This is a genomic window from Caulobacter sp. GW821-FHT12A07 (assembly GCF_058807655.1).
The window spans coordinates 197,839-250,491 of record NZ_JBXAQX010000001.1 but is presented as its reverse complement, the minus strand read 5'-3'; the positions used below and the strand labels follow the sequence as shown (position 1 = coordinate 250,491).

At 68.8% G+C, this 52,653-nt stretch carries 60 protein-coding genes and 2 tRNA genes; 22 read left to right on the top strand and 40 right to left on the bottom strand.

Annotated features, from left to right (window positions below):
- Positions 1–60: 60 nt before the first annotated feature.
- The 7 genes from AC1RRS_RS01210 to AC1RRS_RS01180 all read right to left on the bottom strand — a co-directional run bounded on the left by AC1RRS_RS01210 (position 61) and on the right by AC1RRS_RS01180 (position 6,760).
- Positions 61–588 (bottom strand): TIGR00645 family protein, encoded by a 528-nt coding sequence (locus AC1RRS_RS01210; protein ID WP_487288487.1) that lies wholly within the window; start codon positions 586–588, stop codon positions 61–63.
- Between the two features lie 76 nt (positions 589–664).
- On the bottom strand, positions 665–2,251 hold the full coding sequence (locus tag AC1RRS_RS01205) for a DUF4139 domain-containing protein (protein WP_492853609.1): 1,587 nt from the start codon (positions 2,249–2,251) through the stop codon (positions 665–667).
- A gap of 143 nt (positions 2,252–2,394) precedes the next feature.
- Complete coding sequence (locus AC1RRS_RS01200; protein WP_492853608.1) at positions 2,395–3,777, bottom strand: DUF4139 domain-containing protein; 1,383 nt, start codon at positions 3,775–3,777, stop codon at positions 2,395–2,397.
- Between the two features lie 205 nt (positions 3,778–3,982).
- Entirely contained in the window at positions 3,983–4,564 is a 582-nt protein-coding gene (gene msrA / locus AC1RRS_RS01195) for a peptide-methionine (S)-S-oxide reductase MsrA (RefSeq protein WP_492853606.1), read from the bottom strand.
- 64 nt (positions 4,565–4,628) lie between these two features.
- Complete coding sequence (locus tag AC1RRS_RS01190) at positions 4,629–4,898, bottom strand: hypothetical protein (RefSeq protein ID WP_492853604.1); 270 nt, start codon at positions 4,896–4,898, stop codon at positions 4,629–4,631.
- Positions 4,895–5,191, bottom strand: coding sequence for a hypothetical protein (locus AC1RRS_RS01185; RefSeq protein WP_110117883.1), 297 nt, complete (start codon positions 5,189–5,191; stop codon positions 4,895–4,897). The genes AC1RRS_RS01190 and AC1RRS_RS01185 overlap by 4 nt, the downstream gene beginning before the upstream one ends.
- 378 nt (positions 5,192–5,569) lie before the next feature.
- Positions 5,570–6,760, bottom strand: a complete 1,191-nt coding sequence (locus AC1RRS_RS01180) for an acetyl-CoA C-acyltransferase (RefSeq protein ID WP_492853603.1) — start codon at positions 6,758–6,760, stop codon at positions 5,570–5,572.
- 245 nt (positions 6,761–7,005) lie between these two features.
- On the opposite strand from AC1RRS_RS01180, the gene AC1RRS_RS01175 reads away from it, so the two are divergent.
- Entirely contained in the window at positions 7,006–7,512 is a 507-nt protein-coding gene (locus AC1RRS_RS01175) for a winged helix-turn-helix transcriptional regulator (RefSeq protein WP_492853601.1), read from the top strand.
- A 20-nt stretch (positions 7,513–7,532) separates the two neighbouring features.
- Here the strand turns inward: AC1RRS_RS01175 and AC1RRS_RS01170 are convergent, their stop codons facing one another.
- On the bottom strand, positions 7,533–7,745 hold the full coding sequence (locus AC1RRS_RS01170) for an MbtH family protein (protein WP_492853600.1): 213 nt from the start codon (positions 7,743–7,745) through the stop codon (positions 7,533–7,535).
- Between the two features lie 469 nt (positions 7,746–8,214).
- The gene (locus AC1RRS_RS01165) at positions 8,215–8,667 is read right to left on the bottom strand and encodes a DUF3617 domain-containing protein (RefSeq protein ID WP_492853598.1); all 453 of its coding nucleotides are present in this window, start codon (positions 8,665–8,667) and stop codon (positions 8,215–8,217) included.
- Between the two features lie 214 nt (positions 8,668–8,881).
- Here AC1RRS_RS01165 and rpmB point away from each other — a divergent pair, with 214 nt between their 5' ends.
- Positions 8,882–9,184, top strand: coding sequence for a 50S ribosomal protein L28 (gene rpmB, locus AC1RRS_RS01160; protein ID WP_109100091.1), 303 nt, complete (start codon positions 8,882–8,884; stop codon positions 9,182–9,184).
- A 118-nt stretch (positions 9,185–9,302) separates the two neighbouring features.
- On the opposite strand, the gene AC1RRS_RS01155 is transcribed toward rpmB, so the two are convergent.
- The 4 genes from AC1RRS_RS01155 to AC1RRS_RS01140 all read right to left on the bottom strand — a co-directional run bounded on the left by AC1RRS_RS01155 (position 9,303) and on the right by AC1RRS_RS01140 (position 11,527).
- Entirely contained in the window at positions 9,303–10,187 is an 885-nt protein-coding gene (locus AC1RRS_RS01155) for an AraC family transcriptional regulator (protein ID WP_492853597.1), read from the bottom strand.
- Between the two features lie 94 nt (positions 10,188–10,281).
- Positions 10,282–10,479, bottom strand: coding sequence for a hypothetical protein (locus tag AC1RRS_RS01150; RefSeq protein ID WP_487288501.1), 198 nt, complete (start codon positions 10,477–10,479; stop codon positions 10,282–10,284).
- 149 nt (positions 10,480–10,628) lie between these two features.
- Entirely contained in the window at positions 10,629–10,931 is a 303-nt protein-coding gene (locus tag AC1RRS_RS01145) for a hypothetical protein (RefSeq protein ID WP_110117889.1), read from the bottom strand.
- A 284-nt stretch (positions 10,932–11,215) separates the two neighbouring features.
- Positions 11,216–11,527: a hypothetical protein gene (locus AC1RRS_RS01140; protein WP_110117890.1), complete on the bottom strand. Its 312-nt coding sequence runs from the start codon at positions 11,525–11,527 to the stop codon at positions 11,216–11,218.
- A gap of 481 nt (positions 11,528–12,008) precedes the next feature.
- On the opposite strand from AC1RRS_RS01140, the gene AC1RRS_RS01135 reads away from it, so the two are divergent.
- Positions 12,009–14,954 (top strand): TonB-dependent receptor domain-containing protein, encoded by a 2,946-nt coding sequence (locus AC1RRS_RS01135; RefSeq protein ID WP_492853595.1) that lies wholly within the window; start codon positions 12,009–12,011, stop codon positions 14,952–14,954.
- A 130-nt stretch (positions 14,955–15,084) separates the two neighbouring features.
- Here AC1RRS_RS01135 and AC1RRS_RS01130 read toward each other — a convergent pair whose 3' ends face one another.
- Complete coding sequence (locus tag AC1RRS_RS01130) at positions 15,085–16,155, bottom strand: esterase-like activity of phytase family protein (protein ID WP_492853594.1); 1,071 nt, start codon at positions 16,153–16,155, stop codon at positions 15,085–15,087.
- Positions 16,152–18,080, bottom strand: coding sequence for a cobaltochelatase subunit CobT (gene cobT, locus AC1RRS_RS01125; protein WP_492853593.1), 1,929 nt, complete (start codon positions 18,078–18,080; stop codon positions 16,152–16,154). The genes AC1RRS_RS01130 and cobT overlap by 4 nt, the downstream gene beginning before the upstream one ends.
- A gap of 110 nt (positions 18,081–18,190) precedes the next feature.
- On the opposite strand from cobT, the gene AC1RRS_RS01120 reads away from it, so the two are divergent.
- Positions 18,191–18,370: a DUF1328 family protein gene (locus AC1RRS_RS01120; protein WP_110121042.1), complete on the top strand. Its 180-nt coding sequence runs from the start codon at positions 18,191–18,193 to the stop codon at positions 18,368–18,370.
- A gap of 177 nt (positions 18,371–18,547) precedes the next feature.
- On the opposite strand, the gene AC1RRS_RS01115 is transcribed toward AC1RRS_RS01120, so the two are convergent.
- The 8 genes from AC1RRS_RS01115 to AC1RRS_RS01080 all read right to left on the bottom strand — a co-directional run bounded on the left by AC1RRS_RS01115 (position 18,548) and on the right by AC1RRS_RS01080 (position 26,885).
- Entirely contained in the window at positions 18,548–19,687 is a 1,140-nt protein-coding gene (locus tag AC1RRS_RS01115) for a DUF3089 domain-containing protein (RefSeq protein ID WP_492853591.1), read from the bottom strand.
- Between the two features lie 285 nt (positions 19,688–19,972).
- The gene (locus tag AC1RRS_RS01110; protein WP_492853590.1) at positions 19,973–20,893 is read right to left on the bottom strand and encodes an intradiol ring-cleavage dioxygenase; all 921 of its coding nucleotides are present in this window, start codon (positions 20,891–20,893) and stop codon (positions 19,973–19,975) included.
- Between the two features lie 247 nt (positions 20,894–21,140).
- Positions 21,141–22,046, bottom strand: a complete 906-nt coding sequence (locus AC1RRS_RS01105) for a flagellin (protein WP_492853588.1) — start codon at positions 22,044–22,046, stop codon at positions 21,141–21,143.
- Positions 22,047–22,048: 2 nt separating this feature from the next.
- On the bottom strand, positions 22,049–23,776 hold the full coding sequence (gene flgK, locus AC1RRS_RS01100) for a flagellar hook-associated protein FlgK (RefSeq protein WP_492853586.1): 1,728 nt from the start codon (positions 23,774–23,776) through the stop codon (positions 22,049–22,051).
- 4 nt (positions 23,777–23,780) lie between these two features.
- Positions 23,781–24,107 carry a hypothetical protein gene (locus AC1RRS_RS01095; RefSeq protein ID WP_110121036.1) on the bottom strand — a complete coding sequence of 109 codons (327 nt, stop codon included), beginning with the start codon at positions 24,105–24,107 and terminating at the stop codon, positions 23,781–23,783.
- 5 nt (positions 24,108–24,112) lie between these two features.
- Positions 24,113–25,390: a flagellar hook protein FlgE gene (gene flgE, locus AC1RRS_RS01090; protein WP_492853585.1), complete on the bottom strand. Its 1,278-nt coding sequence runs from the start codon at positions 25,388–25,390 to the stop codon at positions 24,113–24,115.
- A 12-nt stretch (positions 25,391–25,402) separates the two neighbouring features.
- Positions 25,403–25,729, bottom strand: coding sequence for a flagellar hook capping FlgD N-terminal domain-containing protein (locus tag AC1RRS_RS01085; RefSeq protein ID WP_110121034.1), 327 nt, complete (start codon positions 25,727–25,729; stop codon positions 25,403–25,405).
- A gap of 139 nt (positions 25,730–25,868) precedes the next feature.
- Entirely contained in the window at positions 25,869–26,885 is a 1,017-nt protein-coding gene (locus AC1RRS_RS01080) for a hypothetical protein (protein ID WP_492853584.1), read from the bottom strand.
- A 229-nt stretch (positions 26,886–27,114) separates the two neighbouring features.
- Here AC1RRS_RS01080 and AC1RRS_RS01075 point away from each other — a divergent pair, with 229 nt between their 5' ends.
- From AC1RRS_RS01075 to fixK, 7 genes are all read left to right on the top strand, one after another.
- A complete protein-coding gene (locus AC1RRS_RS01075) occupies positions 27,115–27,942 on the top strand; it encodes a flagellin (protein ID WP_487288513.1) in 828 nt (275 codons plus the stop codon).
- Between the two features lie 97 nt (positions 27,943–28,039).
- Complete coding sequence (gene fliD, locus AC1RRS_RS01070) at positions 28,040–29,728, top strand: flagellar filament capping protein FliD (RefSeq protein WP_492853582.1); 1,689 nt, start codon at positions 28,040–28,042, stop codon at positions 29,726–29,728.
- Positions 29,715–30,086, top strand: a complete 372-nt coding sequence (locus tag AC1RRS_RS01065) for a flagellar protein FliS (protein ID WP_492853581.1) — start codon at positions 29,715–29,717, stop codon at positions 30,084–30,086. The genes fliD and AC1RRS_RS01065 overlap by 14 nt, the downstream gene beginning before the upstream one ends.
- Before the next feature lie 116 nt (positions 30,087–30,202).
- Positions 30,203–30,871: an RNA polymerase sigma factor gene (locus tag AC1RRS_RS01060; RefSeq protein WP_492853580.1), complete on the top strand. Its 669-nt coding sequence runs from the start codon at positions 30,203–30,205 to the stop codon at positions 30,869–30,871.
- Entirely contained in the window at positions 30,819–31,034 is a 216-nt protein-coding gene (locus tag AC1RRS_RS01055) for a hypothetical protein (RefSeq protein WP_492853579.1), read from the top strand. Before AC1RRS_RS01060 ends, AC1RRS_RS01055 begins: the two co-directional genes overlap by 53 nt.
- 84 nt (positions 31,035–31,118) lie before the next feature.
- Positions 31,119–31,556 (top strand): lysozyme inhibitor LprI family protein, encoded by a 438-nt coding sequence (locus AC1RRS_RS01050; protein WP_492853578.1) that lies wholly within the window; start codon positions 31,119–31,121, stop codon positions 31,554–31,556.
- Positions 31,557–31,836: 280 nt separating this feature from the next.
- Positions 31,837–32,475, top strand: coding sequence for a transcriptional regulator FixK (gene fixK / locus AC1RRS_RS01045; protein WP_492853577.1), 639 nt, complete (start codon positions 31,837–31,839; stop codon positions 32,473–32,475).
- Between the two features lie 64 nt (positions 32,476–32,539).
- Here fixK and bfr read toward each other — a convergent pair whose 3' ends face one another.
- Both bfr and AC1RRS_RS01035 read right to left on the bottom strand, forming a co-directional pair.
- Positions 32,540–33,022 (bottom strand): bacterioferritin, encoded by a 483-nt coding sequence (gene bfr, locus AC1RRS_RS01040; RefSeq protein ID WP_198574152.1) that lies wholly within the window; start codon positions 33,020–33,022, stop codon positions 32,540–32,542.
- Between the two features lie 152 nt (positions 33,023–33,174).
- Positions 33,175–33,360 (bottom strand): (2Fe-2S)-binding protein, encoded by a 186-nt coding sequence (locus AC1RRS_RS01035; RefSeq protein WP_110121027.1) that lies wholly within the window; start codon positions 33,358–33,360, stop codon positions 33,175–33,177.
- A 171-nt stretch (positions 33,361–33,531) separates the two neighbouring features.
- Between AC1RRS_RS01035 and thiE the strand changes: the two genes are divergently transcribed.
- A complete protein-coding gene (gene thiE / locus AC1RRS_RS01030; RefSeq protein WP_492853576.1) occupies positions 33,532–34,179 on the top strand; it encodes a thiamine phosphate synthase in 648 nt (215 codons plus the stop codon).
- Positions 34,180–34,262: 83 nt separating this feature from the next.
- Positions 34,263–34,676 (top strand): hypothetical protein, encoded by a 414-nt coding sequence (locus AC1RRS_RS01025; RefSeq protein WP_492853574.1) that lies wholly within the window; start codon positions 34,263–34,265, stop codon positions 34,674–34,676.
- Here AC1RRS_RS01025 and AC1RRS_RS01020 read toward each other — a convergent pair.
- The 3 genes from AC1RRS_RS01020 to AC1RRS_RS01010 all read right to left on the bottom strand — a co-directional run bounded on the left by AC1RRS_RS01020 (position 34,673) and on the right by AC1RRS_RS01010 (position 36,345).
- The gene (locus AC1RRS_RS01020) at positions 34,673–34,999 is read right to left on the bottom strand and encodes a hypothetical protein (protein WP_492853573.1); all 327 of its coding nucleotides are present in this window, start codon (positions 34,997–34,999) and stop codon (positions 34,673–34,675) included. The genes AC1RRS_RS01025 and AC1RRS_RS01020 overlap by 4 nt on opposite strands.
- Positions 35,000–35,005: 6 nt before the next feature.
- Positions 35,006–35,863: a sigma-70 family RNA polymerase sigma factor gene (locus AC1RRS_RS01015; RefSeq protein WP_492853571.1), complete on the bottom strand. Its 858-nt coding sequence runs from the start codon at positions 35,861–35,863 to the stop codon at positions 35,006–35,008.
- 155 nt (positions 35,864–36,018) lie between these two features.
- On the bottom strand, positions 36,019–36,345 hold the full coding sequence (locus tag AC1RRS_RS01010; protein ID WP_492853570.1) for a hypothetical protein: 327 nt from the start codon (positions 36,343–36,345) through the stop codon (positions 36,019–36,021).
- Between the two features lie 260 nt (positions 36,346–36,605).
- On the opposite strand from AC1RRS_RS01010, the gene AC1RRS_RS01005 reads away from it, so the two are divergent.
- The 3 genes from AC1RRS_RS01005 (at position 36,606) to AC1RRS_RS00995 (ending at position 39,049) form a co-directional block, all read left to right on the top strand.
- The gene (locus tag AC1RRS_RS01005; protein ID WP_492853569.1) at positions 36,606–37,403 is read left to right on the top strand and encodes an inositol monophosphatase family protein; all 798 of its coding nucleotides are present in this window, start codon (positions 36,606–36,608) and stop codon (positions 37,401–37,403) included.
- 128 nt (positions 37,404–37,531) lie between these two features.
- Complete coding sequence (locus AC1RRS_RS01000) at positions 37,532–38,614, top strand: glycerophosphodiester phosphodiesterase (RefSeq protein WP_492853567.1); 1,083 nt, start codon at positions 37,532–37,534, stop codon at positions 38,612–38,614.
- Positions 38,615–38,719: 105 nt separating this feature from the next.
- A complete protein-coding gene (locus tag AC1RRS_RS00995) occupies positions 38,720–39,049 on the top strand; it encodes a hypothetical protein (RefSeq protein ID WP_492853566.1) in 330 nt (109 codons plus the stop codon).
- Here AC1RRS_RS00995 and AC1RRS_RS00990 read toward each other — a convergent pair.
- From AC1RRS_RS00990 to AC1RRS_RS00980, 3 genes are all read right to left on the bottom strand, one after another.
- Positions 39,046–39,321 carry a type II toxin-antitoxin system RelE/ParE family toxin gene (locus AC1RRS_RS00990; RefSeq protein ID WP_492853565.1) on the bottom strand — a complete coding sequence of 92 codons (276 nt, stop codon included), beginning with the start codon at positions 39,319–39,321 and terminating at the stop codon, positions 39,046–39,048. The two genes, AC1RRS_RS00995 and AC1RRS_RS00990, sit on opposite strands and share 4 nt — an antisense overlap.
- Positions 39,321–39,572 carry a CopG family ribbon-helix-helix protein gene (locus AC1RRS_RS00985; RefSeq protein ID WP_492853563.1) on the bottom strand — a complete coding sequence of 84 codons (252 nt, stop codon included), beginning with the start codon at positions 39,570–39,572 and terminating at the stop codon, positions 39,321–39,323. Before AC1RRS_RS00985 ends, AC1RRS_RS00990 begins: the two co-directional genes overlap by 1 nt.
- Positions 39,573–39,635: 63 nt before the next feature.
- A complete protein-coding gene (locus AC1RRS_RS00980; RefSeq protein WP_492853562.1) occupies positions 39,636–41,489 on the bottom strand; it encodes an ABC transporter transmembrane domain-containing protein in 1,854 nt (617 codons plus the stop codon).
- 115 nt (positions 41,490–41,604) lie between these two features.
- Here AC1RRS_RS00980 and rpmE point away from each other — a divergent pair, with 115 nt between their 5' ends.
- On the top strand, positions 41,605–41,832 hold the full coding sequence (gene rpmE, locus AC1RRS_RS00975) for a 50S ribosomal protein L31 (RefSeq protein ID WP_110121023.1): 228 nt from the start codon (positions 41,605–41,607) through the stop codon (positions 41,830–41,832).
- Between the two features lie 376 nt (positions 41,833–42,208).
- On the opposite strand, the gene AC1RRS_RS00970 is transcribed toward rpmE, so the two are convergent.
- Positions 42,209–42,787 (bottom strand): rhomboid family intramembrane serine protease, encoded by a 579-nt coding sequence (locus tag AC1RRS_RS00970; protein WP_492853561.1) that lies wholly within the window; start codon positions 42,785–42,787, stop codon positions 42,209–42,211.
- 42 nt (positions 42,788–42,829) lie between these two features.
- Positions 42,830–44,608, bottom strand: a complete 1,779-nt coding sequence (divJ, locus tag AC1RRS_RS00965) for a cell cycle sensor histidine kinase DivJ (RefSeq protein WP_492853560.1) — start codon at positions 44,606–44,608, stop codon at positions 42,830–42,832.
- 189 nt (positions 44,609–44,797) lie between these two features.
- On the opposite strand from divJ, the gene AC1RRS_RS00960 reads away from it, so the two are divergent.
- Complete coding sequence (locus tag AC1RRS_RS00960; protein WP_110119556.1) at positions 44,798–45,646, top strand: sensor histidine kinase; 849 nt, start codon at positions 44,798–44,800, stop codon at positions 45,644–45,646.
- A 40-nt stretch (positions 45,647–45,686) separates the two neighbouring features.
- The gene (locus tag AC1RRS_RS00955) at positions 45,687–46,115 is read left to right on the top strand and encodes a SufE family protein (protein WP_492853559.1); all 429 of its coding nucleotides are present in this window, start codon (positions 45,687–45,689) and stop codon (positions 46,113–46,115) included.
- A gap of 187 nt (positions 46,116–46,302) precedes the next feature.
- Here AC1RRS_RS00955 and AC1RRS_RS00950 read toward each other — a convergent pair whose 3' ends face one another.
- On the bottom strand, positions 46,303–46,464 hold the full coding sequence (locus tag AC1RRS_RS00950; protein WP_162839355.1) for a hypothetical protein: 162 nt from the start codon (positions 46,462–46,464) through the stop codon (positions 46,303–46,305).
- A 77-nt stretch (positions 46,465–46,541) separates the two neighbouring features.
- Here AC1RRS_RS00950 and trhO point away from each other — a divergent pair, with 77 nt between their 5' ends.
- The 3 genes from trhO to AC1RRS_RS00935 all read left to right on the top strand — a co-directional run bounded on the left by trhO (position 46,542) and on the right by AC1RRS_RS00935 (position 48,446).
- Entirely contained in the window at positions 46,542–47,495 is a 954-nt protein-coding gene (trhO, locus tag AC1RRS_RS00945) for an oxygen-dependent tRNA uridine(34) hydroxylase TrhO (RefSeq protein ID WP_492853558.1), read from the top strand.
- A gap of 66 nt (positions 47,496–47,561) precedes the next feature.
- The gene (locus tag AC1RRS_RS00940; RefSeq protein WP_487288536.1) at positions 47,562–47,918 is read left to right on the top strand and encodes a hypothetical protein; all 357 of its coding nucleotides are present in this window, start codon (positions 47,562–47,564) and stop codon (positions 47,916–47,918) included.
- A 75-nt stretch (positions 47,919–47,993) separates the two neighbouring features.
- Positions 47,994–48,446 (top strand): PA2169 family four-helix-bundle protein, encoded by a 453-nt coding sequence (locus AC1RRS_RS00935; RefSeq protein WP_487288537.1) that lies wholly within the window; start codon positions 47,994–47,996, stop codon positions 48,444–48,446.
- A gap of 48 nt (positions 48,447–48,494) precedes the next feature.
- On the opposite strand, the gene AC1RRS_RS00930 is transcribed toward AC1RRS_RS00935, so the two are convergent.
- The 6 genes from AC1RRS_RS00930 to AC1RRS_RS00905 form a co-directional block, all read right to left on the bottom strand.
- Positions 48,495–49,190 carry a DUF6456 domain-containing protein gene (locus AC1RRS_RS00930; RefSeq protein ID WP_492853556.1) on the bottom strand — a complete coding sequence of 232 codons (696 nt, stop codon included), beginning with the start codon at positions 49,188–49,190 and terminating at the stop codon, positions 48,495–48,497.
- Entirely contained in the window at positions 49,187–49,591 is a 405-nt protein-coding gene (locus AC1RRS_RS00925) for a helix-turn-helix domain-containing protein (protein WP_487288540.1), read from the bottom strand. The genes AC1RRS_RS00930 and AC1RRS_RS00925 overlap by 4 nt, the downstream gene beginning before the upstream one ends.
- Positions 49,592–49,765: 174 nt before the next feature.
- Positions 49,766–50,503, bottom strand: coding sequence for a YceI family protein (locus tag AC1RRS_RS00920; RefSeq protein ID WP_492853555.1), 738 nt, complete (start codon positions 50,501–50,503; stop codon positions 49,766–49,768).
- A 76-nt stretch (positions 50,504–50,579) separates the two neighbouring features.
- Positions 50,580–52,343, bottom strand: a complete 1,764-nt coding sequence (locus tag AC1RRS_RS00915) for a DUF885 domain-containing protein (RefSeq protein ID WP_492853553.1) — start codon at positions 52,341–52,343, stop codon at positions 50,580–50,582.
- A 113-nt stretch (positions 52,344–52,456) separates the two neighbouring features.
- Positions 52,457–52,531, bottom strand: a tRNA-Gly gene (locus AC1RRS_RS00910).
- Positions 52,532–52,577: 46 nt separating this feature from the next.
- Positions 52,578–52,652, bottom strand: a tRNA-Gly gene (locus AC1RRS_RS00905).
- Position 52,653: the final 1 nt, after the last annotated feature.

Sequence of the window (52,653 nt, the reverse complement as noted above, 5' to 3'; positions counted from 1 at the left end):
GACGCCGCGACAGCCGATCAGCTGTCGCGGCGTTTCTTTACGTGCGCCTCGCGCCCGGGGTCAGTGCTTGGTCACCTTGCTGTTCAGCCAGTCCATCACCGCGAGCAGCACGCCGGAGACCACGAACGACAGGTGCACCACCACCAGCCACAGCAGGCGCGGCTGGTCGAGCGGGACCTCGGGTTCGGTCAGCTTGAGGAACGACTTGAGCAGGGCGATGGCCGAGATCGCCACGATCGAGGCGATCAGCTTCATCTTCAGGCCCGAGAAATCGACCGTGCCCATCCAGTCGGGGCGGTCCTCGTGGCTGGCGGTGTCGATCTTGGAGACGAAGTTCTCGTAGCCCGACAGGATGACGATCACCAGCAGGTTGGCCGCCAGCGACAGGTCGATCAGTGACAGGGCCAGCAGGATCGCGTCCTCCGGCTTCATCGACAGCACGTTGGGCAGTTCGTGGAACAGCTCCTGGAAGAACACCACGATCAGAGCGGCCAGGGCGACCACCAAGCCGACATAGAACGGGGCCATCAGCCAGCGCGAGGCGAACAGGCCGCGCTCCAGCAGGGTCTCGATCACGGGCTTCTTCATGCGCGCCTCCGCGGTTCTGGTCTTGCGGGCAAGCCTAGCCGGGCTTGTTGACGAAGTCGCGTCGCCCGCCTTGGCGTCAGCCCGCGTGTCGCACGACGTAGCGGAAGAGGCGGGTCTCGCCGGGGGCCAGGGTCACGCGCCAGGCGACCTGGCCCTGGCGGATGTCGTGCTTGGCCGGCTCGGACACCACCTTGAAGAACTCGACGCTCGGGTCGTGGCGAATCTCGAAGGTGATCGGGATCGACTTGTCGTTGGCCAGGTCGACCTCGTAGGTGCGGCGGACCATGGTCTTGCCGGCCCGCTTGTCCTCCACCAGGCGCGGGCGGGCGCGGACGTCCATGCCCTCGCCGATGACGAGGTCTGCGGGCTCGCCCACGGCGACGTCGCGCACGGCCTGCTCGCCGGCGAAGGTCGGCAGGCCGCCGACCGTCTCCATCACCGACAGGGCGCCGGAGGGCAGGGGCTTGCCCAGGCCCTCGGCGGCCTTGTTGTCGAGGCGCAGCACCACCTGCGGGGCGTCGGTCTCGTCCCCGTCCGCGTAGTCCCCCCAGGGACTGACCGGCACGACATAGAGCCGCTGGTAGCGGACGTCCTTCAGGTCGAGGAAGGCCATCTGCTTGGTCTGGCGGGCGGCCACCGTCACCGGTTCGGGCAGGGTGTAGAGCTTGTAGTCGCCCAGGTCCGACTGCTCGGCCAGCGGCGCGCCGCGGCGCATGCCGGTGACCGTGATCGATTCCTGGACGGCGCGGTTGGCGTAGGCCAGCGGCGCGGCCATCGGAGGGGGCGGCGGCGGCGGAGGGGGAGGCGGCGGTGGCGGCGGCGCCCCGTGGGTCGTGGTGTCCATCGGCCAGCAGGCGCGGCTGGCGCGGACCACGCGCGGCCTGGGCGTGTTGACCGGCACGCGTGACAGCTTGCCGGCCACCAACTGGGTCGGGGCGTCGGCGAAGGTCGAGCCGGAGCTGTTCATGACGGTCAGCCAGCCCAGCAGGTCCAGGGTCTTGCCGTCGGGATTGAGGGTGGCGACGTAGTCGGCCTGCCAGTTCACGCCGATGGCCAGGTAGGTCAGGCTCAGGCGGTAGCTGCCGCCGGTGGGCACGTCGACCAGGGCCGACAGGGTCGGCTTGCTGGAGAGGCCGTCGGGCGCGCGCTCGAACACCAGGCGCTCGGGGCCGCCGGAGCAGCCCAGGGCCTCCACTCCGTCACTGGTGCGGACCATCAGGCCGTCAGGTCCCTGGATCAGGGTGGCGTCGACCGTCACCTGGCGGCCGGTCTCGCGGTTTGTGCGCACCACCTTGACCGGCTGGTCGAGAGACCGCTCGATCAGGGTTCCGGGGCTGAGCAGGGCGTAGTCGTAGTTGCGCTCGACCGCGCCCTCCGGCAGGCCCTCGATGGCCGCGCTCTGCGGGATCAGGCCCTCGGCGACGCCGTCGAATCGCAGCACGTGGCGGCCGGCCGGCAGCGCGACCGTGCGGGTCTCGCTGACCATCACCAGCCCCTGTTCGGCCGCCCGCTGCTTCTCCCAGGGCGACAGGGTTTGCACCGGCCCCTGGCCGTCGCGATAGAGGGTGACGGCGACGGCTTCCGGGGCGGCGGAGGGGATGGTGTCGGCGTGCGCGGCGATGGGCGCGCAGAGCAGGGCGAGGGCGGCGAGGGCGGTTCGCACGACCAAGGAACCTCCCCCCGTGGGGGAGGCGGTCGCGAAGCGACCGGTGGGGGGCATGGCAAGGTCTGCGGGCGCTCCCCCCACCGTCGCCTTCGGCGACACCTCCCCCACAGGGGGAGGTTCCCTGCGGATCGGGCTCGCCGTCACCAGCCGTTGTCCACCGTGAAGGTCAGGACGGTCTCGCCGTTGGCGGGGACGGGGACGCTCCAGCCCAGGGTGCGGGCGTCGATGCGGCGGCTGGGCAGGCTCTCGTCGCTGATCTTGCCGTCGCGCAGCAGGCCGGCCTGGCGCAGCTCCACCGTCACGGCGTCAGGGCGGGCGTTGCGGACCACGTACTTCATGACGTAGCGCGAGCGGGTCTTGGAGAGCTTCTCCTGCGAGACCAGGGTGGCCTGGCTGGAGACGTCGAAGGCCTCGCCGGTCTTGATCGACAGCTCCGAGCCGGCCGAGGTGTGGCCGATCTGGTTCTCGCCGATGAACTTCGGGTCGCCCGCCTGGTCGCGCATGTAGACGCGCATCGTGCCGGCCGGCAGTTGGTCGCCCAGGCCCTTCAGCTTGGAATTGCTGAACTGGATGGCGGTGATGGCCTTCTGCGGGTTCTCGTCGCTGGAGAAGCCGTATTCGCGCACCTCATAGACCTTCTGCGCCGGCACGGCCTGGGCGCTGAGGAAGCCGACCTGCTTGTTCTGGTTGGCGGCGATCGTGGTCCGTTCGGGCAGGGGATAGATGTAGTAGTCGGCGATGCGCTCGCGGCCGCTGCTCTCGGTCCCGGCCGAGACCGAGCCGCGCACCGACGATCCGCCGCCGTTGAACTGGTTGACGTTACCGGCCACCAGCTGGGTCTGGGCGTTGTCGAAGGCCGTGCCGGAATTGTTGCGCAAGGTGATCCAGCCCTGCAGGTCCAGCGCATTCTTCTTCTCGTCGAACAGGGCGACATAGTCGGCCGCCCACGACAGGCCCGAGGTCAGGTAGCTGAGCGTCACGGGCGTCGGGCCGGCCTTGTCGGCGTTGACCGTCACCGACAGGGTCGGGCGCGCGCGCAGGGTCTCGGGCACCTTGTCGAAGATCACCCGCGTGGGCACGCCGTCGTCGCGCAGCACCTCGATGCGGTCGCCGATCTTCAGCACCACGCCCTCGTTGGCGGCCAGCACCGTGGCGGTCTCGGTGGTCTCCTTGCCGTCGCCGGGATTGGTGCGGACGATCTTGATCTGCCGCCCGACCGCCTTCTCCATCAGCTTGTCGGGGGTCAGCAGGTCGTAGTCGAAGTTCTGCTCGACCACGCCGAGATTGGGCGAGGACAGGCTGACGGTCTCGGGCCGGATGGCGGCCGAGACGTCCTTGAACTCCAGCCGCTGGCGGCCGGCGGAGACGTCGATCGTCCGCTGGTCCTGAACCAGAGCGAGATTGTTGTTGTAGATGGTGACCGAGACCTTCGGCGGCGATGCGGTCTGGACGGGAGCGGTCTGAGCGACTGCGGTGGAAGCGGCGGCCACGCAGACGGTGGCGAACAAGGCGGCCCGAAGCATCGGCGCGACGTCTCCCTACTCTCTTTGCGGCCACGGTTTCACGGCTACGCGGGAAAGTCGAGAGATTATGGGTGTAATATCGAGGGGCGGCGCAACCTGCCTCCGGCCCTCTGGGCCACCTCCCCCAGAGGGGGAGGATCTAGCTAAGCAGATGCTCCCCCTCTGGGGGAGCTGTCGCGGAGCGACTGGGGGGGCCGCGCAGCGGCTATTTCCCCCACACCTGCGCCAACCGCCGATCGCGCCCACACCCCGTGCGATACAGGTGATACTCCACCGAATTGTTCCGGGCGTAGTCGCGGTGATAGGCCTCGGCCGGCCAGAAGGTCTGCAGCGGCAGGATCTGGGCCTTCATCACGCCGGTCTTCAGGCGCTTGGCGGCCTCGGCGCGCGAGCGCTCGGCGGCGGGGCGCTGTTCGGCGTCGACGAAGACGGCCGGGCGGTAGGAGGGGCCGCGGTCGCAGAACTGGCCTTCGTCGTCGGTCGGATCGACCAGCTTCCAGTAGCGCTGCAGCAGAAAAGCGTAGGGCAGTTTGGCCGGATCATAGATGACGCGGACGGCCTCGTAGTGGCCGCTTCGTTCGCTGGTCACGTCGCGATAGGTCGGGTTCTTCACGTGGCCGCCGGTGTAGCCGCTCTCGACCTTCACGACGCCGGGAATGCCCCGCATGTCGTTCTCCATGCACCAGAAGCAGCCGCCGGCGAAGACGGCGGTCTTGGTCGGAGCCGCCAGGGCGGCGACGGGGAGGGCGGTCGCGAGGGCGATCAGCAGCAGGAGGCGGCGAAGCATGGGCGGTCCTTTCGAGGCGTCGTCCTTAGATACGGCCGAGCGGGCCGAAAGGTTTTGAACGAGCCTATCGCCAACCGTGGCCGACGCCGCGCACCGCCGGAACCGCCGCCAGGCGCGCCGCGAGCGTATGGGCCCGGTCGTCGCCCTGGTCGTCGATCTCCAGGCGGATGGCGATGTCGGCGCCCTCGGGCTGGGCGGTCAGGGCGCGCAGGCGCACCTGCTGCACGCTGGCAACGCCCAGCACCCGCATCAGGGCGTCGGGCGTGTCTTCAGCGGTGACGAGGAAGAGACGGCGTTTGTCTACCTCGAGGTCGAGGCTCCCAAGATCGCTCAAGGCCGCACCCACTGATGTTCCACGCTGGCCGAGTTGACGCCGGGCCAGGCGGCCAGGTCGCGGGCGAGGAGACGGGCGGCCTGGTCGCCCAGGTGACGCACGCGCAGGGAGGCCTCGACCAGCTGGCCGACGGGCTTCAGGGACAGGTTGCACAGCTCGGCGCCGCTGTCGGCCAGGCTCTGGCGCACGGCGTCCAGCGCGCTGGGGGCGTCCTGGGCGCAGAGGAACAGCTGGTGGACCGTGACGCCGTCATGGTCGCTGTGGAAGGCTGGAGGGGAAGGCAGGTAGCTCATGGTCGAAGATCCTTTGAGTTTTTGAAGGACCGTCGGATCGCGCAACGAAAAAGCCCCGCTCCTTTCGGAGGCGGGGCTTTTTCAGATCTTGCGATCCTTCGGCTTGGTTTCTGGGGAACCCTTGTTCCCTAGTCTGCGCGCCGTCTTTGCCCCGTCCGTACCGGCACGGTTTTAATCTGGGTAATCTTCGACATCATGGCGCACCACATCGCGACGCCGGCGGTGAGGCCAGTCGTAAACAGCGCGATGGTGGTGAGGTTCGACAGCATGAGGTCGGAAGGGTTCCAGTAGGCTTGCAGGTCAACAGGTAACGCTTGCGGACCCGCCGCGCAAGGTCTTGCCGCGCGACGGGCCTTAATGCCGCGGATTGGGCAGATTTTAGGCGAGCTCGATGGCCATGGCCGTGGCCTCCCCGCCGCCGATGCACAGCGAGGCCAGGCCGCGCTTGGCCTTGCGGGCCTGAAGGGCCGAAATCAGCGTGCACAGGATGCGGGCGCCGGATGCGCCGATGGGATGCCCCAGGGCGCAGGCGCCGCCGTTGACGTTCAGCTTGTCGTCCGGGATGCCCAGTTCCTTCTGGGCGATCATGGCCACGACGGCGAAGGCCTCGTTGACCTCGAACAGGTCGACGTCGTCGACGCTCCAGCCGGCGCGGGCCAGGGCCTTCCTCATGGCCGGCACGGGCGCGGTGGTGAAGAGGCCCGGCTCGTGGGCGTGGGCGGCGTGGCTGACGACGGTGGCGACCACCGTCAGGCCCAGGGCCTCGGCGATGCTTTTCCGGGTCATGACCAGGGCCGCGGCGCCGTCGCTGATCGACGAGGAGTTTGCAGCCGTGATCGATCCGTCGCGGGAGAAGGCCGGGCGCAGGGTCGGGATCTTGGCCGGATCGGCCTTCAGCGGCTGCTCGTCCTTGTCGATGGTCTCGACGCCCTTGCGAGTGGAAACCGTGACCGGCGCGATCTCCGCGGCGAAGGCGCCACCCTCGACGGCGGCCTTGGCCTTGAGCAGGCCGCGCGTGGCGTAGTCGTCCATCGCCTCGCGGGTGAACTGGTAGTCGGCGGCGGTGTCCTCGGCGAAGGCGCCCATCAGCTTGCCGGGGGAATAGGCGTCCTCCAGGCCGTCCAGGTACATGGAGTCCCAGATCTGGTCGTGGCCGATGCGGGCCCCGCCGCGGTGCTTGGCCATCAGGTAGGGGGCGCCGGTCATGCTCTCCATGCCGCCGGCCACGACCACGTCGGCGCTGCCGGCCAGCAGGGCGTCGTGGGCCATGATCGCCGCCTGCATGCCGCTGCCGCACATCTTGTTGACGGTCGTGGCCTCGACCGACTTGGGCAGGCCAGCGCCCAGGGCGGCCTGGCGAGCAGGGGCCTGGCCCAGCCCCGCCGGCAGCACGCAGCCCATGATGATCTGGTCGACCTTGTCGCCGGACAGGCCCGCGCGCTCCAGGGCCGCCTTGACGGCGGTCGCGCCCAGCTCGGTGGCCTTCACCCCGCCCAGCGCGCCCTGGAAGCCGCCCATCGGCGTGCGGGCGAAGCCGGCGATCACCACCGGATCGGCGTGCTTGGACATGGTTGAGCTCCCGATAGGTTTGTTTTTCGGCGGAATAGGCCCCGGATCGGCGCGCTTGCGCAAGCGTCTTGCCGGAATCTTTCCCGGAGCAAGAAGCGGCCGGCGGCGGAAGGGCGGCTCCCGTCGTCGGCCGGTCAGTCGAGCAATGAACCGAGAGAGTCAATTGCGATTAGAAACCTACTCTGGTTCGTACTCAAAAGCAACGGCCCTTGCATTCCCTCGCGGAACGCCGCACTTTCCTCCGTATGGGTCGCACCGCCGATTACAGTCACCAACGCTGCGCCATCGCCGCCACCCTCGAGGTGGTCGGCGATCCCTGGACCCTGCTGATCCTGCGCGACGCCTTCCAGGGCGTGCGGCGGTTCGAGCAGTGGCAGGAGCGCCTGGGCGTGGCCCGCAACGTGCTGGCCGCCCGGCTCAAGAGCCTGGTCGGTCACGGGGTGATGGAGACGCGCCGCTATTCCGAGCGGCCGCCGCGCCATGAATATGTGCTGACCGCCAAGGGGCGGGACCTGTCGGCCGTGCTGCTGACCATGGCCGAGTGGGGCGATCGCCACGTCTATGGCGTGGGCAACGGGCCCGTCCGCTTCGTGCACAAGGCCTGCGGCTGCGACTTCCATCCCAAACTGGCCTGCGAGGCCTGCGGTCAGGTGGTCGATGGCCGCGACCTGTCGCGGGTGATCCACGAGGGCCAGTCCCCGACCGTGGGCGAGGCGCTGGAAGCCGTCGCGGTGAAGACGGCGGCCGAGTAGAACGCGCCGCCTTCGCGATTTCAGCCCTGGCCTTCCATGGCCCGGCGCAGGCTGAGCGGCCGCATGTCGGTCCAGACTTCCTGGATGTGCTGCAGGCAGGCGGCCTTGAGGCCGCGGAAGCCTGCCTCGTTCCAGCCCAGCGGCAGTTCGCGGCCGACCGGCCAGATCGAGTACTGCTCCTCGTGGTTCACCACCACGAGGTACTCGGTGGTGTCTTCCCGTTCTTCGCGCATCTGTCCCCCGCCGCTCTGGTGCTTGGCGTGGCCGGAGCCTTGGCGGGGTTCGGGGCGGTGTCAATCGCGTAGGGCGAGCCGTGTCGGCGCGCGCCGAAAGGTTGCGCCGATGGGTGGTTTGCGACGGATGTTGGGGGTAAGTGCGGCGCGTCCACAGCCAAGTTAACGGCAAGGCTTGAAGGGCGGGAACGCGCGCGAAACGAATCAGGACCGAATCGCTGACTCGGTCCGATTCGGGATTTGTTCCCTACAAGCTATTGTAGCTTAACGGCGATTAACCACAACGGCGTTCGGTGGGGCGCCTTACACCCACGCATCCGTCGTTCCCCGCGAAGGCGGAGATCCAGGCGGGCTCTCGGGAGGCGGCGCGGTCGTGGGCTATCCACGAACTCGGCTTGGATCCCAGCCTTCGCGGGGATGCTCGGTATATAGTGTCGTGGATGTCGGACCGGGGGCGTCCGCGAAGGCCCTACTTCACCTCGGCGGGGCAGGTCGCCGACAGGCGCTTGGCGTTCATGACGCCGGCCAGCGGCAGGCCGTCGACCGTCTTCAGCTTGATGTCGAGCTTGAAGCTCTCGGGGGTGTAGGTCCCCTTGGCGTTGACCGGGGCCGCGCGGCCCTTCTTGTCGGTCCAGGTTCCCTTCAGCTGGATCCTGCCGTCATCGACCTGGTTGGTCGTGTAGTCGCACTTGTAGCGGCGGGTGCAGATGCCCTTGGAGAACTGGGCGGCGTCGGCCGGCTTTATGCACTTGTCCTCGCTGCCCACCGGGATGATGCCGATGCGGTAGCTGTATTCCCAGTGGCCGGGCAGAATCGTCGTCTTCGGCGCGGCGGCGCTCGCCGGTGCGGTCGCGGCGAATCCCACGGCCAGGGCGGCCAGGGAAGCGGCGAGAGCGGAGGCGGCGAGGGCGGTCGGACGCATGCTGTGGAACTCCTTCATGGCCGTGCATATAGGAAGTATCAGATGAACCGCGCTTGAAGGCGGGGTGATGGCGAGGCCCGAGGCTTTGCCGCCTTGACTCCGCAAGGCTCCATCGCCTATATCGCCCCCTCTCGCGCGGCGGACCTCGGTTCGGAAGCGCGCCTGACATTATGTTCGCGGGGCCTTCGGCTTCGCCTAGCCCAAGGTACTCGTCATGTCGCGCCGTTGCGAACTCACGGGCGTCGGTCCGATGATCGGCCACAACGTGAGCCACTCGAACATCAAGACCAAGCGCCGCTTCCTGCCGGCTCTGTCGCCTGCTTCGCTGCAGTCGGACTCGCTGGGTCAGACCTTCAAGCTGCGTATCAGCAACGCCGCCCTGCGCACCCTCGACTTCAAGGGCGGCCTGGACGTGTTCCTGCTGGGCGCCAAGGACGAGCAGCTGTCGCCGCGCGCCCTGAAGATCAAGGCTCAGGTCAAGGCCAAGGCCAAGGCCGCCGCGCAAGCCGCCGCCTAAGTCTTTCGGTCCTCCGGGGCCGATACGAAAAGCCCGCCAGGTTCGCCTGGCGGGCTTTTTCGCGTTTGGCGATCGGTGGGAGGCGGCGGACCCCGACAGGGACCGCCGTCCGCAGGCGTCATTCGAGCGGCAGGAACAGCTCGACGACCACCTCATGCGCCGGCGCGTTGGGCGGGAACGAGAAGTGCCGCTGGCAGTAGATCGGAAAGTCCCGCGCCTCCTCGCCGCTGGCCGGCAGCCACTCGCGATAGAGATAGAGCGCGGCGGGCTCCAGATTGTGGGTGTCGTGCAGCACCCGCAGCACCGCGCAGCGCCCGCCGGGAATCACGCCGGCCTTCATCACCTCGTCTTCCGGATCGATTGGCCGGTCGGTCCCGATGCACAGGTCCATGCTGTAGTCGTCAGGGTTCTCGGGAATCCGTTCCGACCGGAAGATGTTGAAGGTCGGGTTGGTCTCCGGCGACAGGCCGGCGGCTTTGCGCCAGGCGATGAACCGCTCGATCGAGGCGCCGAGCAGCGCTCGGTCGCCCCGGTGCTCCATGATCGCCACCGGGGTGGGCGGCAGGTCGCGGATCGTCACCTGGTCTTGGTCGTAGATGGTCGGCATCAGCTTGCTCCTGGCGTTGTCCATCGGCCCGAAGGCCGCGAGCCACGGCGCCCAGTCGGGCGCCTTGCGGAACGAGGAGGGCGACTGCTTGAACCTGCGCCGAAAGGCGCGGGCGAAGGCGTCCGGCGCGTCATAGCCGGCGTCCAGCGCGATCTCCGTGACGCTCTGGGCGTCCTCGGCGACGAGCTGGCGCGAAGCGCGCTTCAGGCGGGCGAGCTGGACGTAGCTGTGCACGGACAACCCGAAGGTCGCCATGAACTGCCTGTGGAAGTGGAACTTGGAGAAGGCGGCCACGCGGCTCACCGTCTCCAGGTCCAGCTCGCCGTCCAGATGCTGGTCGATATGGTCCAGCACCCGCTGCATCCGGGCTGTGTAGTTTTCGAGCGCCGCCTTCATCGTCCCCCGTCTCCGTGGCGCGGCCAGTTAGCCGCCGGCCGCCGGATCGTGCTCGACCGATCTTGCGGTTTGTAGGGCGCGTGGGGGAGGGGGATCAGGCCGAGATGTTGACCAGCGTGCCGGTCAGTTCGCCGGTGGCCTGGCCGAGGGCCGCGCCGGCGGCGGCCGTGGCCTTGGCGTTGGTCTGCGCGACCGCCAGCTGGGTCAGGTCGACGATCGGCGTCGCGGCCTCGCCAGACGCGACGGGGCGCGGCGGGGTGTAGCGGGCGGCGTTGGCGGTGGAAACCTGCACGGCGACTCCCTCTGAGGCTGCAGCGCAATCTGGTCCGCAAGCCTTAAGCAGGCCTGACCGAGCATGGTTAAGGCGGCTGGCGAGCGTGCAGCAAAAAGCCGCCGTCGCGGGGCGACGGCGGCTTCTGAAGCCTGGGGAGGCTGGTCGCCTTAGCGGGCGGCCAGTTCCAGGGCCTTGGCCGGGTTGGCGGCGTTGTAGGCGGTCAGTTCGGGGTTGGCGAGCTTGGACACGGCGTCGTTCACCGACGAGCGCACGCAGGCCGGATACAGGTACATGGCCAGGGACTCGCCGCGGACGTCCTGCCAGCAGACGGTCGAGGCGGCCTTGACGATGTCGGCGCGGACGTCGGCGGCGGCGCGGCCGGCGACCTTGACGCGGACTTCGGCGGCGCCGGCCGGAGCGGCGGCCAGCAGGGCCAGGGCGGAGAGAGCGAGAGCGGCGGAGCGGATCATCGGACGGATTCCAGTCGGGTGCCTGTCAAAGGCGGTTGAAGCGATCGCTTCCCGACGCGTTCCTCTGGTGACTGGTCCAGGATCTCGCCCGCTCTGTCACCGGATGAAAGCTGTAGCTCACTGCCGATCAGTTATCAACGATTATATTCTCGCAACCGACAGGCGAAGTGTTTGATTTCACGCGCTTGTTACCGGTGTCATGAACTGGTCGCCAGGCAAGCAAAAGCCCGCGGAGCGGGGTCTCCGCGGGCTCTGGTCCCGATGGGGCTTGAGCGGTGTTCCGCTTAGCGGGCCGAGGCGGTCTTGATCAGACCGTTCGGGCGCCATTGGGTCTTGTCGTAGGCGGTCAGGGTCGTGCTGCCGACCTTTTCCACGGCGGCGCGGGTCACGTCGCGGATGCAATAGGGCAGGACGTCGGCGCCGTAGGTGGTCGAGTCCGTGTCTTCCTTGCACACCGAGGTGGCGGCCTTGACGATGTCGGCGTGCACGGCGGCGGTGGTGCGGCCGGCGACCTTCACGGTGACTTCGCCGGCGAAAGCGGCGGGGGCGCTCAGGAGAGCGATGGCCGAAGCGGCCAGAACAAACACACGTTGCATGATCTTGATTCCGGAAAGGGGGTTGGGATCAACCTCCTCCCGATGCGTTCCTCTGACGGCCGACCGGATCTCGCCAGTTCGTCGCCGTCACGTTCTAAATACAGTGACAACGCTGTCATTCCAAGCGGATTTTTGACTTCCGGCGTCAAATTTTTGCGACGATCACGAACGCTGCATGCTGGAAAGGCATGATGTGCGGCAAATGAGCACCAAAAACCCGTTAGTTTCAGGTGAAATTATCCCTTTATGCTGCGCTGCGGTGAGAGGTTGGCCTCACCCTGCGCCGCAGCTTGGGGCGGCCTTCCTTCCGACGCCGCGCATCGAGGTGGAAGCCTCCAGGGCGCCTCGATGGGTGTCCGCTCAGCAACGCGAACATTGTAATATTTATATCGTATAAGATATTTGACATAAATCGTAACAATGTGCCTCTCTTCGCCAAGGCGCGACGGACTCAGATCGCGCGCAGCGAGGAGGGACTGCGATGCGGACCAAGAAAGAGCGCCTCAGGGCGTATGGGGGAGCGGCGGCGATCGCCTTGCTCTCCGGGCTGGCGGCGGCTCCGCTCGCCTCGGCCCAGACCACAGCTCAAGCGCCCGCGGGCGCCGAGGAAGCCTCGACGGTCGACGCCGTGGTGGTGACGGGCTCGCGGATCAAGCGGCCCAACCTGGTCTCGGCCAGCCCGATGACCGTGGTCGGCGGCGACGAGGTCAAGCTGCAGGGCGCGACCTCGATCGACAGCGTGCTGAACCGCCTGCCGCAGTTCACCGCCGACTCCAACGAGAACGGCTCCAACGGCTCGGACGGCACGGCGCGGGTGAACCTGCGCAACATGGGCTCCAGCCGCGTGCTGGTGCTGGTCGACGGCCAGCGGATGCTGCCGACCGAGGCCGCGGACGTGAACTTCATTCCCAGCGCCCTGGTCGACCGGGTCGATGTGGTCACCGGCGGCGCCTCGGCGGTCTACGGCTCGGACGCGGTGTCGGGCGTCGTCAACTTCATCCTGCGGAAGAACCTCGACGGCCTGCGCCTGGACGCCCAGTACAGCCTGGCCCAGCACACCAACGACGCCGACTATCCGCGCTCGCTGATCAGCCAGGCCAACTACAAGCTGCCCTCCAAGCACGTCACCGACGGCGAGAAGATCGACGTCAACCTGGCCATCGGCATGAACGCGCCCAGCGGCAAGGGCAACGTCACCTTCTATGTCGGCTATCGCGAGATGAAGCCGGTCACCCAGGACAGCCGCGACTATTCGGCCTGCGGCCTGAACCTGACGGGAACCAACAGCAACGCCCTGGTCTGCGGCGGTTCCAGCAACAACGAGTACGGCCTGTTCACCCTGCTCAGCGGCCCCAACGCCGGCCAGACGCTGAACAACACCAAGGACGGAAACAAGACCTGGGTCCCGTACGACAGCTCGTTCCTCTACAACTACGCGCCCACCAACTACATCCAGCGCTCGGACTCCCGCTACACGGCGGGCGCCTTCGCGCACTATGAGATCAGCCCGGCGGTCGAGGCCTACGGCAGCCTGATGTTCATGGACGACCACACCTTCTCGCAGGCCGCCCCGTCGGCGCTGTTCCAGGGCACGACGTTCAAGATCAACTGCGACAACCCGCTGATGTCGGCCTCGCAGGCCGCCACCCTGTGCGGTTCGGCGGCCGGGACCAGCGTCAGCCAGGACACCTTCATCGGCTATCGCCTGACCGGCCCGGGCAGTTCGCCCCGCCGCGACGACCTGCGCCACACCGACTACCGCATCAACGCCGGGCTGCGCGGCAAGCTCGCTCAGGGCTGGAGCTACGACGCCAGCTTCCTGTTCTCGACCGTCATTCTCGACGAGAGCTACAAGAACAACGTCGACAACGCCAAGGCGATGAAGGCCCTGCAGGTGGTCAATGTCGGCGGGACCCCGACCTGCAAGTCGGTCGTCGACGGCACCGACCCCAACTGCGTGCCGATCGACGTCTTCAAGTACCAGGGCCTCAGCGCGGCGGCCTACAAGTACCTCTACGCCCCGACCTTCACCCACGGCGTCCAGCGCGAGAAGGTGCTCAGCGCCTCGCTGAACGGCGACCTTGGCCAGTACGGTTTCAAGACCCCGTGGGCCGAAGACGGCGCGGCCCTGGCGCTCGGCGTCGAGCACCGCCGCGAGGAGCTGAAGTTCGAGGCCGACGCCCTGGCCCAGGCCGCCGGCACCAAGGAAAGCAGCGGCGCCTTCAGCGTCAGCGAGCTCTATGGCGAGGTCGACCTGCCGCTGGTGCAGGACGCGCCGTTCATCAAGGCGCTGTCGCTGAACGCCGGCTACCGAACCTCGAAGTACGACTATCTCGACGACCGGGTCTCGACCTACAAGGTCGAGCTGCAATACGCCCCGACCTCCGACGTGCGGTTCCGCGCCAGCTACAACCGCGCCGTCCGGGCGGCCAACATCAGCGAGCTCTACGCACCGCAGGGCCTGGGCAACGTCGCGGCCGTGGATCCCTGCTCGGGTCCGACGCCCAAGGCCAGCGCCGCGGCCTGCGCCCTAACCGGCGTCACCGCCGCCCAATACGGCAAGATCCCCGACTGCCCGGCCGAGACCTGCGTCACCCAGGGCGGCGGCAACCCGAACCTGAAGCCGGAAGTGGCCGACACCCGCACCGCCGGCGTCGTGCTGACCCCCAGCTTCCTGCCGGGCTTCTCGATGTCGCTCGACTACTTCGACATCTATGTCGACCAGTACATCGGCGCGGTCGACGCCCCGACCGTCATCAACCAGTGCGTCCAGACCAGCAATCCGTACTTCTGCAGCCTGTTCCACCGCGACCCGACCTCGGGCGTGCTGTTCGGCGAGCGCGGCTACATCATCGCCACCAACCAGAACACCGGCTTCCTGCAGACCTCGGGCCTGGACGTGACGGGCAACTACCGCCTCGACCTGTCGTCGCTGGGCAATTACGGCGACGTCGACTTCAGCTTCGTCGGCACCTACCTCAACAGCCGCAAGATCGAGCAGCTGCCGGGCCTGGGCGCCTATAACTGCAAGGGGCTGTTCGGTCCGACCTGCGGTCAGCCCAACCCGGCCTGGCGCCACCAGATGCGGGCCACCTGGAACCTGCCCTGGATCGCGGCCTCGCTGTCGGCCAACTGGCGCTATTTCGGCTCGGCCGACCTGTCCAGCAACGACAGCAATCCGTTCCTGCAGGGCGACTACGTCGAGATCAACCGCAAGATCAAGGCGTACAACTACCTGGACTTCGCGGCCACCTGGAAGGTCCGCGAGCAGCTGACCCTGCGCGGCGGGATCAACAACGCCTTCGACAAGGATCCGCCGGTGATCGCCGCGGGCCTGCTGTCCTCGTTCGGCAACGGCAACACCTATCCCGGCGTCTACGACCCCATGGGCCGCACGATGTTCGTGGGCCTGACCATGGACTTCTGACGACGCTTTGGCGGGGGAGGGGGCGCTGGCGCCGTCTCCCCCGAGCTTCTCCCCAACTCAAAAGCCGCCGACGCTCCCAGCGTGGCGGCTTTCTTTTTGGGTGGGAGGGAAGAGGCGGCCGCCCCCGGCCTCAGCGGCGCTTCTTGCGGGGCGGCGGTGTCGGGGCCGGCGGCGCGGGCGGGGGCGGCGTCCAGTCGAAGGCCAGCAGCAGGGTGCGCTGGTTCATCTCGCCGCCGTTGTCGTCCGACAGCAGATAGACCCGGGTCGCGCCGTTCGGGCCGGCAGCCAGGGCGATGCCCTCGAAGTTGTCGCGGGTCAGGGCGCCTTCCAGGGTCAGGCTGGCCAGCGGGTACTGCTTGTTGGCCGGGGTCATCGGGTCGGCGATGAAGCGCACCTGGGCGCGCCAGCCGCGCACGGGATCGTACGCCCGGTGCAGCGTGGCCAGGGCCTTGCCGCCGAAGGCCGTGAAGCCCGACAGGCCCCAGGTGAAGTCGATCGGCGACTGCGGCGGGATCGGCTGGCAGCTGCTCGACAGCCGGCACAGCCACACCTCGCCCTCCTCGCCGCCGACGAGATAGGCGTCGGGGCCGGCGGCCGGATAGGCGGTCAGCGCCTCCATGCCCTCGTTGTCGGGGAAGACGGTGGCGGGCTTGGGGGCGACGGCCGGACGGCTCCACAGGCCGGTGGGGCCCACGGCGTAGCGCCAGATGCGGTGGTCGCGTTCGAAGCTGACCAGGCGCTCGCCATTGGCCAGACGGGTCAGGCCCTCGGCGTCGCCCTCGGTCTTGCCGCGCAGCCCCTGGCCATCGACGCCGAGCAGGGGCGTCAGCTTGCCGTCGGTCAGGCCGATCAGCCTGCCGGTCGCATCGAGTTGCAAGCGCGCCGAGAAGCGGTCGCCGTCGTCGCTGACGGCCTCGACGCCGTTTGCGTCGGTCAGGATCAGGTCCGACAGGCCGTGCAGCCGGCTGGTGTCGGCGCTGGTGATGGCGATCCCGCCCGCATAGACGAAGTTTCCGACGGCCGTCTGGTTCGGGTTCGAGGCGTTCAGCGGCACGGGCGTGACGGTCAGGCCGATCTCGGGACCGACCTTGACCGGGGCCGCGGGCACGACAACGGGAGGCGGCGGCGCGGGCTTGGGTCCGCACTGGGCCAGCATGCCGCCGGCCAGGCCCAGGGCGAGCAGTCCGCGCAGTCCGATCACGCCGAAGCCTTGCGCGCGGCCTTGGGAGCCTGGGGAACGACGGTGGGCGGCGGCGGCAGCAGGCCGCGGGCGCGCGCGGCGGTGCGCGGCTCCTCGTCGAACAGGGCGGCCAACTGCTCGACCAGCACCCCGCCCAGCTGCTCGACGTCGACGATGGTGACGGCGCGGCGGTAGTAGCGGGTGACGTCGTGGCCGATGCCGATGGCGATCAGCTCGACCGGGCTCTTGCCCTCGATCTCGGCGATGACCTGCCGCAAGTGCCGCTCCAGATAGTGGCCCGAGTTCACGCTCAGGGTGGAGTCGTCCACCGGCGCGCCGTCGGAAATCACCATCAGAATGCGGCGGGCTTCGGGCCGGCCGATGATCCGCTGGTGGGCCCACATCAGCGCCTCGCCGTCGATGTTCTCCTTCAGGAGGCCTTCGCGCATCATCAGGCCCAGGTTCTTGCGGGCCCGGCGCCAGGGCGCATCGGCGGCCTTGTAGACGATGTGGCGCAGGTCGTTCAGGCGGCCGGGCGAGGGCGGCTTGCCGGCCTTGATCCACTCGTCGCGGCTGGTCCCGCCCTTCCAGGCGCGGGTGGTGAAGCCCAGCACCTCGGTCTTGACGCCGCAGCGCTCAAGCGTGCGGGCCAGGATGTCGGCGCAGACGGCGGCCACCATGATCGGCCGGCCGCGCATCGAGCCGGAATTGTCGATCAGCAGGGTTACGACCGTGTCGCGGAACTCCTGGTCCTCCTCCTGCTTGAACGACAGGGGGGCGGTGGGGTCGATGATCACCCGCGTCAGGCGGGCGACGTCGAGCATCCCTTCCTCGAGATCGAAGGTCCAGGCGCGGTTCTGCTGGGCCAGCAGGCGGCGCTGCAGCTTGTTGGCCAGGCGCGAGACGACGCTGGAGAGGGCCGAAAGCTGCTGGTCGAGATAGGCCCGCAGGCGGGTCAGCTCGTCCGGATCGCACAGCTCCTCGGCCGAGACCACCTCGTCATAGGCCGTGGTGAACACCTTGTAGGCCGGCTCGCCGCCCTTGTCGGCCGACGGGTCGGGACGGGCCGGCTTGGCGCCGTCGCCCATGTCGGGCGCCTCGTCGCTGTCTTCCGGCTCGCCTTCCTGCTCGGACTGGACGATCTCGTCGTCGCCGGCCTGGCTTTCGCGGTCGGAGGCCTCGCTCTCCTGCTGCGAGGAACCGTCGGGCTGCTCGCCTTCGCCCTCGCCCTGGTCCTCATCGGAATTGTCGGTCGGCTTGTCGTCCTCGCCCTCGTCCTCGTCCGACGCCTCGGTGGCGTCGTTGACGTCGTCGCCCAGGTCCAGGTCGCGCAGGATCTGGCGGGTGACCTTGGCGAAGGCGGCCTGGTCGTCCATGGCCGCGACCAGGCGGTCGAGGTCCTTGCCGGCCTTGGCCTCGATGTCGGCGCGCAGGATGTTGACCAGGGCCTTGGCGCCATCCGGCGGAGCGTCGCCGGTCAGGCGCTCGCGGGCCATCAGGCCCAGGATCTCGGCCATCGGGGCCGACTGCTGGTCGAAGGCGACGGCGCGGGTCAGGCCCTGCTTCTCCAGCCGGGTCTCCAGCACCGTGGCCAGGTTGGCGCGCACGCCGCCCAGCGCATTGGCGCCTATCGCCTCGATACGGGCCTGCTCCAGCGACTCGTAGATCGCCTGGGCGTCGGGCGCGGCCGGACGCGAGCGAGCGTGGGTCGAGGGATCGTGGTGGGCCAGCCGCAGGGCGATCTGGTCGGCCATGCCGCGCAGGCGGGCGGCTTCCGGACCCGAGAGATCGCGCGGCGGATGCGGCAGCACGGCGCGCTTGCCGACCAGTCCCGGCGACTCGCCGGAAAACACGATCTCGAGGTCCGGTGTCTCGGCGAGCGAGCGGGCCGCGTGCGCCAGGGCGCGCTTGAAGGGTTCGGTCGGGTTTTCGGGCTTGGAGGCCATGGCTTTGGAGTTAGCGGCGCGGACCCGCGAAGACAAGGAACGACGCGCGCCAAGGCGACGTTGTTGCGCTGAAGCCTGCGCAGCGCAGGTCCAGTGCAAGGAGCTTTCCCATGCTGAAATGGGCCCTGATCTTCGCCGTGGTCGCCATCATCGCCGGCGCCCTCGGCTTCACCGGCATCGCCGGCGCCGCGGCCGGCGTCGCCAAGATCCTGTTCTTCCTGTTCCTGGTTGTGTTCCTGGTCGTGCTGGTGCTCGGCCTGGGCGTCTTCAAGGGCGTGACGGGGAAATGACCCTGATCCTTCTCCCCTTGCGGGAGAAGGTGTCAGCGAAGCTGACGGATGAGGGGTCTCTCAGACGCCAAACGCCGCGACAGCCGATCAGCCGTCGCGGCGTTTCTGTTGGTGCGACCCCTCACCCGACCTCCTTCGGAGGCCACCCTCTCCCGCAAGGGGAGAGGGAAGCGATTGCTACTTCCAGCCCTTACCCTGCGCCTCGACCAGCGCCACCAGATCCCCCATCGCCAGGTTCACGTCGGCCAGGTGCAGGCCCCAGGCCTTCAGCGGCATGCCCATGACCAGCAGGTCGCCGGGGATGTCGTCGACGCGCGGGTCGGCCGGGTCGCCGTGGACCTTGATGGCCAGGTAGTCGTAGGGGCCGCTAGTCGCGCACTGGGCGGTGACCAGGCCAGGCGTCGAGACGAAGGTCGTGGTCAGGTCCTTGCCCTTCACCCACGGCGTCTTGCGCGGCGCGCCGGCGATCGTCTTGTCGCTGAAATAGCTGTGCAGCGGCGCCTCGCCGCCGGCCAGGGCCGCCGGGTTGACGCAGGCGGCGCGCTTGCCGCCCTCGGCCTTGCCGAAGAAGGCCGCTCCCTCCGGCGGGCTGGAGGCGCGGAACGACACGTAGGAGACGATGCAGCCGGTCTGGCCGGGCTGGCGGCACATCTTGATCGAGCCATAGGCGTCGGTCGCCGGATCGATCTGGGTGTTCATGCCGATGATCAGGGCCGAGACCAGCTGCTTCTGCACCGGCTTGCCGTCGATCTCTTCGGCCAGCAGGCGCAGCAGCAGGCGCGAGCCCTGCGAGTGGCCGATCAGCACGACGCCGCGGCCGTGGTTGTCGCGGGCCAGATAGTCCTTCCAGGCGTCGAGCACGTCGCCATAGGCGAGGTTCTCGTCCCCCGGCGAGGCCTGGCCGCGCATCACCTGGCGCAGCGCCGCCAGGGTCACCTGCCGGTACATCGGGGCGAACACCCGGCAGGCTTGGCCAAAGCGCGCGGCCTGCTGCTCGGCGACCGTGGTCTCGGCCGGGTCGATGGTCATGTCGCTGTTGCCGCCGGGATCGGTCGACACGGTCGGATAGACGTAGAAGCAGTCGATCGGCGCCTGGGGATCAGCCTTGAACGGCTCGACCTTGGTGGCGCCGTCGGCCGAGACGACGGTGGCCGTCTGGTCCTGGGCGCAGGCGTCGGCGCGGCCGGGCCGGCACAGCCAGGCCGCGTCGGTGGTATAGTCGTTCTTCGGCTGAGGACCCGCCGGCGCGGGCTGGGCGCAGGCCGCGCCAGCCAGGCTCATGGACACCGCCAGCGCGGCCCAGATCGTCTTGCTCATTTCCACCCCGTTCCATCCCCTTGGGCCGCGAACGGCCGTTTGAAGGGGAGGATGGCGTGTGGAAATGACGACGGAAAGTCTTTCCTTCCACCTCTCTGAAGAAGAGGTCGAAGGCTTGCTCCTCCCCCGCGTGCGGGGGAGGGGGACCGCGAAGCGGTGGAGGGGGCGAGACTGGGCTCAGTGCCGGCGGTCGCCCCCTCCGTCACGGCGCGTATCCGCACCGCGCCACCTCCCCCGTTTCTCGGGGGAGGAGCAAGGAGGGGGCGGCGAAGCCGACCTGCCAGATCAGAGCCCCGGCACGATGGCCTTCAGCCGCGCTTCGCCGGTGAGCGCTTCATGGTGCGGCGGACCCATGCCGTCGGGCGGCGAACCGCCTTGCTGGCCATTGGGGAAGCCGCCGGGCGGCGGGCCGGGCGGGCGGCCGTTCATGCCGCCAGGGGGAGGCCCCATTCCACCGGGAGGAGGCCCCATGCCGCCGGGAGGCGGACCGCCCGGACCGCCCATCCCCGCGTCGTCCTTCCAGTCGGCGGCGGGATCAATGCCGAGCACCAGGGCCAGGACGTAGCCGTCCTTGCCTTCCTTGACGCTGGCGACCATGGCCTCGCCGCCTTGCAGGGCGATGCCGTCGTGGCGGTTGAAGGTGTCGCGCTGGCGCGGGCGCTTATAGGCCGGGACGTTCTCGTAGAGATATTCCGACAGGGCGTCGGGCACGAACAGCTGGGCGGTCAGGGCCGTGCGGGCGTCCAGGTGCACCTTGATGTGGATGTGCGGGGTGCGGCCCTCGTACCAGCCCGGCCAGATGGTCTTGAAGGCGACCTTGCCGGCGCTGTCGCTGATCTGCGCGCCGCGCAGGAAGGTCGCGCCCTTGGCGGCGGTCTTGTGGTCGTCGCCTTGGCCCTCGTAGCCGGAGTAGATCCCCTGCGCGTCGCAGTGCCAGATATCGACCCGCGCGCCCTTCAGCGGCCGGCAGGCGCCGTCGACGACGGTCAGGGCCACGGTGACGGGCGCGCCCTTCCTGCCTTCGGTGATGTCGGCGCGGTCCAGCTTCGGGTCGAACCAGTAGGGACCCTGGGTGACCTGCGGGGTGATGGCGCAGACGCCCTCGGCGGCGACCGCCGGGCGCGAGCCCACGGCGACGGCGGCGAAGGGAACGGCGCTGGCGAGAGCCAGCAGGCCGCGACGGCTGGGAGAAACGGTAGTGGGCATCGGCGCTCCGAAACGAGAGGCCGCTCTTCTGACCGGACGATTGTGCCGCCGTATGTCCGGTTCTTGCGGGATTGCAAATTTGGTCGCCGCAAGTGGGGCGGTAGGCGCGAGGACCTCCCCCCGTGGGGGAGGCGGCCGAAGGCCGGAGGGGGGACGTTTTCAGCTTCCGCGGCGTGGTGAGTTCGGCAGTCACGCCCCCCACCGATCGCTGCGCGATCGCCTCCCCCAGAGGGGGAGGTTCCCAGCACTACAGATACTTGCTCAGGCTCAGCGAGGAGAGGGTGCTGATCATCGAGTACATGGCTTCCAGCTGGGTTTCGTACTGGGTGGCCAGGACGGCGGTCTCGGCGAGGTCGGCGTCCTTGAGGTTGGACGACAGGGTGTCGATGCTGTCGATCTTGGCCTCGTTGCGCGAGGTCAGGTCCGACAGGGTCGAGGCCTGCAGCGAGACCTGCTCCTGCAGCGAGCCGACGCCGGTCACCGCGTCGCTGACCATGTCGTAGGCGCTGGAGATCACCGTGGTGTCGCTGGGCGAGGCGATGACCATCTTCAGCGCCCGGGCCAGCTCCTCGAAGGCCGAGGAATCGGCGGTGACCGACAGGTTGATGGTCTGGCCGTCAGTGGTGGTGAAGGTGCGGCCGGCGCCGGAGCCCTGGTAGTAGTTGGTGTCGGCGACGCTGGTGTCGGCCGTCGGGTCGTAGTCGGTGTCGCTGTAGTCGACGGCGGCGGCGTCGCCGGCCGTGCCCGAGAACAGGTAGACGCCGGCCGAGTTGCTGTTGAGCAGGGCCTGGAGGTCGTTCAGCCAGCTGGTGGCGTACTGCGTCATGGTGTCGGCGTCGGTGGTTGTGCTCGACATCATCGAGGCCAGCTGGGTCTTGATGGTGGTGGCCAGGTCGGCGATGTCGCCCAGGGCCGAGTAGGAGGCGTTGACATAGGCCGTCGCGGTGCTGGCCGCGCTGTTCTCGGCCGTCAGGGCCGCGCTCTGGCTGGACAGGCGCAGCAGGCTGCCGGTGTCCTTGCCCAGGCCCCCATAGGTGGTCGACTTCAGGCCCGAGGCGGTCTGGGCCTGCTGGTCGGCCAGCTTGGCCTGCACCTTCAGGCTGGCCGTCAGCATGGTGTTGGAGTGGTTGAAGGTGGCGATGCGGCTGATCATGGTCAGCTCACCATGCTGATCAGGGCTTCGAACAGCTCCTTGGCCATCGAGACGAGCTGGGCGGTGGCCTCGTACTGCGACTGGTAGGTCGTCAGCAGGGCCAGCTCTTCGTCGACATTGACGGCGGTGGTGTTCTGCAGCCGGCTGGCAGCCGCCTCGTAGGTGGCCTGGGCGGTCTCGGAGCTGGAGGAGGCGTCGGAGACCAGGGTCGCCGCGCCGGCGACGAAGCTGGCGGTGTAGGACGACAGGGTGACGGTCTTGGCCGGCTGGTCGCCGGCCGCCGCGAAGGTCAGGGTTCCCGACAGCATCGAGGTCAGGGCGTCGACGGTGGTGCTGTCGGAGGTCGACAGGGCGCGGTCGCCGGCCGACAGCGTGGTCGAGGTGTCGAGCGCGCCGGTGGCCAGCAGGCTGTAGTCGTTCGCCAGCTTGGACGAGATGGAGATGTCGGCTGCGGTCGAGCCCGAGAACAGGTCGTTGAAGCCGAAATAGTCGGAGACGCCCTGGGCGTCGTCGCCGACCGAGGCGCCGATGTCGCCCAGGGCCACGCCGTTGGCGCTGTCGTCGGCGGTGATGGTCAGCTTGCCGTCCGTGCCGATGCTGGCCGACAGGCCGTCGATGGCGTCGAGGGCGTTCACCAGATCGTCGACGCTGGAATAGGACGACAGGTCCAGGTCCTCGGTCGAGATCGTGGTTCCGCTGGAATCGACCACGGCCACCCGCAGCGTGCCGCTGGCCGAGAAGCCGTCGCTGCCCGACACCGTGCCGGCGCTGGTCAGGGTGGTGGGGGCGGGCACGGCGGAGCCGGCGTTGGTGATGGCGTTGACCTGCGAGATCAGGGTCGACGCCATGGCGTCCAGCTCGGCCTGCTCGTCGACCAGGGTCTCGTCGCGCAGGGTGATCAGCGCGCCCAGCTGGCCGGAATCGACGCTCTCGGTGATGTCCTTGCCGTTCAGCATGATACCCGAGATCGTGTCGGGATAGACGCTGGTCGCGCCGAGTGCGCTGGAGGCGGTGTAGCTGAGCTTGGCCGCGGTGGTGCCCAGCAGCTGGTCGCCGCCGGTGGTGTAGACCACCAGCTTGTTGTCCGACGTCGTGTAGCTGCTGATGCCGATCAGGCCCGACAGGGTGGTCAGGGCCGAGTCGCGCTGGTCCTGCAGGCTGGTGACGTCGCCGCCTTGGGCGGTGACCGACGAGATCTGGTCGTTCAGCGAGGCCAGGGTCGACAGGGTCGAGTTGATGGTGTCGACGGTCGTGGAGATGTCGGTGTTGGCCTGGGTGCGCAGGTCCTGGATCGAGGCCGACAGGCCGCCGATGCTGGCGGCCAGCGACGAGGCGGCCGAGACCACCGAGGCCTTGGCCGTGTCGCTGTCGGCGCTGGCCGACAGCGAGGTCAGGGCGCTGGTGAAGGTGTCGAGCAGGCTGGAGAGGTCGCTGCCGGCGTCCACCGAGCCGAGGGCGGCGTCGTAGGACTGCATGTAGCTGTCGATCGTCGAGGCGTAGCCCGCGCCGGCCGCCGTCTTGACCACGGTCTTGGCCAGATAGGTGTCGGCGGCCCGCTGGATGGTGGTCGTCGAGGCCGAGTTCAGCGCCGTCGTCGCGGTCGAGCTGACGCTCTTGCGCGTGTAGGTCAGGTCGTCCGCATTGGCCACGTTGGCGTTGGCCACCGCGATCTGCATCTGCGTGTTGGACAGCGCGGACGAGGCGGAGCTGATGATCGACGACAGCGACATGGCGCTAGTCCTTGCGGCGGCGGTGGTCGCGCAGGGCCCGGACGCTGCCGCGATAGCCGGCGGTGGCGCTCAGGCCGCGCGTGACGGCCTGGATGCGTTCGCGGCTCTCGGCCATGTCGGTCTCGAGCGCGGCGACGCGGGTTTCCAGCACGGTCTGCACGTCGTGCAGGTTCGACAGCATCAGCAGGCGCTGGTCGTCCGACAGGGCCGACAGGCCCTCGGCGATGCTGCGCGCCAGGGCCCGGGCCTCCTCGACCGAGGAGACCACCGGCGTGTCGCGGTCCCGGCGCGCCTTCTGGGCGCGGGTATGCAGGCGTTCGATGGTGCCCATGGCGCTCACCGCACCGCCTGGATCAGGGTGTCGAACATGTCGCTGGTGGCGCTGACGACCTGCGAAGCGGCCGAATAGGCCTGCTGGGCGATGATCATCTTGTTGAACTCGGTGGCCGTGTCGGTGGTCGAGCCTTCGAGGGCGCTGGCCACCAGGCTGCCGGCGCTGCCTTCGCCTGGAAGGTTCAGGTGCACCTGACCGGCGGCCGAGTTCTCGTCATAGACCGTGCCCGAGACGTGGGTCAGGCCGTTGGGGTTGCTGAAGGTGGCGACCGGGATCTGGTAGATCGCCAGGCTGACCCCGTTGTCGAAATTGGCCGTGACCAGGCCGCTCTCGTCGATGGTGATGCCCGACAGCTCGCCGTAGTTGGCGCCGTCCTGTTCGAAGGTCGGGCTCAGCGACAGGGTCGAGGAGGTCGAGGCGAACTGGGTCAGGCCGTCGGTGCCGCCGGTTTCGCCCAGGTCCAGCGTGATGGTGCTGTCGGCGGCGCCGGTGGAAAAGCCGCTGATCGACAGGTCAACGGGCGACGGATCGGTCGAGGCCAGGCTGCCGTCGGAATTGAAGGTGACGGTCACCGAGCTGGGGCTGATCGTGCCCGAGGTGGTCGAGCTGTCCGACGTCAGGGTCGGATCCGACAGGCTCAGCGTCCAGGTGTTGTCGCCGGTCTTGGTCCAGGTCTGGCCGACGGTGTGGCTGACGCCCAGGGAGTCGATGACCTCCATGCTGGTGTCGTAGCTGTCGCCGGTGACCGTATCGGCCGGCAGGTTGGCGGCCATGGTCACCGTCGAGGTGGCCTTGGCCGTGCCGCTGATCGAGTCGAGGTTGATCGCCGACAGGCTGGTCAGGTCGCTGGTGTTGGACGTCAGGATGTTGCCGTCCGAGTCCGTCGCGTAGCCCATCAGGTAATAGCCTTCGCTATTGACCAGATAGCCGTCGGAATCCGTCGAGAAGCTGCCGTTGCGGCTGTAGACGAGCGCGCTGCCGGTGTCGCCCGGATCGGCCGCGACCACGAAATAGCCCGAGCCGTCGATGGCGACGTTGGTCGAGACGCTGGTCGACGAGATCGTGCCGGTGACGTTCAGCGCCTGGCTGGTCTTGGCCACCACCGAGCTGGTCGAGGTGTTGGAGTTCATCGCGCCGCTGACCAGCGACTGGAACGAGACCTCCGAGGTCTTGTAGGCGGTGGTCGAGGCGTTGGCGATGTTCTCCGAGATCGCCGACAGAGCGATGCTCTGGGCGGTCAGGCCGGAGACGGCCGTGGAGAGGGCGGAGGAAAGGCTCATCTCGGCTCGCCCTTATTCGCTTTGCGAGGCCAGCAGCTGGACCTGGGTCAGCAGCGACGAGAGGTTGTCCGACATGCTGGTGGTCGTGTCGGACAGGGTCGACATGGTGTCCGACAGCGAGGTCAGGGTGTCGTTGGTGCTGATCTGCTGCTCCAGCGAGGCGTAGCTCGCCAGCTGGCTGGTGAACTCGGTCGGATCGGTCGGATCCAGCGGGTTCTGGTTGGTCAGCTGGGTCATCAGCAGCGACAGGAAGTCGGTCGTGCCGAGCTGCAGCGTGCTCGACGCGCTGGACGTGCTCGCGGTGCTGGTCGTGCTCGTCGTCGAAGAGACGGTGGTCATGGAGAGATCTCCGGTGAAATCGGTCCGACGCCCTGGGCGCCGATCGATGGGTTCAACGGAGGCTCCGCCGCGGATGGGGCGGTTTATTTTTGGAGGGGTGGGGAAGGCCGCTTTTGTCGCACACGGGCGGGGCGGGTGATCAGTCCTGGCCGGGGCAGCCCCGGTGCGCGATCCGCGCGGCCAGCAGGTTGATCGCCTCCCAGAAGTCGGGCGAGGGCGGAGGCGTGTAGTCCGGCGGCGGGGTCAGGTATCGGCACTGCTCGGCCCGTTCGTCCGCGCTGACGTCGCCGCGCGCCAGGGCGGCGGCCATGAAGATCTCCTGGGCGCCGCCGTTGAGGTCGGGCCACAGCTGCGAGGTCGGGGCGTCGTAGATGGCCGAAGAGGCGGCCGGCGGCGTCGCGACTCGCTGCGGCCGCTCGCCCGCGGCTTCGGTCAGCAGGGCGTCGCTCGCCGTCCGCAGCGCCGCGACGGCGGCGTCGTGGGTCAGCAGCTCACAGGTGGCCTTGGCGGGTTGCGACGACCAGGCGCCGCAGGCCGGATCGAAGCTCGCGCCCGCGCGTGCGTACGTCTTCATGCGGGCGATCGAGGCCGCGGCGGCCGTTCGCTCGTCGGCCGGGGCCGAGGCCGTGTAGAGGGCGGCGAAATAGAGATAGCGATGGAAGCCCAGCGCCCGCCAGCCGCAGGCCGAGCGGGGGACGATGTAGATCTCCCTGATGTCGTCCGGCGTATCCGGACGCACATCGACCCGTTGCGGACCCACGCGGTCGCCCATCGTCTGGGGCGGGCAGGGCGCGGCGGGGGCGAGGCGGGCGACGGCGCGCTCGACCTCCTTCAGGCTGGGGGCGCTGGCCTGGTCCTGGCCCCGCAGCCGCCGCTCGGCCCACAGGGCGATGTCAGGGACGCGCGCGCGGCAGGCGCTGTCCTGGATGTCCGGCTCGCAGCGCAGGATGTCCGCTCCCTTCAGCGGCGCGATCTTGCCCGACTGGGCGTTGCGCCCGGCCGGAAGCTGGCTGGCGGCGTAGATCAAGCGACTTTGCCGATACTCCACGTCGAGATCGGCGGTCGCCGCCCGGGCGAGGGCCGGCGCCGCCGCCAGCAGCATAAGGGCCAGCCAGCCGGCCGCCCCGAACGCGCGTCTCGATGAAGCCTGGCCCATGCCGCCCCCGTCGTCCGATGCAGGCTGACGCGATCGGCGGATGAAAATCAACTCGAGGCAGTGTGCGGCCGCCTTTCCAGCGCCTGCGCGCGGAGGGCGAAAAGAAAAACCGCCCCATCGCCGGGGGACGTCCCGTTCAACTCGTCGAAGCCAGGCCGTCAGAACGGCGGACAGCTTCCCGGCCGGACTCTCCCCCGGACGGACTCCAGACAGAGAACCGGACTAGAACATGCCAGTTATCTCCACCAACACGGCCGCCAACACCGCCCTGCGCTACCTGAACAACAACTCGGCTGCGCAGAGCGAGTCCCTGGCGAAGCTGTCGAGCGGCTCGCGGATCGTCAGCGCGAAGGACGACGCCTCCGGCCTCGCCATCGCGACGTCCATGAACGCCGACGTGACCGTGCTGAACCAGGCCGCCACCAACGTGACCAGCGGCACCTCGGTGCTGAACACCGCGGACGGCGCGCTGTCCAACATCGCCGACATCCTGCAGCGTATGAAGTCCCTGACGGCCCAGGCCCAATCGGGGAGCTCGAGCTCTGACGACATCAGCTACATCGACGCTGAGTATCAGCAGCTGCTCGAGGAAGTGGACGACATCACCACGTCGACCACCTTCAACGGCATCACGCTTCTGGATGGCGCGAGCGACTACGGCTCCTCGGCCGGCGTCGACTTCCTGGTCGGCACCTCGTCGAGCGACGTGATCTCGGTGAAGCTGGGCGACGCGGACACTGCCGCGCTTTCGCTCGACGGCACCTCGATCACCTCGTCCTCGGCTTCGGCGCTGATGGACACCCTCGACCAGGCGATCACGGACGTCTCGAAAATGCGGGCCGACGTGGGCGCCACCCTGTCGCGTTTCGAATTCCGGGGCGACGTGATCTCGACCTCGCTCGAGAACCTGGAATCGGCCGCGTCGGCCATCACCGACGTGGACATCGCCAGCGAGCAGACCAACTTCACCAACGCTCAGACCCTGACCAGCGCAGCGATTTCGGCCCTCAGCCAGGCCAACTCGATGAGCCAGTCGCTTCTGAAGTTGCTGCAGTAGTCGGCTCATGCCGTGACGGCGCGGGCCTGCCCGCGTCGTCCTGCAGACTGGGCGGGAGGATTCTCTGGATCCTCCCGCCGACTTTCCGGACATCGCCATGACGACGACCAGCACCGTCTCGACCTCCGGGTCGACGACCTACCTGACCGGCACGATCTCGGGGCTCGACACCGACTCGCTGATCGAGGCCGCCGTCGCGCAGAAGACCGCGCGAGCCGACACCATCGACGCCAAGGTCACGACCAACGAGACCAAGATCGCCTCCTACCAGGAGCTGCAGACGCTGCTGCAGGCGGTCTCGGACTCCATGGAGTCGCTGGCCTCGACGACCTACAGCTCGGTCTCGACCACCACCAACGCCTTCGACGAGAAGAGCGCCTATCTCACCGCCTCGGACGGCACCGACGCGACGGACGTGCTCGCGGTCAGCGCCGACGCCGACGCGGTCGCGGCCTCCTATTCGATCACCGTCACCCAGCTGGCCAAGGCCATGAAGATCGCCTCGACCGCCCAGACGGCCGATACGGCGTTGGGCCTGGACGGGGTGTTCTCGCTGAACACCACCGACGGGACGGCTGCCCAGATCACCGTCACCTCGGACATGACGATCGAGGACCTGGCCGACGCCATCAACAACGTCAGCGGCGACACCGGCGTCGTCGCCACCCTGATCGCCAGCTCGACGGGCACCCGCCTGGTGATGTCGACCAGCGACACCAACCAGGAGATCACGCTCTCGACCGTCTCGGGTGACGACATCGGCCAGAGCGTCGGCCTGACCGACAGCGCGGGCGACTTCTCCAACGTGCTGCAGGAAGCCCAGCCGGCCATCGTCACCATCGACGGCGTCGAGATCGAGAGCGACAGCAACGAGCTGACCGACACCATTCCGGGCCTGTCGATCTCGCTGCTGCAGGCCACCTCGGGCCAGACCATCACCCTCGACATCGAGGCCAACTACGACGACATCAAGACGGCAATCACCGACTTCATCACCGCCTACAACGCGCTGCGGTCGTTCGTCGTCACCAACCAGACGGTCGGTTCTGACGGCTCGGTGTCGGACGACGCGGTGCTGTTCGCCGACAGCATCCTGCGCGACGTCAACCGCCGCCTGAGCGACATGCTGGGCGGGACCGCCGGCTCGGACGACGAGCTGACCGACCTGTCGGCCCTGGGCGTCACCATCAACGCCGACAATCAGCTGGAGCTGACCGACGAGACGACGCTCGACAACCTGCTGCTGACCGACCTGTCGAGCGTGGCCAAGTTCTTCGAGACCGGCTTCACCAGCAGCAACAGCAATCTGAAGCTGCTCAAGAACGACACCACCGTCTCGTTCGACTTCGACATGCAGGTCAACGTCACCGACGGGGCGATCTCCAGCGTGTCGGTGAACGGCGACTCCAGCCTGTTCACGATCTCCGGCAACCGGATCATCGGCGCGACCGGCTCGATCTACGAGGGCCTGTCCTTCGCCCTGGCCTCGCCGACCTCCGGCACGATCTCGGTCGAGATCAACCAGGGCTTCGCGAACATGATCACGAGCCTGATCGACGACTACGCCAACACCTCCAGCGGCGTGATCCAGCAACGGATCGAAAGCCTGGAGACGGTCAACGAAAACCTCACCGACCAGTCCGACCAGATCCGCGAGGACGCGGAGACGTACCGGACCAAGCTGATCTCGAAATACTCGGCGATGGAGACCGAACTCTACGCCGCCCAGATCCTCCAGCAGCAGATCGCAGCCATCTTGGGAGCCGACAGCAGTGACGACGACTAACCAGGCGCTCAGCGCCTACGCGGCTTCCAGCCGCCTCACCGCCAACCCGCGCGACGTGCTGGCTTCCGTGCACGAGGAGCTCTACCGCGCGATCGCCTCGGCAAAATTCGCCCACGAGCAGGGGCGGCTGGATCAAATGTGCCGACATGCCATGCGGGCCACCCAGATCCTGACCGTCCTGTCGACGACGCTGGATTTTTCAGCGGCCGGCAAGGACGGCGCGACGTTGCGAAAGTTCTACCAATACGTGCTCGACGGCCTGCTTCGCGCCAGTCGCAGCAAAGATGTGTCTAGTGTGTATCAAATCGTACTGGACTTGTTGCGCCCGTTTTGCAAAGAACTGCGTTCTGAAAAATAGCAATGTACCGATAGTATCGGAAATGTATCGATCAAATACAGTAATGTAGTTATTCGATATATGGCACGCTGTTTGCCTGTTCCATTGCGATACAGCGATGGAGGCGAGTAATCGCCATGGCGAATTCAGCGACGATTGCGACGACGGGCGAGTTTGGTCTGTCTGACGTGCGCTCTGACGAGGAGCTGTTCCTGGCCTGCCGCGACGGCGACCAGACGGCTTTTCGGGTTCTGGTCGACCGGCACCTGCGGATGGTGCGGCGACTGGCGCTCAACGTCCTGGGCGACGTTCAGGAGGCCGAGGATGCGGCCCAGGAGGCATTTATTGCCGCCTGGCGCGCTCGCGAACGCTGGACGCCGGACGCCCGGTTCTCGACCTGGCTGCACCGCATCGCCGTCAACAAGGCCATCGATCGTCGCCGGGTCCGCAAGGCGACGCCGGAATCCCAGGAGGTGATCACCCGCCTGGCCGACGCCGAAGTCCAGGCGCCGGCCCAGGCCGACGCTCTCGCCAATCTCGAACGCACGGAGACCGCCAAGACGCTTCAGAAAGCCCTCGACAAGCTTCCCGACACCCAGCGCCAGGCGCTGACCATGTTCTATTTCGAAGAGCTCGACGTCGGTAGAATCGCCGACGCCATGGACTGTTCGGAACAGGCGGTGCGCTCGCTCCTGAAACGGGGCCGGCAAACCCTCAAGACTCGACTCCAGAAACAGAAGAAGATCTGTGGCTATGGACCTGAAACTATTCGAAGCCCGGCTGAAGGCGCTGGGTCCCGCGCTTGACCGCTGGCCGCCCGACGAGGCGCAAGCGGCGATCGCGCTGATGTCGACCTCGGAAGAGGCCCAGGACCTGTTCGCGACCATGACCGCCGAGGATCTCGGCGTGTTCGACGACCCCGGCGGCGACCTGTCGGCTCTGGCCGATCGCATCGGCAAGGCGCTGTAGGCGAGGGCGGCCGCGTCCGCGCGCCTTGAAGCCGTCGTGATCGGCGGCGCATGCTGGGCGTCCTGCAACGCAAGGACGCGCCACATGCTCTTTCGACGCTCGATCCCCGCCGTGCTGCTGCTGGCTCTCGCGGTCGCGACGCCGGCCCTGGCCCAGCCGTCTGCCCGGGCGATGGGGATCGATCCCGAGAAGGAATACTCCCCGGCCTACGACCGCTGCCTGAACAGCGGCGACGCCCTGAAGGGCGTGACCGTGGCCATGGCCGGTTGCACCAACGCCGAACTCCAGAAGCAGGACGCCCGCCTCAACCGCGCCTACAAGGCGGCCATGGCCAAGCGCTCCAAGCCCCAGCAGGCCAATCTGCGCACCGCCCAGCGCGCCTGGATCAAGCGTCGCGACGCCGAGTGCCAGGAAGACCTGACCGGCGGCACCATCGACATGCTGAACATCGGCGGCTGCCACCTCAGCATGACCACCGTGCGCGCCGTGGAGCTGGAGCGGATGGTCAAGGCGCGGCGGTAACTGCGAGAAACCTCCCCCTCTGGGGGAGGCGGCCGAAGGCCGGTGGGGGACGTTTTCAGCTTTCGAGGTGGTGGGTGATTTCGCAATCACTCCCCCCACCGATCGCTGCGCGATCGCCTCCCCACAGGGGGAGGTTCCCGTCACGCGCGGCCCTCGAATTTGCGCCTACGCAAAAACCCTTATGCGCGGCCCCCGAATTTACCCCTACGCGGAGAAGGGGGAATGTGCCGGCGTCACGGGGCGGTCTCCCCACCGCCTCCTTCCTCCCCGGGAGCCTCCGATGCTGTCGCCCCTCCGTTTCGAGCCCGCCTTCGCCCAACCGGCCCTGCCGGGCGTCTCCGCCGGCGTCATCCGCTACGCCGCCGGCGAGGAGATCTTCGCCGAGGGCGACGCGGCCGATCAGGTCTATGAGCTGGTCGAGGGCACGGTGCGCACGGGCCGGCTGCTGCGCGACGGCCGCCGCCAGATCGACGCCTTCCACTTCGCCGGCGAGGCCTTCGGCTTCGAGGCCGGCGACATCCACCGCACCACGGCCGAGGCCGTCGGCGACGTCGCCGTCCGCATCGTCCGCCGCCGGGCGCTCAGCGACCTGGCCGCCCGCGACGGAGACGTGGCCCGCAAGCTCTACCAGGTGACCATCGCCGGCCTGCAGCGCAGCCAGGACCACGTGCTGATGCTGGGTCGCCGCAGCGCCTGCGAGCGGGTGGCGGGCCTGCTGCTGCTACTGGCCGACCGCAAGGGCGAGGCCGCCTTCGATCTGCCGATGAGCCGCCAGGACATGGCCGACTATCTGGGCCTGACCATCGAGACGGTGTCGCGCACCCTGACGGCGTTCCTGCAGGAAGGCCTGATCGCCCTGCCCACCGTGCGCCACGTCGAGCTTCTGGAGCGCCCCGCGCTGGAAGCGCTCTGCGAATAGCGAAACGGCCTCCCCGCGGGTGCGAGGAGGCCGTTCGACGGTCTTCGAAGTCTCGTGAAGCGGATCAGGCCGCCGGCAGTTCACCCATGGCGCTCTGCAGGTAGTTCTGCTCGCCCAGCGACTTGATCAGCGACAGCTGGGTTTCGAGGTAATCGATGTGCTCCTCGGTGTCGTTGAGGATCTCGCGCAGCAGTTCGCGGCTGATGTAGTCGCGGGCCTGCTCGCACTGCACGATGCCCGGGACCAGCAGTTCGCGGTTGAATAGTTCGATCGACAGGTCGGCGGCCAGGCACTCCGGCACGTTTTCGCCGATCTTCAACTTGTGCAGGTCCTGCAGGTTGGGCAGGCCCTCGAGGAAGAGGATGCGGTTGATCAGCTTGTCGGCGTGCTTCATCTCGCCGATCGACTCTTGATAGACGATCTGGCCGAGGCGCTTGAAGCCCCAGTTGTCGTGCATGCGGGCATGCAGGAAGTACTGATTGACGGCCGTCAGCTCGTTGGTGAGCACAGCGTTGAGGACGCGGATAACGCCGGGATCGCCTTGCATGGCGGCCTCCTAAGGTTCGAGTTCGCCCGCACCCTTAAGCTGCTTTTCAAGCGCTTCAACAGTAATGTCTGCAAGTGTTTCGCAGCCTCACAGAAAAGCGTGAGAGTGCTTCGCGGTTACTGGGAATCGGCGACTTTGCGTCGCAAGACGCCTTATTCGGCGGCGAAAGCCAGAGCTTCGCGGGATTCCTGAATCATCTGGCGCATCTCGCAGACGCACTTGGCGCACTGGGCCTGGCAGCCCTTGTGGCGGAAGATGTCGGCCGGCCGGGTCGCGCCCGCGTCGATCGCGGCGCGGACTTCACGCTGGCGGATGCCGTTACAATTGCAGACGTACAAGGAAAGAACGCCCTACCGAATGATTGTCATTCTCATCTAACAGTTTTCCACCGGTTTGCAACTGACTCTCAGTCGAGTTCGCAGCGGCGCGTCGTCACAGGCGAGCGGGGGCGCGGCGCGGGGCGTTCCCCCAAAGTCGCGTTTCGGGCCAAATCGGCGTAAAGGCGGCGCATGACGCTCGACTGCCGCCTCTATCTCATCACCCCGCCGTCCCTGCCGGACCTGGCCGCTTTTGGCCGCCAGCTGGCCCGCGCCCTGGAGGGCGGCGACGTGGCGGCCCTGCAGATCCGCCTCAAGGACGTCTCCGACGACGTCGTGGCCGCCGCCGTCGCGGCCCTGGCGCCGATCGCCCGCGTCCACGACGTGGCGGTGATCCTCAACGACCGGCCGGATCTGGCCGCCCGCCTCGACTGCGACGGCGTGCACGTGGGGCAGGGCGATACGCCCTATGCGACCGCCCGCAAGCTGATGGGCAAGGACCGCATGGTCGGCGTCACCTGCCACGACAGCCGGCACCTGGCGATGGAGGCCGCCGAGGCCGGGGCCGACTACGTGGCCTTCGGGGCCTTCTTCCCGACCGCCACCAAGGACGCCCCGATCGTCGCCGAGCCCGACATCCTGTCGATCTGGCAGGAGACGATGGAGGTCCCGTGCGTGGCCATCGGCGGCATCACCGCCGCCAACGCCGCGCCGCTGGCGAGCGCTGGCGCCGACTTCCTGGCCGTCTCGGGCGGGGTGTGGTCCCATCCCGAAGGCCCGGACGCGGCCGTGGCGGCCCTCAACGCGGCGATCGCCGAAGGGCTCGCCGCCCGGGTCTAAGGCTGCATAACGGCGTTCTCTTGCCGTGGTTGTACGACAGGCATAGCCTCCTCCCCAGCGAACGATAACGGGGAGGGACCGCCATGAAGAAGCGGCTCGTAGCGTGTTTGCTTAGCGTACCCATGCTCGGCTTGGCGATGCCGGCCCTGGGAGAAAGCTGGAAGCCGGCCCCCGGCGAGGCCAAGACCTATTACGACGCCGATTTCCTGAGGGTTGACGAGAGCTCAGGCCTCGTCGTTCTGCGCATCGCCGAGGGCAAGGGGGCCGGCGGCCCCTACAAGTCGTGGCCGGCCGGCAAGGGTCCGATCATGATCTTCGCCCTCGATTGCGCCGCCGACAAATGGATGGACCTCGGCATGGACTTCGCCGGCGACAAGGGCCTGCCCAAGAACTGGCGCAAGGAAGCCAAGGTCGACGACATCTCCGGCGCCGCTGGCAAGGCCGGCAAGATGGCCTGCGAGACCAGGGACAGCCTGCCCAAGGCGACTCTTCCCTAGCCGCCGGCTTCCAGCCGGATCAGCCAGGCGCGGGCCTGCTTGGGTTCGCCGGGCGCGTTCTCCTGGGCCGGACCGCGGGCGGCCATGAAGTCGTCGTGCAGCGGGTAGGGCGGCAGGCCCAGCCGGTCGCGCACCTGCGCGATCGCGTCGGCCATGGCCGCGAGGTTCTCGACGACTTCAGGTTCGGACGCGTGGGGCGTCAGGTGGATGTTGTGGCCGAACAGGCCCCAGCGACCGGCCGCGCATTCGCGCAGGGCCGCGACCAGACGGGTCTGATAGTCGGTCTCGAGAACGGCAAGGCGTTCGGCGTCGTTTCTGGACATGGTTCCTCAGGCCCGCACCCGCGCCAGCTTGTCGGGGTTGCGCATGGTGTAGACGGCGGCGATGCGGCCGTCGACGATGTCCAGGCCCATGGTCTGGAACACCACGCCGTCGTGGGCCATCACCACCCCCGGCTGGCCGTTGATGCGGGCCAGGCGCGCGGTCGTGCCGTCCGGATGGGGCCACTTGCGGGCGATGCCTTCCAGCAGGCGCACGGCGTTGTCGAGGCCGAACACCGGGTTCATGGTCGCCGAGACCTTGCCGCCGCCGTCGGCGTGCATGACCACGTCCTTGGCCAGCAGGCCGCGCAGGGTCGCCGCGTCGCCGCTGAGGGCGGCGGCCACGAAGGCCTCGGTCAGGCGGCGCTCCTCGTCGGCGCTGGGCTTGTAGCGCGGCTTGCCGGCCTTGACGTGCTCACGAGCCCGGGCGGCCAGCTGGCGCACGGCGGCCTCGGAGCGGTCCAGGGTGGCGGCGATTTCGGCGAAAGGCGTGTCGAACACGTCGTGCAGCAGGAAGGCGGCCCGCTCCAGCGGGGTCAGGCGCTCCAGCGCCAGCAGGAAGGCCACGGTCAGGTTCTCGCCCAGGCCGAAGGTCTCGTCGACATCGACCACAGGCTCGGGCAGCCACTCGCCGACATAGAGTTCGCGTCGGGCGCGGGCCGACTTAAGGCGGTCCAGGCACAGGCGCGAGACCACGCGGTTGAGGAAGCCGGCCGGGTTGCCGACCTCGGCCGTCTCGACCTCGCGCCAGCGCAGCCAGGCGTCCTGCACCACATCCTCGGCCTCGGCCCGCGAGCCCAGCATGCGATAGGCTAGGCCCGTCATGGCGGGGCGGCGGCTTTCGAAGATCGTGTCGGCTGCGCTCATGGTCGATCCCTCGGTTTGCCCGACAGGACGAGGCGAAGGCGCCAGACGTGACATGGCCGCGAGCTTTTTTCCCGCGAATTCCGCGCCGGCCTTTTTCTGCCTTTGGCGGCTTACGCCGCCGGGGAGGGATCCCGGCGGCGCGGCGGGGGGAGGCCTTACTCGGCGGCGCTGGCGGCGGCCGAGCGCAGGGCGGCGTAGTCGGCGCGGGCCTGGCCGAGGGTTTCGGCCACGCACGAGGCGTAGTTGGGGTGGCGGCTGCCCTTCAGGGCCGCGCTGCACACCTGGCGGGCGGCGCGGGTCAGCTCTTCGCTGACCACGGTCGAGGACTTGCCGGTCACCGAAATGCGCTGCGAGGCGCCGGCGGCGGCGTGGGTCGCCGCGGTCAGGGGAACCTCGGCGGCGGCGGGTTGGGCCAGGGCCAGCAGGGCGGCCGCGGCGGTGGCGATCAGGGGAAACTTGGTCATGTTGGTCGTGTTGGTCATTGGGGGAGGACTCCTTCTATGCGCGTAGTTTGCGCGTGGCCTGACCCCTCGCTTTGCGCTGGATCAATTGCCGCCCCTAAAATTGACCGATCGGTCCCTTTTTTCAAGCGACGCAGGGTTGACCGCGACAATTCGCCCCGTCTTGCCTTCGCGCGGCCCCGCGTCTAGGTTCCGCGCCCGCTCTTTCCCACTGCCATCGTCCGTCTCCCGCCGCCGCGCGTCCGCGCGTCGGTACAGGGAATTCCATAGGATATCCGCCCGTGCCCACGCCTTCCGCCCTTCTCAACGTGATGATCGACGCCGCGCGCAAGGCCGCCCGCGGACTGGCCCGCGACTTCGGCGAGATCGGCGAGCTGCAGGTTTCCAAGAAGGGCGCGGCCGACTTCGTCTCCAACGCCGACCTCAAGGCCGAGCAGACCCTGTTCGAAATCCTCAGCAAGGCGCGCCCGGGCTACAGCTTCCTCGGCGAGGAACGCGGCATGATCGAGGGCACCGACAAGACCCACACCTGGATCGTCGACCCGCTGGACGGCACCACCAACTTCCTGCACGCCATCCCGCACTTCGCGGTCAACATCGCCCTGCAGCGCGAAGGCGAGATCGTCGCCGGCGTCACCTACAACCCGATCACCCACGACCTGTTCTGGGTCGAGAAGGGCAAGGGCGCGTTCCTCGGCGCCGAGAAGCGCCTGCGCGTCGCCGCCCGCAAGCACATGGACGAGGCCATGCTGGCCACCGGCATCCCGTTCATGGGCAAGCCCGGCCACGGCCAGTTCCTGAAGGAGCTGCACCAGGTCAGCCAGAAGGTCGCCGGCGTGCGCCGCTTCGGCGCCGCCGCGCTCGACCTGGCCTGGGTGGCCGCCGGCCGCTTCGACGCCTTCTGGGAACGCAACCTGAAGCCCTGGGACGTCGCGGCGGGCGTCCTGATGGTCCAGGAATCGGGCGGCAAGGTCACCACCATCGAGGAGCACGGCGACCCGGTGGAAGGCTCGTCGATCCTGGCCGCCAACCAGGACCTGCACCCCCTGGTGCTGAAGGCCCTGCACGCGGCGGGCTGAGGCTCTTCCCACCGCTGAACGACCAAGGCTCCGGGACGAGGTTCCGGAGCCTTTTTCGTGGGCAAGGCGTCGCCGAAGCGATGCGCGCCCCTCGCCAAACCGTCACATCCGCGCGCTAATCAGCGGCCATGACCCTACTGACCCGCCGCGCCATGACGACCGCCGCCCTCGCCGGCACTATGGGCGCCAGCATGATCCCCGCCATGGTCCGCGCCGGCGTGCGCAAGCCGATCGTCATCGCCCACCGCGGCGCCTCGGGCTATCGCCCCGAGCACACCCTGCTGGCCTACGGCCTGGCCATCGAGCAGGGCTGCGACTTCATCGAGCCCGACCTCGTCGTCACCAGGGACGGCCACCTGATGGTGCGCCACGAGAACGAGATCGGCGGCACGACCGACGTCGCCTCCCGTCCCGAGTTCGCCGCCCGCAAGGCGACCAAGACCATCGACGGCGAAAGCCTGACCGGCTGGTTCACCGAGGATTTCACCCTGGCCGAGATCAAGACCCTGCGCGCCCGCGAGCGGCTGCCGCAGCTGCGTCCGGCCAGCGCCGCCTTCGACGGCCAGGCCCAGGTCCTGACCTTCGACGAGGTCGTCGCCTTCGCCCGTTCGGAAACCAAGCGCGTCGGCCGCACGATCGGCGTCTATCCGGAGATGAAGCACCCGGCCTATTTCGCCTCGGTCGGCCTGCCCATCGAGGGGCGCATGGTCGAGGCGCTGAAGCGCAACGACCTCAACTCCAAGACCGCGCCGGTGTTCGTGCAGTGCTTCGAGGTCGGGCCGCTGAAGGCCCTGCGCCTGAAGACCGCCGCGCGCCTCGTCCTGCTGGTCGCCGGCCAGGGCGGCCCGGCCGACCTGCCGAACGTGAAGTACGCCGACCTCGTCACGCCCGAGGGGCTGAAGGGCGTGGCCGCCTATGCCGACGGCTTGGGTCCGGAAAAGACCATGGTCGTGCCGCAGGACGCGCAAGTTCTGCTGCCGGCCACCTCGCTGGTCAGGGACGCCCACGCGGCGGGCCTGCTGGTCCATCCCTGGACGGTGCGGGCCGAAAACTACTTCCTGCCGGCGACCCTGCGGAAGGGCGACCCGGCCGCCGCCGACTACCTGGCCAAGGCCGGCGATGCGACCGCCGTGCTGAAGGCGCTCTACGCCGCCGGCGTCGACGGTGTGTTCAGCGACTTCCCGGACCTGGCCGCCGCCGCTCGCGGCTGACCCGAGATTGGGCGAGACCGGCGTTTTCGCCGGGCCGCCGCGTCATTCGTCACACGCAAGCGTTGCAAAGGCGGCATGCTGGCCCTTCCAGATCGGGAGGTCCCCATGTCCGAACCGTTCCAGCTTTCCCTCGCCCCGCGCCAGCTGACCCAGACCATCAATCCGTGGTCGTGGAGCTTCGGCGACTTTTCCCTGTTCACCGTCAATCTCGGCACGTCGGGCAAGCCCGAGGTCGAGGCCCGGGTGCTCGACGAGGTCGGCAGCTACGGCCGCCAGATCGGCCGCATCGGCGAGGCGCTGGAGAAGCTGATCGACTGGGCCGAGAAGCAGGACCCGGCCCTGGTCGGCGAACCGGCCTTCGAGGAACTGCGCAAGCAGCTGCTCCACGTGTCGCTGATCAAGGACCAGGAGACGGCGAAGGCGGAGAAGGACTAGCGGTCCTCCAGCGTGTGCCAGATGCGCAGAACGAAGATCGCGGCATCGGTGATTTCGTAGCGCAGTTCATAGCCGCCGACGATCAGCCGCCGGACTTCGCGCGGCGCGAACTCCGCGAGGCGCTCGCCCAGTCGGGGTGTCGTCAGCAGGCGTTTCGGCGCGGCGACCAGTTCGCGGGCGGTGCGGGCGGCCGCGCGGGGATTCACTTCGGCCAGGAAGGCATGGAGCCGAGTGATGTCGGAGGCCGCCTTGCCGGTCCAGACCAGGCGCATCAGCGCGGTTGCGTATCGGTTTCGAGGCTGTCGGCCCAGGCTTCCATCGCGGCCTGTTCCACCAGACGTCCGGCGTCGACGTCGGCAAGGCCCTCCAGGGTCATCGCCCGGAAACGCTCCTCACGATCCGCCCAGGCGGCCAGCGCCTGACCAACCACCCAATCGGGAGACCGATCCATGCGGACGGCCAACTGGTCGATCTGATCGGCCAGCGGGGCGGGAACCTCGACAGTCAGGACCTTGGTGTCCACAGGCGTCTCCAAGACTGGACGACCAGCATAGCCCATGAGGCCCTGACTGCGAACAGTCCGAGTCTACGCCGCCTCCACCCCGAACTGCAGTCGCGCCAGGCGGGCGTAGAGGCCGCCGCGGGCGACCAGGTCGGCGTGGGCGCCTTCCTCGACCACGCGGCCCTCGTCCATGACCACGATGCGGTCGGCCTGCAGCACGGTGGCCAGGCGGTGGGCGATCACCAGGGTGGTCCGCCCGCTCATGGCCGCGTCGAGGGCCTGCTGCACCAGCCGCTCGTTCTCGGCGTCCAGGGCGCTGGTGGCCTCGTCGAGCAGCAGGATCGGGGCCTGGCGCACCAGGGCGCGGGCGATAGCCAGGCGCTGGCGCTGGCCGCCCGACAGGGTCTTGGCGCGCTCGCCCACCGGCGTGTCGAAGCCCTGGGGCAGGGCGGTGATGAAGCCCGCAGCCTGGGCGGCCTCGGCGGCGGCGCGGGCCTCCGCCTCGGTGGCGTCCTCGCGGCCGAAGCGGATGTTGTCCATGGCCGAACCGGAGAACAGCGGCGAGTCCTGGGCCACCAGGGCCATGGCCGCGCGCACCTCGGCGGGCTCGGCGTCGCGCAGATCGACGCCGTCCAGGCGCACCACGCCGCCCTGAGGGTCGTAGAAGCGCAGCAGGAGGCGCAGGACGGTGCTCTTGCCCGCGCCCGAGGGGCCGACCAGGGCGACGGTCTCTCCGGGCCTCACGGTCAAGCTGAAGCCGTTGAGGGCCGGCAGGTCGGGACGGCCAGGATAGGCGAAGGCCACGTCCTCGAAGGCGATCTCGCCGCGCACCGGCGAAGGCAGGGTCCTGGGCGCTTCCGGCGGAGCGATGCCCGGGCGGGCGTTCAGCAGGTCGGAGATGCGGTCCATGGCCCCGGAGGCCTTCTGCACGTCGCCCCAGACCTCGCCCAGGGCGCCGACCGAGCCGGCGGCCATCACCGCCAGCATGGCGAACTGGGCCAGGGTTCCCGGCGTCATCTCGCCCGACAGCACCATCCGCGCCCCGAACCACAGCAAGAGGGTCACGCCGCCGAAGGCCAGGGTCATGACCAGCACCGTCATGCCGGCCCGGGCGCGGATGCGGCGCACCGAGGCGTCATAGGCCGTCTCGACCGCCGAACCGAACCGGCGGCCGGCCTCGCGCTCGCGCACGAAGGCCTGGACGGTGTCCAGCGCGTCCAGGCTCTCGCCGGCGTAACCCACCGCGTCGGCGAAGCGGTCCTGGGCGGTGACCGACAGCTTGCGCACCTTGCGGCCGACGAAGAACATCGGGGTCAGCACCACCGGCACCATCAGCACGATGAAACCCGCCAGCTTGGGGCTGACCACGGCCATGTAGCCCAGGCCGCCGATCAGGCTGAGGGTGTTGCGCAGGGCGATCGAGGCCGAGGCCCCGACCAGCTGGTCGATCAGCGAGACGTCGGCGGTCATCCGCGACAGCACCTCGCCGGTGCGGGTCTTGAGGAAATAGGCCGGGTCCAGGGTCAGGACGTGGTCGTAGAGCGAGCGGCGCAGGTCGGCGACGACGCGCTCGCCCAGGCGCGTGACGAAGAAGAAGCGCGAGGCCGTGGCCACGGCCAGCACCAGGGCGACGGCGGCCAGGGTCAGGAAGGTGTGGTTCACCGCCCCTTCGCCGCCCTTGGCGAATCCCTTGTCGATGACGTTCTTGAACGCCCCCGTCAGGCCCAGGGTCGCGCCGGTCGAGAACAGCAGGAAGAAGCCGGCGGCCAGGGCGTCGCCGATATGGCGGCGCACGAAGGGCAGCAGATGGGCGAGCGGCCGGATGTCCTTGCGGCGCGGGCGGCGGGCGGCCGATTCCGACAGGCTCTGGGCCAGTTCGGCGCCGGCGCCGGGGCGGCCTTCGACCGAAATCTCGCCGCCGTTAACGTCGCTCATCAACAGGGTCCTTGCCAAAAACGCGCGGGTTCTTTATAGCCGCGCGTCTTCGAGGGCCACCCCGCACGGCGGCGCTCACTCACATTTCACGCCGCCCTCTAGTCGGTTGGACCGCCCGATGAAACAAGACATTCACCCCGACTACCACTTCATCAACGTCACCCTGACCGACGGGACGAGCTACCAAACCCGCTCGACCTACGGCAAGGAAGGCGCGAACCTGGCGCTCGACATCGATCCGCGCACCCACCCGGCGTGGACCGGCGGCAACGCCCAGCTGATGGACCGCGGCGGCCGCGTCTCGCGCTTCAACGCCAAGTTCGCCGGTTTCACCGCGAAGAAGTAAGACCGCAAGGTCTCGCCGTAAGGGCGACGAAAAGCCGGCTCCGCGTTCGCGGGCCGGCTTTTTCTGTATCTGGACCCCAGATCCTCCCCCTCTGGGGGAGGTGGCCCGAAGGGCCGGAGGGGGGCGTTTTCAGCTTCCGCTGAACTGGCCTTCCTCCCCCGTAAAATCCCCGCGAAAGCGGTTTTCGCACCAGATCCCTCTCCCCTTGCGGGAGAGGGTGGCCTCGCGGAGCGAGGTCGGGTGAGGGGTCTCCCAGAACTGAAAGCCGCGTACAGCGGTCAGGCCGGGCGCGATGTCGGATGTCTGAGAGACCCCTCATCCGACGGCCTTCGGCCGCCACCTTCTCCCGCAAGGGGAGAAGGGTCATCGCCAAGGTTCAGGAGGAAGGTCCGCGGCCCCTCACCCGCAAGGCCATGCCCGCCGCCACGCCCATCGCCAACCCCGCCAGATGACCCGGCTTCACCGCGCCGTGGCCGCTGACGACGATGTCGAGCAGCAGGGCGACGGCGATCGCCGTCCAGGCCGCGATCCGTCCCCAGCGCGCTACGCCGCCGACGGCCACGGCCAGGCCGCAGATCGCCAGACAGGCCTGGGAGGCGCCGGAGATGAAGGCGTCCGGCTGGGTGACGACGGCGATCCACTGGCCCAGGGTTCCGCCCGCCAGGGCGACCAGGGCGGGCGTGAGCCGACCGAGGCGCGCCTCGACAGCCAGGCCCACGCCGCCGATCACCAGCACGTTCAGCAGCATGTGCGGCGGCTTGACGTGAAGCCACTGCGAGGCGACCAGCCGCCAGGCCTCCGCCCAGGTGAAGTCCGAGCCCTTGATCGCTCCGAAGGCGACGAGGTCGCGGGAATGCTGCTGGACCCAGACGGGCTGGCCCAGGGCGATGGCGACCAAGATCGACGCCAGCAGCAGGCTGGCGGCCCAGATCAGGCAAGGCGATCGTTTGGCCAAGGCTCCCCCCGAAGCCGGCCCCGAGGCTCAGCGTGGAGAGGCTCAGCGCGGCGGGGCGAAGCGGATGACGTTTTCGCCGAGGAAGGGCTCGTCGGAAGCCTGGCCCTCGGAAGGCGGCTCGAACAGCTGCTCCATGGCGTCGGCGGTGGCCGTGGGGCTTTCCGGGACGGGCGGAGTGACCGGGGCGGCCAGCAGGATGGGCATGCGCACCGAGACGCTGGTGCCAGCCCCCAGGCGGCTTTCGACGTGCATCTCGCCGCCGTGCAGCTGGGCGAAGGCCCGCACCAGCGACAGGCCAAGGCCGGTGCCCTTGGCGCGCTGGTCGACGCCGCCGGCCTGCTCGTAGGGGCGACCCAGGCGCTCGAGGTCCTCGGGGCTGATGCCGACGCCGGTGTCGGCGACGACGATCTCCAGCATGCCGTCGTGGCCGTCGGCCGTGACCGTCACCTGGCCGCCGCGCGGGGTGAACTTCAGGGCGTTGGACACCAGGTTCAGCACGATCTGCTTCAGCGCCCGGCGGTCGGCGTCGACGTCCAGCTCGCCTGGCGGCAGCACGCCGCGCAGCTGCACCCCGACGCTGTCGGCCTGGACGCGCAGCAGGCGCATGGCGGCGTTGACGGCCTCGCGGGCGTCGAATTCGCCGCGCGACAGCTCGAAGCGCTCGGCCTCGATCTTCGACATGTCGAGCACGTCGTTGATCAGGTCCAGCAGGTGGCGGCCGCTTTCATGGATCAGCTCGGCGTATTCGCCGTAGCGGTCGGTCAGGGGGCCGAACATGCGGGCGCGCATGATGTCGGAGAAGCCCATGATGGCGTTCAGCGGCGTGCGCAGCTCGTGGGACATGTTGGCCAGGAAGCGGGCTCGGCCGGCGGCCAGTTGCTCGGCGTCGTTGCGGGCCTGGTCCAGCTGCAGCAGGTGGCGGGTCTCGGCGGTGACGTCGCGCATCACGCCCACCAGCACGCCCGGGCCGACGCGGCGCAGGGTCAGCGACAGGGTCTTTTCCGGGGCCTCGGCGGCCGGGAAGGTCAGGACCGCCTCGCGTTCGCGCAGGGCCTGGCCCAGGGCGAAGTCAACGCGGGCGCGCTCGCCCGGCACGGCGGCCTGGGAAAGGCCGTCGATCATGATCCGGTCCAGCGCCGCGCCCTCGGGGGCGACGCCGCGCACGGTGCGCACCCGGCCTTGCAGGGTGACGACGAAGGCCAGGAAGGGCAGGCCGTCGAGCAGGGTCGAAAGGGCGGTCAGCTCCGACAGGTTGCGCACGTCGCGCTCGCCGGCCCGGCGGTGGGTCAGCATCAGGCCGGCGGCGAGACCAAGGCCCGTGGTCGCCACGGCCAGGAAGCCGAGGATGAAGGCGGTCGGGCCCGTCGGAGCGGGTGGAGCTAGGCCCGACAGCTGGACCAGGGCGGCCATGGCCCCGCCGATCAGGGCCAGGGCCGCGCCCTCGGCCAGGCGGCGCGGGGCGGCCAGGGTCGAGGCGGCGGCGACGGGGGCCAGGCACCAGGCGCTCATCGCGCCCGAGACGCCGCCGGTCAGGGCCGCGGCCAGGGCGCCGCCGGCGGCCCAGCCGACCAGCAGCAGCGACTGGACGCGCTCGTCCTCGCTGTCGCCCAGCAGCAGGGCGGCGATGGCGGGCAGGGCGCCGGCCAGCAGGGCGATCCAGACGGGCCAGCCGGTGGAGGCGGGAACGAAGGCCACAGCCCCGCCGGCCAGCAGCGCGGCCGCCAGCCAGCCCAGACGCCAGGCGCGCGCCGTCTCCCGCCCCGATAGGACGGGGCGGAGGGCGGCTTCATCCTGCCGCGGCTGCACCGGGTCGATGTCCAAGGGGGCGGGTCCGCCTCGAAGTTGTTGTTATTGGTGAATCCTAACCCCGGTTCGGCCCTTCTCCAAAGCACGCACAATTGTGGGGCGACCGGGCGAGTCCAGCTTCTTGTGGACGGAAACGGATTCGTAAGCGGGTTGGTTCAGGGTGGCACAGAATGCCTTTGCGGACAGAAGGTCCGGGAGTTTCACATGCCTCAGACGGCGTCCGCGGACGCTTCGACATCAGCCGAAGACCTCGCCGAAAGCGCGGGCGGTGCTGATTCGCGCCAGGCTCAGCGGCCTTCGGAAGGACCCACCGCGACGTTTCGCCGCGCGGCGGCCCGCGCCCGTCGCAAGGCCGCCCTCGATGATCAGAAGCGTTCGTTCCTGCGCATGGTCAGCCACGAGCTGCGCACGCCCCTGAACGCCGTCATCGGTTTTTCGGAAATCCTGGCCAGCGAGCTCTACGGCCCGCTCGGCGCGCCGCAGTACAAGGAATACGCCAAGCTGGTGCACGAGAGCGGCCTCAAGCTGCTCAAGCTGGTCAACCAGATCGTCGAGATCGCGCGCCTGGAAGGCCACGTCACCGACCTCGACGTCGCGGCCGAGCCGCTGGACGAGGCGGTCGAGGACGTCATGGCCCAGCTGCGCGCCGAGTGCGAAGCCCGCGGCGTGGTGATGAGCGCGCCGGATCTCGTGGGCATGCCCGCCGTCCTGGCCGACCGCCGGGGCCTGCGCACCATCCTGTCGAACCTGCTGCAGAACGCCGTCGCCCACTCGCCGTCGGGCGGGGTGGTGACGATCGAGGCCGAACTGGTCGGCGGCGGCATGGTCGAGATCTCGATCCGCGACCAGGGCGAGGGGGTTGAGCAGGGCGACCTGCAACGCCTGCTGCGCCCGTTCGAGCAGGCGGGCACCTCCCTGACCCGCAGCGGCGAGGGCGCGGGCCTGGGCCTGCCGATCGTCGACCTGCTGACGCGGGCCATGAACGGCGCGCTGCGGCTGAAGTCGGCGCCTGGGCAGGGGCTGACGGCGATCGTGACCCTGCCGGGCGCCTGATTGCTTGCATCGGGGCCGTGGCCCGCCTAAACGCCGCGCCATGAGCACCGACCCCAACGCCGCCCTCGACGAACTGGCCGACGAGTTCGAACTGCTCGGCGACTGGGAAGAGCGCTATCGCTACGTGATCGAGCTGGGCAAGGACCTGGCGCCGCTCACCCCCGAGGAGCACTCGGAAGACAACAAGGTGCGCGGCTGCGCCAGCCAGGTGTGGCTGGTCACCGAGCCGCAGGCCGATGGCACCGTCCGCTTCCGCGGCGACAGCGACGCCCACATCGTCAGCGGCCTGATCGCGATCGTGCTGCGGCTCTATTCGGGTGCGAAGGCCGGCGACATCGTCGCCTTCGACGCCTCGGCCGCCATGGCGCGCCTGGGCCTGTCGGAAGCCCTGTCGTCGCAGCGCTCCAACGGCCTCAAGTCGATGGTGGCCCGCATCCAGCGTGACGCGGCGGCGGTGGCGGGCGCCTGATAAGGGGACCTCGCTCTCCCATTTGCCCGTCATTCCCGCCCTTGTGGCGGGAAACCCTGGTTCCGCTTTCACGAGAAGCGCTAGCGGACTGCTTGGCAGTCCGCCCCAACCGCCCTTGCGGCTGACAGAGGGGTTCCCGCCACAAGGGCGGGAATGACGGGAGAAAGAGAGAAGTCGTCCCTATTCTCTAGAAGAAGCCCGCCCTGTTTCCGATGAACACGATGGCCACGATGATCAGCAGAAGCTGGATCAGCCAGTTCACGGGCGAGGGGATCGGCGAGCGCTGGACGGCGTAGAGCGCCAGGCCAAGCAGCACGAGGGCGATGATGACGGTGATCAGGATGCTCATGGCCCGGTAACCCGCGTGCGGCGTGCTTGGTTCCGGCCGTGCTTGAGCCCGGGGCGTTCATCTTCTATGGCCCGCCCATGACCTCGCCCTGGCGCATCGCCGCCCTCTACCGCTTCGCGACCTTCGACGACCCGGAGACGATCCGCGCCGATCTCGCCAAGCTGTGCTGCGGGCTGAAGATCAAGGGCACCCTGCTGCTGGCCCGCGAGGGGATCAACGGCACCATCGCCGGTACGCCCCAGGCCATCGACGCGGCCATCGCCCATATCCGCGCCCTGCCGGGCTGCGAGGCGCTGGAGCTGAAGTTCGCCGACGCCGACGCTCCGCCGTTCCATCGGCTGAAGGTCAAGGTGAAGGCCGAGATCGTCACCCTGGGCGAGCCCGACCTTGATCCGGCCCACAATCACGGCGTCCATGTTGATCCGGCTGATTGGAACGCCCTGATCGCGCAGCCCGACGTGATCGTGATCGACACCCGCAACGGCTACGAGGTCGACTGCGGAACCTTCGAAGGCGCGATCGATCCGGCCACGCCCAGCTTCGCCGACTTCCCCGCCTGGTTCGACGCCTTCCGCCAGACCTGGGACCCGGCCGCGCCGGCCCCGAAGGTGGCCATGTTCTGCACCGGCGGCATCCGCTGCGAGAAGTCGACGGCCCTGCTCAAGGCCCGCGGCGTCGAGGACGTGTTCCACCTCAAGGGCGGCATACTGAACTACCTGGAGACCGTGCCCCAGGACGAGAGCCTGTGGCGCGGCGAATGCTTCGTGTTCGACGAGCGGGTGGCCGTGGGCCACGGCCTGTCGGAAGGCTCCCACGTGCTGTGCCGGGGCTGCCGCATGCCGGTGTCGGAAGCGGGACGGACCTCGCCGCTGTACGTCGAGGGCGTGTCCTGCGCGCGCTGCCACGATACCCGCAGCGACGACCAGAAGGCCCGCTACGCCGAGCGCCAGCGCCAGGCGGCGCGGGCGATCGAACTGGGCATTGACCACGTCGGCGCGGCCTTGCCGGTCAAGCCTTCGCGCGAAACCTGACGGATCGTCGTCGGCCTCACGGCGTTATTCCGACCGAGCCCCCTTTCTCGGACACGGAGATGACCCATGGTCGCCTATGACCCCACCCTGAATCCTGGCCACACGAACGGCGCCGGTCCCGCCCGCGCCCGCCAGGGCCTGATCGACACCCTGTCGGACAAGGTCTCGACCTTCCTCGACCAGCATTCCAAGTCGCCTGAACCCCAGGCTCCCGTCGCCGACTACGCCGTGGGCGGTCCGGCCAAGAAGCCGCTGACCATCGCCGGCCGCGATATCCAGCTGGGCGGCCGCACCATCCCGCTGGCCGTCGCCGTGCTGGGCGGAGCGGTGCTTGCGGGTCTGCTGATCAACAAGCGCACGCGCGGCGCGGCCCTGACGGCGGCCGGGACCGCCTGGACCTTCCTGCAATCGAAAAAGCCTTAAGGCGCCGCTTCGAACCTTTCGGGAGGGGGCCGCGTTGCTGCGGTCCCTCCATTCGAAAGCCACAGGAGTTCACCCATGGCCCATACGAACGAAGACCACATCAAGCTCGTCAACGGCCTGGTCGAGATCACCATCGACAGCGCCGACGGCTACGAAGCCGCCGCCCGCGACGCCGAGAGCCGCAGCTTCAAGTCGCTGTTCGAGGCTCGCGCCCAGGAACGTCGCGGCGTGGTCTCCGACCTGCAGAGCGAAGTGCGCCGCCTGGGCGGCACGCCCGACGACGACGGCAGCATCCTGGCCGCCGCCCACCGCGTGTTCCTGAACGTCCGCGACTCCCTGACCAAGGGCGACGAGTCGGTGGTCAAGACCGTCGAGGACGGCGAGGACCACATCAAGGCCAAGTACGAGAAGGCCCTGCAGGACCTCGACGTGGATCCGCAGACCCGCCGCGCCATCGAGGCCGCCTACGCCAAGGTCAAGGCCGGCCACGACCAGATGCGCGACATCAAGCACGCGCAGAGCCACTGAAGACGCAGGCTGAGCAAGGCGGCGGCCGCGACTGACCGCCGCCTTGTCTCACAGCATGCCGTAGTGCGCCGCCAGGCGCTGCAAGGCCGCCCTCAGGGCGGCCTTGCCCGTTCTGGGCTTGAGGCCCAGGGCGACCTCCGTGGCCTGCAGCGAGGCGCCGTGCAGGCAGATCGGCGACAGGATCGCCCTCTGCTCGGGCGCCAGCGCCATCATCGCCCGGGCCATGCGGGCCTTGGCCCCGATCGCGCGCTCGGCGGGTTCCGCGCGCGGGCCGCCGCCGCGCGGAGTCGGATCCCAGTTCATGGTCAGGCGACCGAGCAGGCCCGAGGCGTGGGCGTCGGCCTCCAGGCGCCGGCCCGCCGCGCGCTCGACGGCGCTGAGCAGGCCGCGGCTGAACAGCCAGTCCAGCGGATCCGCGCCGAGATTGGCCCGGTGCGTCGTGGCTTCGCCGTTCTCGACCACAACCTTCTCGCCCTCGACGAAGCCCGGACGACCGGGCGACGCGGGCTGCGGCGCGCGGCCCAGTCGCCAGCCGCCTTCGGGGCGGGGGACCAACTGGTGCATCAGCTTGCGGAAGGCGGCCTCGTCGATGGTCAGCATCGGCTTGCGGCCACGGGCGAAGCGCACGGCGTAGGCCAGGCCCCGGGCCTCGATCACCGAGCCGGCGCGGGCCAGCAGGCGGGCGGCGCGGTCGGCCAGGTGCTCGGCCTCCAGGTCGCGCTCGACAATGGCGGCGGCGCTCATCGGTCGATCCCCGCGGCGTTGGCGAACACCATGCCGGTCAGATCCGGAATGGTCTCGGGCGCCTGGCGCACGCAGGCCTCCAGAGCGCTCATGCGGGCGTCGAACACCCGGTCCTCGCGCATGTCCTCGATGCGATGGCAGGCGTGGGCGCAGGTTGTGCGGTCACGACCGAAGGCGAAGGCCACGCGGGCCAGCGGCCAGTGGAAGATCACGTGGGCCAGGTAGATGGCGATCTGCCGCGCGCGGGCGGCGGTCTTGGACGCGCGCTTGTCCGAAACGATGTCGGCGGGCGCGACGCCGGTGGCCAGGGCCACGGCGTGGGTGACGAAGGCCGCGGCGAGACGGTCGCGACGCGGATCGGGCGAGATCGCCCAGGCCTCCTCCAGGATTTGAGCGAGCATGGCGGTCCCTCAAGAGCGGCGCCCCCAGTGACGCCCATGAGCATCAGCCTAGGCTGATATTCCTCCTGTAGGATAACTTTCCTATTTCGCGCGTCTAGTCGGAATTTAAACCACTGATTGTATTCGCCCGGACGGTGGTCGATCCCCGTCGGCCGACGGGGATCGACGCCCGATTCAAGGATTGGCGGGCGCGGCCGGGGCGCTCGCCGCCGGCGGGTTGGGCTTCAGCAGTTCGGCCTCGATGGCGACCGTGACCTCGTCGCCGACGCCCATGGTCGAGCCGGGCTTGGGCACGCCGTAGCTGACCCCGAAGTCCGAGCGCTTGAAGCTGCCGCTCAGCGAGAAGCCGATGCGGGCGTTGGGGTCCATCGGCGGGAAGCCGGCGTAGCCGCCGTTGAACTTGGCCTTCAGGGTCACCGGCTTGGTCACACCGTGCAGGGTGAGGTTGCCGCTGACGTCGGCGGTGTCGGGGCCGGTGGTCTCGACCTTGGTCGAGCGGAAGGTGATGGCCGGGTACTTGGCCGCGTCCAGCCATTCGGCGCCGAGCAGTTCGTCGGTGAAGCCGGGCGGCGGGGCGGGGAGGGTCAGGGAGCTGGTCTTGATGCTGGCCTCGACGCTGGCGGCGGCCGGCACCTTGGGATCGAGGTTCAGCTTGACGTCGAAGTCGGTGAAGCGGGCCGTGTACCAGGAGAAGCCCAGGTGGCTGAGTTTGAACGACAGGTCGGCGTGCGACTTGTCCAGCTTGTATTCCCCGGCCGGCAGGTCGGCGGGCGGCTTGGCCGGGGCGGGCGCGGCGGCGGAGGCTTCACCGGCCGGCGGCGGCGTTTGCGTCTTGGCGGCCTTCGGGTCGGAGCAGGCCGCCAGGGCCAGCAGCAGGGCGCCGCCGATCACGAACTTCGAGGCGTAGGACATGAAACCTCCCTTTTCTGTTGGGCGGGGAGGTTCGGCCCGGGGCGACGATGCGGTCAACCCCGGGGCGTTGTGACGCTTACGACTTCTTTTTACGCTCGGCGATCCAGGCGTCGGTGCGGGCGTCCAGCACCGCCAGCGGCGTCGAGCCGCCCAGCAGCACCAGGTCGTGGAAGGCCCGCTCGTCGAACTTCGGACCCAGCTGGTCCTCGGCCCGCTTGCGCAGTTCCAGGATCTTCAGCTCGCCGATCTTGTACGACAGGGCCTGCCCCGGCCAGGAGACGTAGCGCTTCAGCTCGACCTCGATATTGGTCGGAGACAGGGCGGTGTTGTCGGTGAAGCAGGCGCGGGCCTGGTCCAGGCTCCAGCCCTTGGCGTGGATGCCTGTGTCGGCCACCAGCCGGCAGGCGCGCCACATCTCGTAGGATAGGCGGCCGAACAGCTCGTAGGGGTCGCGATAGATGCCCATCTCCTCGCCCAGCCATTCCGAATAGAGCCCCCAGCCCTCGCCGAAGGCGCTGAAATAGAGGTTCTTGCGGAACTCGGGGCCGGCCTGCTCCTGGGCCAGCGAGGTCTGGACGTGGTGGCCCGGCGCGCCCTCGTGCAGCACCAGGGCCGGCAGCTCGTAGAGCGCCCGCTGGTCGAGCTCGGAGGTGTTGATCATCAGCCCGCCGGCGCGGCCGGCCTTGGGGTCGCCGCCGAAATAGCGGCCGGTGGTGTAGCCCTTCTCGATGCTGGCCGGCACCGGCCGCACGCCGTAGGTCAGGCGCGGCAGGGTGCCGAAGTGGGCCGGCAGCTGGTCATCGGCGCGCTTGGCGATCTCGCTGGCCTTCTCCAGCAGCTGCTGGCGGCTGGTGGCGTAGAACTTCGGGTCCTTGCGCAGATAGGCCAGGAAGGCCGGCAGGTCGCCGTCGAAGCCGGCCTGCTTCATCACCGTCTCCATCCGGGCGCGGATGCGGCGCACCTCGGCCTGGCCGATCTCGTGCACTTGGTCGGGCGTCATGTCGGTGGTGGTGTAGCGCTTGACCAGGAAGGCGTAGTAGCGCTTGCCGTCGGGCAGGTCGGAGGCCGCCAGGCTCCTGGCGGCGTGTGGCACGTACTCGTCCTGCATGAAGGCGACGAAGCTGGCGCGGGCCGGGGCGACCTTGGCCTTCAGCACCGCCTCGCCCTCGGCGATCAGCGCGGCCTTGCGATCGGCCGGCACGCTGGCGGGCAGGGCGCGCAGCGGCACCAGCAGCGGATCCTCGGTCAGCGGCGTGGCGGCCGTGCGCTGGGCGCGGTCCAGCACCGACTCGGCGGTCGAGCGGGCGTGGACGAAGCCGGTGGCGATCCCGCGACGGGCCTCGGCGATGTTGGCGGCGTACCACTCTGGGCTCTGGGCCAGCAGGGCGATCCACTTCCTGGCCTCGGCCTCGTCCTTCAGGCGCATGCCGTTGGCGCGATAGAGCAGGGAGACGTCGAAGCCGCCGTCGCTGCTGAACGGCATGCGGCTTTCGTCGAACGACAGGCCGGTGAGCTTGTCGTCCAGGCTCCAGGCCAGGATCTGGCGGGTCAGCTTCTCGTCTTCGGTCAGGCCGGCCGCGTCGACCTCGCCCAGCAGGGCCTTGGCCTTCTCGTAGCGGGCCTTGCGCTCGGCGTCGGCCTTGGGGCCGACCGGCGGAAACCGCCAGCGCGAGGCGTCGGTGGCGCTCTCGTCGTCGTCCACCGCCGAGACCGACTCATAGGCCTTCACGGCTTCGGTGAGACGGGCCGAGGCGCTGATCTGGGCCGCCTGGACCGGTCCGGCCAACAGCACGGCCGACAGGGCCGCGCCGGCGGCGAGGCGGAGAAGATGATGGCGCATGAACGCTCCCCGGAATGAACTCGGGTGAGGTTAGATCATGTCGCTGGGCGCGGCCAAACGGCCAAGTCGAAGCTTTCTGATCATTTCGCAGGGAGGAAAAGGAGAGAAGAAAATGGAGCGGGCGAAGAGATTCGAACTCTCGACATCCACCTTGGCAAGGTGGCGCTCTACCACTGAGCTACGCCCGCGCACCGATTTTCTTGTCTCTGTCCACGACCCCCGAGAAGGAGGGAATGGAGCGGGCGAAGAGATTCGAACTCTCGACATCCACCTTGGCAAGGTGGCGCTCTACCACTGAGCTACGCCCGCA

Excerpts from the sequence above, each read along its gene's own strand:
- AC1RRS_RS01210 (WP_487288487.1), bottom strand. The coding sequence starts at position 588 with ATGAAGAAGCCCGTGATCGAGACCCTGCTGGAGCGCGGCCTGTTCGCC.
- AC1RRS_RS01200 (WP_492853608.1), bottom strand. The coding sequence starts at position 3,777 with ATGCTTCGGGCCGCCTTGTTCGCCACCGTCTGCGTGGCCGCCGCTTCC.
- msrA (WP_492853606.1), bottom strand. The coding sequence starts at position 4,564 with ATGCTTCGCCGCCTCCTGCTGCTGATCGCCCTCGCGACCGCCCTCCCC.
- AC1RRS_RS01185 (WP_110117883.1), bottom strand. The coding sequence starts at position 5,191 with ATGAGCTACCTGCCTTCCCCTCCAGCCTTCCACAGCGACCATGACGGC.
- AC1RRS_RS01180 (WP_492853603.1), bottom strand. The coding sequence starts at position 6,760 with ATGTCCAAGCACGCCGATCCGGTGGTGATCGCCGGCTTCGCCCGCACG.
- AC1RRS_RS01175 (WP_492853601.1), top strand. The coding sequence starts at position 7,006 with ATGGGTCGCACCGCCGATTACAGTCACCAACGCTGCGCCATCGCCGCC.
- AC1RRS_RS01170 (WP_492853600.1), bottom strand. The coding sequence starts at position 7,745 with ATGCGCGAAGAACGGGAAGACACCACCGAGTACCTCGTGGTGGTGAAC.
- AC1RRS_RS01165 (WP_492853598.1), bottom strand. The coding sequence starts at position 8,667 with ATGCGTCCGACCGCCCTCGCCGCCTCCGCTCTCGCCGCTTCCCTGGCC.
- rpmB (WP_109100091.1), top strand. The coding sequence starts at position 8,882 with ATGTCGCGCCGTTGCGAACTCACGGGCGTCGGTCCGATGATCGGCCAC.
- AC1RRS_RS01155 (WP_492853597.1), bottom strand. The coding sequence starts at position 10,187 with ATGAAGGCGGCGCTCGAAAACTACACAGCCCGGATGCAGCGGGTGCTG.
- AC1RRS_RS01145 (WP_110117889.1), bottom strand. The coding sequence starts at position 10,931 with ATGATCCGCTCCGCCGCTCTCGCTCTCTCCGCCCTGGCCCTGCTGGCC.
- AC1RRS_RS01140 (WP_110117890.1), bottom strand. The coding sequence starts at position 11,527 with ATGCAACGTGTGTTTGTTCTGGCCGCTTCGGCCATCGCTCTCCTGAGC.
- AC1RRS_RS01135 (WP_492853595.1), top strand. The coding sequence starts at position 12,009 with ATGCGGACCAAGAAAGAGCGCCTCAGGGCGTATGGGGGAGCGGCGGCG.
- cobT (WP_492853593.1), bottom strand. The coding sequence starts at position 18,080 with ATGGCCTCCAAGCCCGAAAACCCGACCGAACCCTTCAAGCGCGCCCTG.
- AC1RRS_RS01120 (WP_110121042.1), top strand. The coding sequence starts at position 18,191 with ATGCTGAAATGGGCCCTGATCTTCGCCGTGGTCGCCATCATCGCCGGC.
- AC1RRS_RS01115 (WP_492853591.1), bottom strand. The coding sequence starts at position 19,687 with ATGAGCAAGACGATCTGGGCCGCGCTGGCGGTGTCCATGAGCCTGGCT.
- AC1RRS_RS01110 (WP_492853590.1), bottom strand. The coding sequence starts at position 20,893 with ATGCCCACTACCGTTTCTCCCAGCCGTCGCGGCCTGCTGGCTCTCGCC.
- AC1RRS_RS01105 (WP_492853588.1), bottom strand. The coding sequence starts at position 22,046 with ATGATCAGCCGCATCGCCACCTTCAACCACTCCAACACCATGCTGACG.
- flgK (WP_492853586.1), bottom strand. The coding sequence starts at position 23,776 with ATGTCGCTGTCGTCGATCATCAGCTCCGCCTCGTCCGCGCTGTCCAAC.
- AC1RRS_RS01095 (WP_110121036.1), bottom strand. The coding sequence starts at position 24,107 with ATGGGCACCATCGAACGCCTGCATACCCGCGCCCAGAAGGCGCGCCGG.
- flgE (WP_492853585.1), bottom strand. The coding sequence starts at position 25,390 with ATGAGCCTTTCCTCCGCCCTCTCCACGGCCGTCTCCGGCCTGACCGCC.
- AC1RRS_RS01085 (WP_110121034.1), bottom strand. The coding sequence starts at position 25,729 with ATGACCACCGTCTCTTCGACGACGAGCACGACCAGCACCGCGAGCACG.
- AC1RRS_RS01080 (WP_492853584.1), bottom strand. The coding sequence starts at position 26,885 with ATGGGCCAGGCTTCATCGAGACGCGCGTTCGGGGCGGCCGGCTGGCTG.
- AC1RRS_RS01075 (WP_487288513.1), top strand. The coding sequence starts at position 27,115 with ATGCCAGTTATCTCCACCAACACGGCCGCCAACACCGCCCTGCGCTAC.
- fliD (WP_492853582.1), top strand. The coding sequence starts at position 28,040 with ATGACGACGACCAGCACCGTCTCGACCTCCGGGTCGACGACCTACCTG.
- AC1RRS_RS01060 (WP_492853580.1), top strand. The coding sequence starts at position 30,203 with ATGGCGAATTCAGCGACGATTGCGACGACGGGCGAGTTTGGTCTGTCT.
- AC1RRS_RS01055 (WP_492853579.1), top strand. The coding sequence starts at position 30,819 with ATGGACCTGAAACTATTCGAAGCCCGGCTGAAGGCGCTGGGTCCCGCG.
- AC1RRS_RS01050 (WP_492853578.1), top strand. The coding sequence starts at position 31,119 with ATGCTCTTTCGACGCTCGATCCCCGCCGTGCTGCTGCTGGCTCTCGCG.
- fixK (WP_492853577.1), top strand. The coding sequence starts at position 31,837 with ATGCTGTCGCCCCTCCGTTTCGAGCCCGCCTTCGCCCAACCGGCCCTG.
- bfr (WP_198574152.1), bottom strand. The coding sequence starts at position 33,022 with ATGCAAGGCGATCCCGGCGTTATCCGCGTCCTCAACGCTGTGCTCACC.
- thiE (WP_492853576.1), top strand. The coding sequence starts at position 33,532 with ATGACGCTCGACTGCCGCCTCTATCTCATCACCCCGCCGTCCCTGCCG.
- AC1RRS_RS01025 (WP_492853574.1), top strand. The coding sequence starts at position 34,263 with ATGAAGAAGCGGCTCGTAGCGTGTTTGCTTAGCGTACCCATGCTCGGC.
- AC1RRS_RS01020 (WP_492853573.1), bottom strand. The coding sequence starts at position 34,999 with ATGTCCAGAAACGACGCCGAACGCCTTGCCGTTCTCGAGACCGACTAT.
- AC1RRS_RS01015 (WP_492853571.1), bottom strand. The coding sequence starts at position 35,863 with ATGAGCGCAGCCGACACGATCTTCGAAAGCCGCCGCCCCGCCATGACG.
- AC1RRS_RS01010 (WP_492853570.1), bottom strand. The coding sequence starts at position 36,345 with ATGACCAACACGACCAACATGACCAAGTTTCCCCTGATCGCCACCGCC.
- AC1RRS_RS01000 (WP_492853567.1), top strand. The coding sequence starts at position 37,532 with ATGACCCTACTGACCCGCCGCGCCATGACGACCGCCGCCCTCGCCGGC.
- AC1RRS_RS00995 (WP_492853566.1), top strand. The coding sequence starts at position 38,720 with ATGTCCGAACCGTTCCAGCTTTCCCTCGCCCCGCGCCAGCTGACCCAG.
- AC1RRS_RS00990 (WP_492853565.1), bottom strand. The coding sequence starts at position 39,321 with ATGCGCCTGGTCTGGACCGGCAAGGCGGCCTCCGACATCACTCGGCTC.
- rpmE (WP_110121023.1), top strand. The coding sequence starts at position 41,605 with ATGAAACAAGACATTCACCCCGACTACCACTTCATCAACGTCACCCTG.
- AC1RRS_RS00960 (WP_110119556.1), top strand. The coding sequence starts at position 44,798 with ATGCCTCAGACGGCGTCCGCGGACGCTTCGACATCAGCCGAAGACCTC.
- AC1RRS_RS00955 (WP_492853559.1), top strand. The coding sequence starts at position 45,687 with ATGAGCACCGACCCCAACGCCGCCCTCGACGAACTGGCCGACGAGTTC.
- AC1RRS_RS00950 (WP_162839355.1), bottom strand. The coding sequence starts at position 46,464 with ATGAGCATCCTGATCACCGTCATCATCGCCCTCGTGCTGCTTGGCCTG.
- trhO (WP_492853558.1), top strand. The coding sequence starts at position 46,542 with ATGACCTCGCCCTGGCGCATCGCCGCCCTCTACCGCTTCGCGACCTTC.
- AC1RRS_RS00940 (WP_487288536.1), top strand. The coding sequence starts at position 47,562 with ATGGTCGCCTATGACCCCACCCTGAATCCTGGCCACACGAACGGCGCC.
- AC1RRS_RS00935 (WP_487288537.1), top strand. The coding sequence starts at position 47,994 with ATGGCCCATACGAACGAAGACCACATCAAGCTCGTCAACGGCCTGGTC.
- AC1RRS_RS00930 (WP_492853556.1), bottom strand. The coding sequence starts at position 49,190 with ATGAGCGCCGCCGCCATTGTCGAGCGCGACCTGGAGGCCGAGCACCTG.
- AC1RRS_RS00925 (WP_487288540.1), bottom strand. The coding sequence starts at position 49,591 with ATGCTCGCTCAAATCCTGGAGGAGGCCTGGGCGATCTCGCCCGATCCG.
- AC1RRS_RS00920 (WP_492853555.1), bottom strand. The coding sequence starts at position 50,503 with ATGTCCTACGCCTCGAAGTTCGTGATCGGCGGCGCCCTGCTGCTGGCC.
- AC1RRS_RS00915 (WP_492853553.1), bottom strand. The coding sequence starts at position 52,343 with ATGCGCCATCATCTTCTCCGCCTCGCCGCCGGCGCGGCCCTGTCGGCC.